Origin of the sequence: Allorhizobium sp. NPDC080224, from assembly GCF_050281005.1 — a bacterium.
In the GTDB taxonomy this organism is placed as follows: Bacteria; Pseudomonadota; Alphaproteobacteria; order Rhizobiales; family Rhizobiaceae; genus Allorhizobium.
This window is the reverse complement of record NZ_JBNNWJ010000001.1, coordinates 1,842,391-1,898,163: the sequence shown is the minus strand read 5'-3', so window position 1 is coordinate 1,898,163 and position 55,773 is coordinate 1,842,391. Positions and strand designations below refer to the sequence as shown.

Sequence of the window (55,773 nt, the reverse complement as noted above, 5' to 3'; positions counted from 1 at the left end):
AGATGCCTGCTCCTCGAAGAAGCTGCGCAGCCGGCCGAGATTGGCACGATCGACCGTCAGGCCCGCTGCCATGGCATGACCGCCACCTTTGACCAGAAGGCCCTCGTCAACGGCTGCGCGCACCATGCGGCCCATGTCGAAGCCATTGATGGAGCGGCCAGAGCCGGTACCCTTGCCGAGCGGATCGAAGGCGATCGCAAAGGCAGGGCGCTTGAACTTCTCCTTCAGCCGGGCCGCCAGCAGTCCGACGATGCCCGGATGCCAGTGCTCCTTGGCGGTCACGATAACAGAAGCTTTCTCGCCCGTGCCGTATTCCGCCATGGCCTCGGCTTCGGCCTCGGCCAGCATCACCGCCTCCATCGCCTGGCGCTCGCGGTTCAACTCGTCGAGCTTGGCGGCGATCTGATCCGCCTCACTTGCATCGTCCAGCGTCAGCAGACGACTGCCAAGTGCTGCATCGCCGATTCGGCCACCGGCATTGATTCGGGGGCCAAGCAGGAAGCCGAAGTGATAGGGCGTCACGGGACCACCGATGCCGGCTACCCGCAGCAGGGCGGCAAGGCCAGCATTGTTCTGGTGGCGAGCTGCGATCAGCCCCTTCGTCACATAGGCGCGGTTCAGGCCCTTGAGCGGCACGACATCGCAAACGGTCGCCAGCGCCACGAGATCCAGCCAGGCGAGCAGGTCGAGCGAGCGTGCATGCGGATGCCCTGCCTCTCTCAGAACCCGCAGCGTCGCAACGAGAACCATGAAGACAACGCCTGCCGCGCAGAGATGCCCCTGCCCCGACAGATCGTCTTCCCGGTTCGGATTGACCAGGGCGTGGCAGACCGGCATCTCGTGGCCCATCTGGTGGTGATCGATGACGACGACATCGACGCCGCGCCGCTCCGCCGCCCCCAAAGCGTCGACGCTGGTCGAGCCACAGTCCACGGTGATGAGAAGATTGGCGCCCCGTTCGATCAGCTGATCGATGGCAGCAGCATTCGGGCCGTACCCCTCGAAGATGCGGTCGGGAATATAGATCTCGGCCTCGATGCCGAAATGATGCAGGAAGCGAGCCATCAATGCCGAGGACGCGGCGCCGTCCACATCGTAGTCACCGAAGATCGCAACACGCTCCTGGCGGTCGATCGCCTCGACGATCCGGTGAGCGGCGGCATCGCAATCGGTGAGTTTCGACGGATCCGGCATCAGGTTGCGGATCGTCGGATCAAGGAAGGCCGGGGCCTCGTCCACGCCCACGCCGCGCCCTGCGAGAACGCGGGCTACGAGCTCGGGAATGCCGTGGAGTTGGCTGATGGCCAGCGCCTTGTTCTGGCCTGCCTGGTCCGTGCGCGACATCCAGCGCTGGCCACTTGCTGACTGTTCAACGCCGAGAAAGGCGCGGATGACGGGATCTACCGGTTCGGTCGACATTCTTGCTCTTTACGGGGCGCGGCCAAGGTGTGGCTGCGCTACAGGGCCTTAGGCGGCGGAACCGCCCCTTCCCGTTCTATACCGATCGCAAAAAATCACCAGAGGCAGGAGGCCTCATTCAATCCGGTCTCAGCCGGATCAAGACATCAACCAGGCAACCAGCGCGAAGGGAAGCGCCATCACTGCCGCAAAGGCAAGGAGCGGACCCCAGCCGGAATTCGTCTGCCCGGCCCCCAAACCTTCGTGCTCAACCTGGCTCTGATATATGGCAGTTTCATCGTTGCGGTCTGGTGGCAGCGGGCCATTGCCCACGCCGTCCCAGCGCGCACTCCCCTCGCCTAGTGCCATCGACGAACTCCTCCCCAAGACCCCGATCGTGGGCGGAGACTACGCCCGCATTAGACTTTTGGCGAGAGAGGAAGTCTCGGCAGCGCCGAAATCATCAGATTAATGGGGTTTCAGACCGTGCTGAACCGTCCGGAGGCCGTGGCTGGCCCTCGGCCGGCAGCAATTGAGCTCAGGTTTTCGGGCGCTCGATTCGAATCACCTGCGGCTCGCCGATCAGGTAACCCTCGCCCTTGATCGCGCCCACGGCCTTGCGGACCGCGCTTTCCATCGTCGCGTGGGTGACGAGGATGATCGTCTGGGGCCGATCCGGCGTCACCGGCTGCTTGGAATGCTGGACGATCGATTCGAGCGAAATGGCGTTCTCGGCCATCTTCGTCGCGATGCTGGCGAAGACGCCGGTGCGGTCCTGAACGGTGAGGCGGATGAAGTAGCCGCCCTCATGGCTCTGCATCTCGGCCTGGCGATAGGGTTCGAGCAGGTGGGCCGGACGACCGAGCACCGGCACTTCCTGGGCACCGGGGCGGCTCTTGGCGATATCGGTGATGTCACCGAGCACGGCAGAGGCCGTGGCATTGCCGCCAGCGCCGGGGCCGACCATCAGCAGTTCGCCGAGAATGTCGGATTCGAGCGCCACCGCATTGGTGACGCCGTCGACCTGGGCAATCACACTATCGAGCGGCACCATGGTCGGGTGGACGCGCTGCTCGATGCCGCTTTCGGTTTTCTGGGCGACGCCGAGGAGCTTGATGCGATAGCCGAGGTCGGCCGCCGCATGGATATCCTCGATCGAGATGTTCGTGATGCCTTCGAGATAGATCTTGTCAGCCGAGATTTCGCAGCCGAAGGCAAGCGTCGTCAGGATCGACAGCTTGTGGGCCGTGTCGTTGCCTTCGATGTCGAAGCTCGGATCGGCTTCGGCATAACCGAGGCGCTGGGCCTCTTTCAGGCAATCGGCGAAGGACAGGCCCTCGCGTTCCATCCGGGTCAGGATGTAATTGCAGGTGCCATTCATGATCCCATAGATGCGGGAGAAATTGTTGCCGGTGAGCGATTCGCGCAGTGTCTTGATGACCGGGATCCCGCCGGCGACCGCCGCTTCGTAGTTCAGGAGGCGGCCCTTCTCCTCGGCGAGTTTGGCGAGTTCAACACCATGGCGCGACAGGAGCGCCTTGTTGGCCGTCACCACATGCAAACCGCGTACAAGCGCTGCACGGACCGAATCCTCGGCTGCCCCTTCGGAGCCACCAACGAGTTCAACGAAGACCTCGATATCGGCTTCCTTCGCCATCTCAACCGGATCGGCATACCAGGCAATTCCGTCCATCTGAATGCCGCGATCCTTCGAAGAGTCACGGGCAGAGACGGCCGTCACGGCAATCGGGCGACCGCAGGCAACGGCAAGCGCATTGGCGCGGGTCTGGAGGATACGGACAAGCGAGGCACCCACGGTGCCGAGACCCGCCACGCCGATTTTAAGGGCATTCGCCATGAGGCATTCCTGACGTCATCGAAAATAAAATGAGGCGGTCCTGACGGGACCGCCTGGGTATCAACGTGGGCTCAACGGTGGGCGTTGAGCGAAATCACGTTGTGAAGCGTGTCATCGGCTGACGACAGGAACTTCTTGATGTTGCGAGCGGCCTGACGGATGCGGTGTTCGTTCTCGACGAGCGCAAGGCGGACATATTCATCGCCCATTTCACCGAAACCGATGCCCGGTGCCACGGCGACGTCTGCCTTCTCCACCAGCAGCTTGGAGAACTCCAGCGAGCCGAGATGACGGAACTTCTCCGGGATCTTCGCCCAGGCGAACATCGTGGCGGCCGGCGGCGGCACTTCGAAGCCGGCCTTGCCGAAGCTCTCGACCATGACGTCGCGGCGACGCTTGTAGACACTGCGGACTTCCGCGATGTCGGAGCCGTCACCGTTCAGCGCGTGGGTCGCGGCAACCTGGATCGGCGTAAACGCGCCGTAATCGAGATAGGACTTCACGCGGGTCAGCGCCGAGATCAGGCGTTCGTTGCCGACGGCAAAGCCCATGCGCCAGCCGGGCATGGAGAAGGTCTTCGACATCGAGGTGAACTCGACGGTGCAGTCCATCGCGCCCGGCACTTCGAGAACGGATGGCGGCGGATTGCCGTCGAAATAGATTTCCGAATAGGCAAGATCGGACAGCACGATGATATCGTGCTTCTTCGCGAATGCGATGACGTCCTTGTAGAAGTCGAGGCTCGCCACGCGTGCCGTCGGGTTGGATGGATAGTTGATGATCAGCGCCAGCGGCTTCGGGATCGAGTGCTTCACGGCGCGCTCGAGCGGCGGGAAGAAGGTCTCGTCGGGCTCGATCGAGATCGAACGGATCACGCCGCCGGTCATCAGGAAGCCGAAGGCGTGGATCGGATAGGTCGGGTTCGGGCAAAGGATGACGTCGCCAGGCGCGGTGATCGCCTGCGCCATATTGGCGAAGCCTTCTTTCGAGCCGAGCGTCGCCACGACCTGCGTATCGGGATTGAGCTTCACATTGAAGCGACGGGCGTAATAGGCCGCCTGGGCGCGGCGCAGGCCCGGAATGCCCTTGGAGGAGGAGTAACGATGGGTGCGCGGGTCCTGGACGACTTCGCACAGCTTGTCGACAATCGCCTGCGGGGTCGGAAGATCGGGATTGCCCATGCCGAGATCGATGATGTCGGCCCCACCGGCTCGCGCGCTCGCCTTCAAACGGTTGACCTGTTCGAAAACGTAGGGCGGCAGGCGCCGGACTTTGTGAAACTCTTCCATCTTCAACCCCTGAAACCGCGCGGATCAGAAACCGCGGCAGGCGCGCTCGTTGTCCCAGTGACCACACGCTCCGCAACGAACCGCAAAACCGAATGCGCGTGATGATATCCCAATCAAAGCGCTCGCAGGAAATTTTGTCGCAAATCCGACGCAGGGCCTGAATCGCCGACGAAATTTTATGTCAAAAACGCCTCGGTTGCTTTGCGAAAAAAACGCCGCCAGCGCAAGCCTTAATTGGCGATCAGAGCCTGCGTTTCGGGGCCGTGCTGTGCTGCGAGCTTGCGCAGTTCAGCCAGTCTCGCCTGGTAGGCGGCTTCGCTGATGCTGCCGGATTGGCGGGCCGCACCCAGCGAGGTCAACTGTGCCTGCAGCGCGGTCGCCTCGTCATTGCTCAACTGGACATTCGCAGCGTTCAGCGAGCCGGCAAAATTCGGGTAACCGTCTGGATAGGTCGCCCGGGCCTGGGGCGCTTCCGGATTGTCAGGATCCTCGACGGTAACTTCGAGTGCCGTTGGTGCGGCTGCGACTTGCGTCGTGGCCGTTGCAGAAGACTGGCACGCGGTGCCTGCCATCAGTGCGACCAAGGCGACCACGAGCGCCTGCAGAGAATGACCCGAGAGATTGAACTTCTTGTGCACCATGGCCCCGACCGCCCGCGCTTACGCGGAAAACTGACATTCCTCAAGGGCGCAACCGTCGATCCTCATCGAAAGACTATGCGCCAATCGCTGGAACTTGTAGTCGTTTTCATGCAGGATAGGCAAACACAAAAGACGCCAGAACAATCCTGGGGAGGACGGCATGGACAGGACGCGCGAAGAGGCCGAAGCGAACGCCGCGTTCGATCCGAAGCTGATCGAACCCTATATCATCAAGGATCCGCAGGCTCTGACCGTCAACGCGGCCAAGGCGCTGGAAAATCTCGGCAAGGCCGCCTCCCTCTGGCTCAAGCCCCGGGAAACCGGGGAGATCGCCGATCCCATGGCCGAGCCGGTTGCCGAAATGGTCAAGACCATGGGCAAGGTGGCGGAATACTGGATGTCCGACCCGAAGCGGACGCTCGAAGCGCAGACCCATCTGCTCAATGCCGTCTTCGGCGTCTGGAGCCGGTCGCTGGCGCGATTCGCGACACCGGACCAGGCGTTCGCCGATCCCCTGCCCAAGGACAAGCGTTTCTCCGACGAAGACTGGGAGCGCAATCCCTTCTTTGATTTCCTGCGCCAGACCTATCTCGTGCTGTCGCAGTGGGCGGAGAAGATGGTCAATGATGCCGGCGGGCTCGATGAGCACACGCGGCACAAGGCGAATTTCTACATGCGGCAGATCACGGCCGCACTCTCCCCCGCCAATTTCGTCGCCACCAATCCGCAGCTCTACCGCGAGACCGTGCAGAGCAGCGGTGCGAATCTGGTCAAGGGCATGCAAATGCTCGCCGAAGACATCGCGGCCGGAGGCGGTGACCTGCGCATCCGCCAGACCGACACAAGCAAGTTCGCCGTCGGCGAGAACATGGCGATCACGCCGGGCAAGGTGATCGCCCAGAGCGATGTCTGCGAGGTCATCCAGTACGAGGCGACGACCGAGACGGTCTTGAAGCGCCCTCTGCTCATCTGCCCGCCGTGGATCAACAAGTTCTACATCCTCGATCTCAACCCGCAGAAAAGCTTCATCAAGTGGTGCGTCGACCAGGGCCACACGGTCTTCGTGATCTCCTGGGTCAATCCGGACGAGCGGCACGCGGCTAAGGACTGGGAAGCCTATATCCGCGAGGGCGTCGATTTTGCGCTGGACACGGTGGAGAAGGCGACAGGAGAAAAGGAAGTCAACGCCATCGGCTACTGCGTCGGTGGCACGCTGCTTGCGGCGGCTCTGGCTCTTCACGCCCAGGAGAAGAACAAGCGGATCGCCAGTGCCACGCTGTTCACCACCCAGGTCGACTTTACCTATGCAGGAGACCTCAAGGTCTTCGTCGACGAAGGGCAACTTGCCAACCTTGAACAGCGCATGCTGGAGACGGGTTATCTCGACGGCTCGAAGATGGCCGCGGCTTTCAACATGCTGCGCGCGTCCGAGCTGATCTGGCCCTATTTCGTCAACAACTACCTGAAGGGCCAGGATCCGATGCCCTTCGACCTCCTCTACTGGAACTCCGATTCGACCCGGATGGCGGCGGCGAACCACTCCTTCTATCTGCGCAATTGCTACCTCAACAACACGCTGAGCCAGGGCAAGATGGAGCTTGCCGGCAAGCGGCTGTCGCTGAAGGACGTGAAAATCCCGATCTACAATCTGGCAACCAAGGAAGACCATATCGCGCCTGCGAAGTCAGTCTTCGTGGGAAGCAGCCTGTTCGGTGGTCCGGTCGACTATGTCGTCTCCGGCTCCGGACACATCGCCGGCGTCGTCAATCCGCCCGATAAGCAGAAGTACCAGTATTGGACCAATGGCAAGGTTGCGGGAACCTACGAAGACTGGATGGCGAATGCCAAGGAGACATCCGGTTCCTGGTGGCCTCACTGGCAGGTCTGGATCGAAAAGCTAGCCGACGAACGCGTCCCGGCGCGCAAGCCGGGTGGCGATGCGCTGAATGCGATCGGCGATGCGCCCGGACGTTACGTCTTGGCGCGAGTGTGAAGCCGATGGAGCCCTGAAGGCTCCACCCGCTCCAGCGCTTCACAGTGTCGGTACCGTGCCGCCATCGATCACATAGTCCGCACCGTGAATCGATGCCGCGCGTTCGGACGAGAGAAACGCCACGAGTTCGGCAACCTCCTCTGGCCAGGCTGGCCTGCCTAAGGGAATGCCGCCGAGCGCATCCATGATGCCCTGGCGCGCCTGATCCTCACCGATCCCGCCGCTTTCGGCCAGGCGTTGCACCATGCGATCGGCCGCAGACGTGCGGATCCAGCCCGGCGAGACAGTGTTAACGCGCACACCGGATGGCCCAACCTCCTTCGACAGCGACTTGCTGTAGCTTGCGAGTGCCGCCTTCGCCGCCGCGTATGGGGTTGTTGAATCATGCAGCGGCAATCGATGCTGAATCGAGGCCACATGAATGACGACACCCTGTCTGCGCTCAAGCATTTGAGGCACCAGCAGGCGATCGAGGCGAACGGCCGCCAGAAGATTGAGCGACAACTCGTGCTGCCAGAACTCTTCCGTCGCCGCTCTGAAGCCGCCGCCGGGGGTGGATGAGCCGCCGAGGCAGTGGACGAGAATGTCTATTCCGCCGAGTTCAGACAGCGCATGCTTCGCCAACCGGGCGACACCGTCCTCCGTCGACAGATCCGCCTTGACGAACGTCACACCCGTCACCGGTGCTTCCGGCAGGTTTCGGGCGGCTGTTGCGACCCACGCCCCTCCCCGAACGAAGCGCTTCACGATTGCTTCGCCTGCCCCCATCGTGCCGCCGGTGACGACGACACGTTTATTGGCGAATTCCGACGGATCGACCCTGAATTGCATGCTCATGGCGCAATCTCCAGGCTCGAAATCAGGCCGTCCGTCATTTGAAAACGGCATCGCAGGCTGATCGGACTGCCAGGGAAATTGCCCGAGACTTCCGCCGTCGCAAGAAGGTCGTCGCCTTCGCTTTCAATGCTCAGAAGCCTGGAGCGGTCGTCATAGGCGTTGATCGTGTCCTGCATCCAGGCGCCGATTTCGGCCCGACCGCGATGTATGCGGCTTTCGTCGTGGACCACGGCAGTCTCGGAAAATCCGGAAAGTGCTCGTGCGAGGTCGCGCGCATTTCGGCCTTCAAAATAGGCCTCGAGAGGCCCGGTCACGGTGTTCGACATGGGATCAGATCTTTCGTTCTCAGTTGCGAAAGAGCGGCGCGCTTGCTCGAAAACGAAGATGGCGATACGCTTCAAAAATGACAAGAACCGACAAAAAAGTAAGGTACCCACTAAAAAGTAAGGATGCCTTCCTGACGCCCGCCGACGGGGCTCAAGGCGTGGAAAACGTGCTGCGAATCCTCGAAGGTCGCTGGAAGCTGGTGATCCTGTTTCATCTGTTCGGGGGTGCCGTTCTGCGCTTTTCTGAGCTCGAACGCGCCATCCCGGGGATCTCGCAGAAAATGTTGATCCAGCAGTTGCGCCAGATGGAAAGCGACGGGATAGTCCGGCGCATCGTTCATCATCAGGTGCCGCCCAAGGTCGAGTATTGCCTGACGGAGTGGGGACAGGCGCTCTGCCCCGCCCTGGATGCGCTGCTGACATGGGCCATCAACAAGCCCGACGCCGATCAGGCTCCCTGAGCCTCTGCGAAAACAGTCATGATCTTCTCCCCGCCCCTCATCCCTGCCCGGCTCGTGCGCCGCTACAAGCGCTTCCTGTTCGATGCGCTTCTGGAAGATGGCACTGAAATCACAGGGTTCTGCCCGAACACGGGCTCGATGCGTGGGCTCACCGAACCCGGATCACGGATCTGGCTTTCGCAGCACGAAGCCGCGACGCGCAAATATGCTCACTCCCTCGAACTTGTCGAGGCAGACGGGATTGTGGTCGGGGTCAACACCGCCATGCCGAACCGCATCGCGGAGGAAGCGATCCTGGCCGGACTTGTACCGGAACTTTCAGGCTTTTCCTCCCTGAAGCGCGAGCAGCGTTACGGCCGCAACTCGCGCATCGATATCCTGCTCGAAGATGAGACGAAGGGCAGCGTGCATGTCGAGGTGAAGAACGTGCATTTCATCCGAGCGGCGGGTCTCGCGGAGTTTCCCGACAGTGTCACGACACGCGGTGCCAAGCATCTCGACGAAATGGGCGACCTGGTCGAGACCGGCCGGCGAGCGGCGATGCTTTTCGTCATCCAGCGCGCGGATTGCGACCGCCTGAGGATCTGCGCCGATCTCGACCACGGTTATGGCCGCGCCTTTACCCGCGCCATCTCCCGCGGTGTCGAAGCCTATGCGGTACGCTGCCGCCTCGATCCCTTCAAAATCGTGCCCGAAAGCCTCATCCCGATAGACGAAGACGGTCTGCGTGCTTTATGAACGGGCAAAGCTCCTAGATTAGAATTTCCTAGAGGTACCCCATGGTCACCTATATCGACGCGGCGACGGCGCCGCTCAAGAATACCGGCGCGATCCGTCTTTACGGCGCCGAGGACTTTGAAGGCATGCGCCGCGCCTGCCAGTTGACCGCACGCTGCCTCGACGCGCTCGTGCCGATGGTGAAGCCCGGCGTGACGACGGCTGCCATCGACAAGTTTGTCTTCGAGTTCGGCGCTGATCACGGCGCCCTGCCCGCAACACTCAACTATCGTGGCTACAAGTATTCGGTTTGCACCTCGATCAACCATGTCGTTTGTCACGGCATGCCGGACGACAAGCCGCTGCGCGACGGCGATATCGTCAATATCGACGTGACCTACCTGCTCGACGGCTGGCACGGCGATTCGAGCCGAATGTATCCAGTCGGCCAGATCAAACGGGCCGCCGAGCGGCTGATGGAAGTCACCTATGAGTGCCTGATGCGCGGCATCGCCGCCGTGCGCCCCGGCGCTCGCACGGGTGCCATCGGCGAAGCGATCCAGACCTATGCCGAGGCTGAACGCTGTTCGGTGGTACGCGACTTCTGCGGTCACGGCGTCGGACGCCTCTTCCACGACAGCCCGAACATCTTGCATTACGGCAAGGCGAACGAGGGTCCGGAACTGCGCGAAGGCATGATCTTCACCATCGAGCCGATGATCAATCTCGGCAAGCCGCATGTGAAGGTGCTCTCCGATGGCTGGACCGCCGTCACCCGAGACCGGTCGCTGACGGCGCAATACGAGCATACGGTCGGCGTGACCGCCAATGGCTGCGAGATCTTCACGCTGTCGCCTGCCGGCCTCGACCGTCCAGGCCTCGGCTGACGGACGCGCGTCGATACGACCCGCCGCAACTTGAACTTGCGCACGGCGGCAGTCGTGTCACTATATCCTCGCGGCGTATCGGCCGCTCGACCATGAGGGTCAGGATTGGGTGGCATGACGAGCAAGCTTCCGTTCTCAGGTGAATCCCTGCGCCCTGAAGGCGCAGCCGCGCAACAGGTCAACGACCTCTTCGGCTCCGGTCGACAGCTGCCGCATGATGCAGTCGACGAGCGCAGCTTCTTCGCAGAGCAGCCAGCAAGAGAAAACACGCTTGCAAAGGCCGCGTCGACGCGCGCCGCACTGCAGCCGGAGGCCCATTATCTGGGGCACAGGGAGCGACTACGCAGCCGATATCGCGAAGGAGGCGAGACGGCACTCGCCGATTACGAGATCCTCGAACTTTTGCTCTTCCGGCTGATCCCACGCCGTGACACAAAGCCGATCGCGAAAGCACTGCTTGCCCGTTTTCAGACGCTCGCCGGCGTGCTCGGCGCGCCCCCGGCGCTCCTGCAGGAGGTGAAGGGCGTCGGCGAGACAGTGGCCCTCGACCTGAAGCTGATTGCGAATGTCGCCCAGCGCATGCTGAAGAGTGAACTTCGCGAGAAGCAGGTGCTTTCGTCCTGGTCGTCCGTCATCGACTATTGCCATGCGGCAATGGCCTATGAGACCACGGAGCAATTCCGCATCCTTTTTCTTGACAAGCGCAACGTCCTGATCGCAGACGAGATCCAGGGCCGCGGCACCGTCGATCACACGCCGGTCTATCCGCGCGAGGTGGTCAAACGGGCGCTCGAACTGTCGGCGACCGCCATCATCCTGGTTCACAACCATCCGAGTGGCGACCCGACACCGTCACGTGCCGACATCGACATGACCCGCACCATCGTCGAAACAGCCAAGCCGCTCGGCATCACCGTTCACGATCACATCATCATCGGCAAGGATGGCCATGCGAGCCTCAAGGGTCTGCGGCTGCTTTGAGCAGCCCGGTTCCCCACATCTTGGGTGGCGGGAACTGTCACGTTTGGGATGGTGATAACGAAACGGTGACGTTGCCCTGTCATACTGCTTCCGGATAATGTGCGCTGCAGCATGGCGGCAGGCAAACAGAGGCACCTCATGAACCAGTATGACTTCGTCGTGATTGGCAGCGGACCAGCCGGACGCCGAGCGGCGATCCAGGCCGCGAAGCTGGAAAAGAAGGTTCTCGTCATCGAGAAGGGCACGCGGGTCGGCGGCGTCTCGGTTCATACCGGCACGATTCCCTCGAAGACTTTGCGTGAGACGGCTCTCAATCTCACCGGTTGGCGCGAGCGCGGCTTCTACGGCCGTAGCTACCGCGTGAAGCAGGAAATCAACGCGGACGACCTGCGTCGCCGTCTGCTCATCACGCTCGACCACGAGGTCGAGGTGCTCGAGCATCAGTTCTCCCGCAACCGCGTGCAGCAGATGCGCGGCACGGCGCGATTCATCGACGCGCATACGATCGAGGTGACGAAGGAAGATGGCGAAGTGCTGCAGGTGCAGGCCGCCTCGGTCCTGCTCGCCGTCGGCACCCGGCCGTTCAAGCCCTCGCATATCCCCTTCGACGGCGTAAGCATTATCGACAGCGACGAAATTCTCGAGATCAAGGAGTTGCCACGCTCGATGATCGTCATCGGCGCAGGCGTTATCGGCATCGAATATGCCACCATCTTCTCGGCGCTCGATACCGCAGTCACCGTGGTCGAGCCACGCGACACGATGCTCGACTTCATCGACAAGGAAATTGTCGAGGACTTCACCTACCAGCTGCGCGACCGGAACATGAAGCTGATCTTTGGCCAGACAGTCGAGGGCGTAGAGAAGGTCGACGGCAAGTGCCGCGTCACTCTCAAAAACGGTCGTGTTCTGACCGCCGAAATGGTCCTTTTCGCTGCCGGTCGCGTTGGCGCAGTCGATTCGCTGAACCTGGAAGCCGCTGGGCTCGAAGCCGACAATCGCGGTCGATTGAAGGTTAACCCTGAGACATTCCAGACCTCGGTTCCGAACATCTATGCCGCCGGCGATGTCGTCGGCTTCCCGTCGCTTGCGTCTACCTCGATGGAACAGGGCCGAATCGCCGCCCGCCATGCCGTCGGCGCCCCGTCTCATGATCCGCCGCAATTCTTCCCCTATGGCATTTATGCGGTGCCGGAAATCTCGACCTGTGGCCTCACAGAAGAAGAAGTCATTCAGCGCGGCATTCCCTATGAGACCGGGATCGCGCATTTCCGCGAGACCTCACGCGGCCATATCATGGGTCTCGACAGCGGCATGCTGAAGATGATCTTCTCGCTGAAGACCCGCCGTCTTCTCGGCGTGCACATCGTCGGAGAAGGTGCGACCGAACTCGTGCATATCGGCCAGGCGGTGCTGAACCTCAAAGGCACGGTCGAATATTTCGTCGAGAACACCTTCAACTATCCGACGCTCGCCGAAGCCTACAAGATCGCCGGGCTCGACGCTTGGAACCGGATGGGCGAGCTGAAAATCGAGAAGATCGAGCGGCGGGCGGCGGAATAGGACCTAGCCAGCGATAAGCAGCCATGTGCGGAAGGCAGACTTGCAGCTGGCATCAGAACGGCTGACGCCGGGGCGCGACTCATGTCAGGATGGTTCTCTTTAAACCTTCCGGCTCCTCGCCGATTTTTCGCTGCGGCTGCAGCAGAGATTTTCTGATGTTTTCATCCTTCGGCCAGATTGCCGGCCGTCCGCAATTGCTTGTCTTGTCCTTGATGATCTTCGCCCAGGGCTCGGCCTTCGGGGCAACAATCCCGTATCTTTCGGTGACCGCGATCGGCACGCTGGGAATGAGCGATCAGGCCTTCTCGCTGCTTGTATTGGTTTCGTCGGTTACCGCCGTCGTGATCAGCGTGTCGCTCGGCATACTCTCGGACCTCTTAGGTGACCGTCGCTATATGCTGATGGCAATGTCGGCGCTCGGCGTCATCGGTTACGGCGCCATCTACATCTTTCCCTCGGTGCCGGTCTTTCTTGGCGCAACCTCGCTGGTGGTGCCCTTCTTCTACGCCACCAGTTCCCTGCTCTTTGCCAGCGCGCGGCTGGAAACCGGCGATATCGAACCGGCGGATGCAGCCTCGATCAACGGCACCTTGCGCGCCATCGTCTCTGCGGCCTGGGTAGTGACGCCAGCGGGACTTGGGCTGGCGCTTGGGGCGTCCGGCAACATGCTCGGTGCCTGGGGGCTCGCCTCGTTGTTTTGCCTGTTCATTCTTATCTGCGCGACGTTCATCCTCAAGGCTCCGCCGAGCCGGCCGGCCCGTGACACGTCGGCGCCTGGCTTTCTTGCCGCGCTCAAGGAACTCGGCGCTCGCGACGTGCTGATCCGCATGGTTTCGATCGCGGCGATTACCTCGACCTTGCGGCTTAGCGGCACAGTCTGGCCTCTGATCCTCACGCTGCAGCTTGGCGGCAAGACTGCCGATGTCGGACTGATCGCCGGCATGACGGCACTTATCGAAATCCCCTTCATGCTGATCTGGGCGCATCTGCTCAAGCGCCACGGCATCGTCGGCATGATCGTGACGGCGGCGCTTGGCTACGGCGGCTATATGGCAGCCCTCAGCTTCGCTTCGGCACCGTGGCACATATATGCGCTGGCGCTGCCTGGTGCAGCCTTTGCTGCAGCACTTCTGGCGCTGCCGCTCAGCTATTTCCAGGATCTTTTCCCCGGACGCCCAGGCCTCGGTACGGCTTTCCTGCCGATCAATTCCTTCCTCGGCAATGGAATCAATGCGGCAGCCTTCGCGGTCGGCTCGCATTACCTTGGCTATTCCGGATCGGCGTGGCTCGGACTGGTGCTGGCCGTATTCGGCGTGATCGGTCTCTTGTCAGTGGAACGACGCGTGGCGCGTGCCAGTTCTGAAAGCTGATCCGCCTAGAAGCTCAAAATTCCGCCGTCTTCGGGCACCAGCAATCGGCTCTGATCTATTGAGGCGGTAGCAGCCATTTGCCTTAAATCGGCGCGCGAGACCGTCGCATGATCGACCGCATCGAGATGGGTGACAACAACCTTTGCATGACCTGACAGCCTGACCGTCTCGAGGACCATTGGACCATCCATGACCAATGGCCCCTTGCCCTTCCAGAGCGCGCTACAGCCGTGGACCACGACGACATCGGGTCGTTCATCCGCCAGGATGGCCTTCACCTCCGGGCACAGGATCGTGTCGCCCGCCCAATAGAGCCTCGGCTCACCGGGCGCCTCGATGAGGAAGCCCGAGACCTCACCCATGTCGTCCAGCACCTCCGGCGGGCCATGTTTGCCATCCGTCGTCCGGATCCGAACCGAACCAAGCGTCAGCCCCTGCCCGATCGCTCGGACGTCTTCGAAGCCCATCTTCGCAATCGCCGCCTGGTCGCGACCGTGACAGAGAATCGGCATGGATTTCGGCAAGGCCCGCTGTGCCGCATCGTCAAAATGGTCGGAATGCAGATGCGAAACCAGGACCGCATCGATGCCATGCAGCAGTTCGTCGACCGACAGAGGCAAATCGACGAGCGGCGAGGTAGCGCGGCCGGAATAGCTACGCCCTTCGCCCTTGGCCGCAAGCCAGGGATCGATGAGCAGCCGGACATCGGCCATTTCGACGACGAGCGTCGCACTCCTGATAAGCCTGATCTGCATGCTCTTTCTCCATCCCTCGAACACGAAAAAGCCGCCCCGAAGGACGGCTTTCTCTGAAATTCAACCGGAAGCCCGAGATTACTCGGCGTCGCCTTCGGCGGCCTTCTTCTTCGGAGCAGCCTTCTTCTTCGGTGCGGCTTCTTCGCCTTCTGCAGCGTCTTCAGCCTTGGCAGCAGCCTTCTTCTTCGGAGCGGCCTTCTTCGCCGGCTTGTCGCCTTCTTCGGCGTCGTCAGCGAGCAGTTCGTCCTTGCTCACGGTCTTGTCGGTGACGGAGACTTCGGCGAGCAGCTTGTCGATGACCTTCTCTTCGAAGATCGGCGCGCGCAGCGAAGCGGAAGCACCCGGCGTGTTGCGGAAGAAGTCGAGGATCTGCTTTTCCTGGCCCGGGAACTGCTGCAGCTGTGCGAAGAGCGAACGCTGCATTTCTTCTTCGGTCACTTCGATGCCGGCCTTTTCGCCGATTTCGGAGAGAACGAGGCCGAGGCGGACGCGACGCTCGGCAAGCGCGCGGTATTCTTCGCGGGCTGCTTCTTCCGTCGTGTCTTCATCAGCGAAGGTCTTGCCGGACTGGGCGAGATCGGTGTTGATCTGGCGCCAGATGTTTTCGAACTCGGCATCGACGAGCTTCGAGGGCGACTCGAACTTGTAGAGAGCGTCGAGCTGGTCGAGGATCTGACGCTTGACCTTCTGGCGGGTGACGTTGCCGTACTGGCTTTCGATCTGGCCGCGAACGATTTCCTTCAGCTTCTCAACCGATTCGACGCCAAGCTTGGTGGCCAGTTCGTCATTGATTTCGGTCTTGGCCGGGCTTGCGACTTCCTTGACGGTGATGTCGAAGGTGGCTTCCTTGCCGGCGAGGTTGGCTGCCGGGTATTCAGCCGGGAAGGTCACGGTGATGACCTTTTCGTCGCCAGCCTTCAGGCCGACCAGCTGCTCTTCGAAGCCGGGGATGAAGCGGTTCGAACCGATGACCAGTTCTGCGTCTTCGTCCTTGCCACCGTCGAAGGGAACGCCGTCGACCTTGCCGAGGTAATCCATGGTGACGCGGTCGCCGTCAGCAGCCTTGCCCTTCTTGGCTTCAAAGGTGCGGGCGCTCTCGGCGATCTTTTCGATCTGCTCGTTGATCTCGTCTTCGGAGACTTCCACGACTTCGCGGGTCACCTTGATGCCGTCGACCGACTTCAGTTCGATCGCCGGGATGATTTCGTAGGAGAGCGTGAACTCGAGGTCAGCCTGGGCCGACAGGATCTTTTCCGCTTCCTTCTCGTCCTCGGTCATGACGATTTCCGGCTGGGTCGCCGACTTTTCGCCGCGCTCCGAGAGGATCGCCGACGGCTTGTCGCGGATGATCTCGTTGACGAGTTCAGCCATGATCGACTTGCCGTACATCTTCTTGACATGGGAGGTCGGCACCTTGCCCGGGCGGAAGCCGTTGATGCGGACCTTGTCCTTCACCTCGGCCAGACGCTCGTTCATGCGCTGTTCCATGTCCTTGGCCGGAATGACGACCTTGATTTCGCGCTTCAGCCCTTCAGCGAGCGTTTCGATAACCTGCATGTTCTTACCTTCATGTCGTGGCGGCCGTGCTCGGACAGCCGGTGTTTTCCCTGAGCACGACGCCGGAATTGATTTTCCCGGACGTGGCTGCGTCGCAATTCGTCAACAATCTGCCAAGCAAAACGGCGCCGGACTGACAGGAGCCACACCTCGGTGTTCTCTCGTCGATCCCGCGCGGCTTAGCTGGTGCGGGTAGAGAGACTTGAACTCCCACGCCTTGCGGCACCAGAACCTAAATCTGGCGTGTCTACCAATTTCACCATACCCGCGTCCAAAAGCGCATGTCGCATTCGCGCATGGCCCCTCCGGAGCGCGCGTCTCTATAACACCCGTTTTCCCCCACGCAAAGGAAAAATGACAGTGTTGCAGGGCGCTCGCGGCCTGCTTCACAGGCATTTCAGCAGGCGAATGGCCCCGTTCAGTAGAGCGGCTCTTCGTAGAGGGGTTCGCCGTCGAGCATAAGGGCACGAATCTGTGCCTGGCCCTGGTCTGAAACACGAACCGCGACAGAAACACGTCCCTGGTTCCGGCCGTCCTCGATCGGCTTGCCCTCGCCTTCCGGCACGTAATAGCGCTCGATCCCATAAGAGACCGTCAGGTTTCCGGTATTCTGCCACACCCATTCATAGATCGTGACGGGCTGGGACCGCAGAACCACACTGCCATCCTCCGGAGAAAGCGGATCAAATGAAGCTTCAGCGACACTCCAGAAGCCGTCCGTTCCGGGCTTCAAGCGGACATGGAGTCGGGCCACCTCCCCGGTTTCAGGCCTCGGACCAGTGATCAAGTCGATGGACACCAAAGAAATATCATAGGTCAGCACCACGTAGTCGCCGCGCAGCAGATCACGCGGATCGACAGGTGCCGTTCTCAAGAGAACTTCCGTTCCCGACCTCAAGATGCCGGCCCGGCCCTCGATCATGTAGCCGAGTATCGCCGTCTGGAGGAGAGCGATGAACAGCGCAACAGCGGCAAAGGGTTTGGCAGCGATCATGACTTCACCTCTGCGGCAGGACGAGAAAAGCGCTTCTCGAGGCGAACGACCACGAAGGCGAGCACAGCCACCACGAGACCGGAGAGCAGGAAGAAGGCGGATGTGCCGAGGATGCTATCGATCGTCTCATAGGACAGGTAGAGGATCTCCGCTGCGAATGCCCCATAGGCGAGGAAACGCACCGCGCCATTGTCGCGACCATCCAGGGCGATGGCGGCAATCGAGAGCCCGAGAATGACAATGCCGAGCACCGCGATCGACACCGCATCCACGGCGCTTCCCTGCACATAGGCGTAGCCGCTCAGCGCCATCGCTAGCGTGTAGAAGCTTGCGGACGCACCGAGCCTGCGATGCAGGTCAGCCAGAGGCGAACGCGGCAACGTTAGCGCCAGGAAGGCGAGTGTCGCGACAAGAGCCACGACGAGGGCGTAGAGCTCGCCCCGATCCAGGATGGCCATCCACCAGATCCAGGCGAGGAGAAGCATGTAGCCGAGATGTTTGGCGCGGTCCGCGCCCGTCCAGCGCGACAGGCCAAAGACCAAGGCTGCCCCGAATGGCGGCCACCAGGCCCAGAGGCCGTGGCTGCCGACATCCCAACCGAAACTGTCGAAACCGCCGCCGAAAGTGACGAGCGCGAGCATACCGGTCACGACAGCCAGAGCGCCTGACCGCAAGAGGGCCGCAGAAACGGCGGCCACCGAAAACCACAGGAACATCGCCGAGAAGGTATCGCCCGAAAGGTGATACAGCTGGCCGATCAGCGCAATCGCCCCACCGAAAGCTGCAGAGCCCAAAACGAGAGAGGCGGCGGCAATGCGGTCGGCGCCGCGGCTTTTCGCAAGCAGCGCCACCAGATGAAAGATCCAGATCAGACCGATGATGCCGACGACCTTGGTCAGCCGGGGAATCAGTTCCCAGTTGGCCGCGATCAACATCAGCAGAGATGCCGCGATCAGGACAGCTGCGAACATCGACAGGATCGACCCGATGCTGAAGCCCGAGCCGCGGCGATCCACGTCATCGATCAGCCTCGTGGCCGTGGCGCCGTCGATCAGCCCCCGCTTGACCCAGTCGTCGAGGTCGCGCTTCAACCTGCCTCTGTACATCTGCCTGCCCCCTTGAATTCGAAGGCAATCTGAAACGACACAGGCAGAAAAACAAGCAGCAAGGCACAGAGAGCATTAAAGCCAGCCGCCCATGCAAGAACCGCATGCCTTCCATGCTCTTTTTGCACTGCACAAAGTCGTACGTGTCGCCTATATTCATTCTCAACAGAGCGACGGAACTTCTGGCGCTTCTTCTTCGACCCGCTCACTCCTCCTCCCAGAGCGGGATCGATTGGCCAACGACACTCCTCCTCCCAGTCGTTGGTCTGCAAAAATGACGCTCACCGGACCTCCTCCCCCGGTGAGCGTTATTTTTTTGTCTTCTCCCCACTTCTGACTGCCTTGTACTGCGGCCTGCCGTATGACCTGCCCAAATACAATGCACGATGGGATCTGAGGCAAACGCACAAAAAATCATCGGTTAACAATGGGTTAAATCGGTTGATATGCGTAAGACGCATGGGTGCTCTGCCGCATTATGTCTTCAATGATTTCGCATCGCAGCATATATTCACATCAACAAATTCGAAGGGGCCCACAGACGGGTCCAAACCACCAAAGAGGTAGACCCCATGAACATCGCTCGCTCGCTCAACAATTGGCGCAAGTATCGTCAGACCATCACCGAACTCGGCCGCATGTCGGACCGCGAACTGCGTGACCTCGGCATTGGCCGCGAAGACATCCGTCGCGTTGCCCGTCACGCCGTCAACGGCTGATTGGTCCCGACCTCGGTCGGATACAGAATAGAAAAACCCCGGATCTCCTCCCAGATCCGGGGTTTTTCTTTGTCTGGATATCGGTCAGTCCTCGCGGACAGACACGATAACATCGTGAATGAGCTTCAGAACCGCCGGTGCGTCGATCTCGGTGCAGATCTTCTGGCTCGGCAGGTCGCCATCCCAGTCGGAGGGACCGAATCCACGGCCATCCGGCTTCTGAATCGTCTGACCATCGGCAATGCCGCCGCAGACGACGCGGATGACGCCGCTGCGGGTCTTGAAGAGTTCGGGCGCCACGACATAAACGCAAGCGCAGCTGTCGTGCACGACCATGCCGTCGTCGACGAGGCCCTCGTAGAAATCGATGTAGAACTGCGACAGGTCGAAGAGCAGACGTGCGCGGCTGGAGCCGGCGGCGTCTCGGATGTCAGCCAGCTGCGAACGCGTCATCACCGTCTGCATGGTGACGTCGAGGCCGACCACGACAACCGGCCACTTTGCCGTCATCACAACATCAGCAGCCTCCGGATCGCCATGGATATTGGCTTCGGCGGCCGGCGTCACGTTGCCGTTGACGTCGAAGGCGCCGCCCATGATGACGATCTCCTTCACAAGATCGACGATCTCGGGGTCTTCCTTCAGCGCATTGGCGAGGTTCGTCATGCGGCCGACGGCAACGATGGTCACCTCGCCCGGATTGGCGCGGACCGTTTCGACGATGAAGCGATGGGCGGGGCGCGGATCGGGATGGACATCCGTCACCTCGGGCACGCCGATATTGCCGAGGCCATCATCGCCATGGATGAATTTCGGCGGCGCATGGCTCACGCGATGTGGAATGAAGGTCTCACCGGCGCCGCGCGACACAGGTGAATCGATCTTCCACTCACGCTTCAGATAAAGCGCGTTGCGGGTGGTCACATCGATCTCGGCATTGCCGAAGACCGTGGTGATGCCGAGGAGATCGATGTCGGGATGATGGTGCAGGAAGAGGAGCGCCATGGCGTCGTCGACGCCAGGATCCGTATCGAAGATGACTTTATGCATGAATGTGACGTCCTGTCTGAGAGGCGTGTTTGATACCGCAATCCCAGGGAACAAGAAAGCTTTGAAGGCGGCTCTTCAGCGAAATTGCCCATCAGACTTGCGCGCGGAGCTTTCGGACGTCACGGCCTGACGATCCAACGGCAGGTGAACCAATAGCCAGCTGTGAGGATGACCAACAAACCGGCAATGCGCAGCAGGAGGCGATCGATGTTGGTGGCATAGGCAAGCTGGCCAAAGCCGTAAGTGACAAGCCCGAGGGCCATGTAGCCAACACCGATCCGCCACCATGCCGGCCGCACGCCGCTCATTGCTCCCAGAATCAAGCGGCAGAGCGGAAGCGCCGGTAGCGCCCACAACATGATGTTGAAGGTCCACTGCCAAGCCGTGCCGCTGTCGATCACGTTGTAGCCGAGATAGCTCCTGAACTCCCTGAGCGGCCCTTGCGACATGTTGACCAAGAGATAGACGAATGCCGTGGCCACTGTGACAAAACAGCCGGCGAGGAATGCGGCGAGAAAGACGGCATATCGGCCGATGGGCGAACTTACGTGACGCCCACGCACTGCTTCAGCCACGAGCCTTCTTCTTCCCGACATTGCGCAGCACATGACTGAAATCAGAATTGTAGAGATCGCTGTCGCGGAACTCGACATGACCGAAGACCTTTCCGACCAGCACCAGTGCGGTCCGCGTGATCTTCGCCTTGCGCACCTCTTCCGCCATGTCCTTCAGGGTCGTGCGGATGAAGAGTTCGTCCGGCCAGGTGGAGCGATAGGCGATGACGACAGGGCAATCTTCGCCGTAGTAGGGAGTCAGGGTATCGCGAATATGGGTGAGATTGCGGATCGACAGGTGGATCGCAAGCGTCGCCCGCGACTTGCCCAAAATCTCCAGCGTCTCGAATTCCGGCATCGAGGATGCCTTCATCTCGGTGCGGGTGACGATGACCGTCTGGGCGATCTCCGGCAGCGTCAGTTCGGTCTTCAGCCGTGCTGCGGTCGCGGCAAAGGCCGGCACACCCGGCACGACGTCATAGGGAATGCCGAGCGTATCGAGCCTGCGCATCTGTTCAGCGATCGCGCCGTAGATCGAGGGATCGCCGGAATGTACGCGCGCGACATCCTCTCCGCGTTCATGAGCGGCGACCATATCGGCGACGATCTCGTCGAGATGCATTGGCGCAGTATCCTTGACGAGAGCACCCTCTGGTGCTGCCTCGACGATCTCCTCCGGCACCAGCGAGCCGGCATAAAGGCAGACCGGGCAGCGCTCGATGAGGCGCAGGCCACGCACGGTGATTAGATCGGGGGCTCCGGGCCCGGCGCCGATGAAATAGACGGTCATGCTTCACTTCCCTTCATGCCAGTGTCTGCCTTCCCGGAATATCCGCGTGGCGTGTAGACCCAGGTCTTGCCGTCGCCCGTCGTCACCGTCCGGCTTTCCGAGGAGCCGACCACCACGACGGTCAGCATGTCGACGTCGTCGACGTTCAATTCTCCAAGCGGCACAGTGCGGACGTTCTCGCCCTCGCGGCCGAGATTGGTGGCGAGGATGACGGGGGTCGTGGCCGGGCGATACTTCAACAATTCATCGCGGGCATAGGCGAGCTGCGTGCGGCGCTTCATCGAGACGGGATTGTAGAAGGCGATGACAAAATCGCCCTCGCCTGCCGCCTTTACCCGGCGCTGGATATGCTCCCAGGGGGTCAGAAGGTCCGAGAGCGAGATGGTGCAGAAGTCATGGCCGAGCGGCGCGCCGATGCGGGCAGCGGCGGCCTGGAGTGCGGAAATGCCGGGCGAAACCTGCACTTCGATCCGGCTTGCGGCATCGGTGATTCCCCCCTTGTCGAAGAGCTCGAACACCAGCGTTGCCATGGCATAGATGCCGGCGTCACCCGAGCAGACCAGCGCCACGGTCTTACCCTGCCCGGCCAGTTCCATGGCATGCACGACGCGCGCCTCTTCCTTGCCGAGATCGAAATCGTGGCGGGTCTTGCCGTCCGCCAGAGGCCCGAGCAGGTCGAGATAGAGCGAGTAACCGACGAGATCCGTTGAGGCCGCAACCATGCGCGAGACCTCGGGCGAGCGCCAGCCCTCCGAACCCGGACCGATGCCGACGACGAAAAGCGTGCCGCGGGCACGGCCTACCGTCTTCGGGTCGATGATATCAGCGGCCCTCGCAATCGCGGCTGTGGCGCCCTTGGACTTGATCTTCTCGACAACGAGGTTGCCGGACGCGCCGACAGCCGCAAGCGCTGCCCCTTCCGCTACGCCATGGCAGCCGACTTCGGCAAAGACGACCTCGGACGGGTTCTTCAGGCGAGGCGCCTCGGCTTCGAGCGTGGCTGCGCTGAAGAACCGGGCCGGCACTCCGAAATGGGCGGCCACGGTGTGGATTGCCGTTTCGTCGGCCTTCAGGTCGATCGAGCAGACGGCAGCGATGCTTGCAGGGGCGAAACCACCGTTGGCGAGCGCTTCCTCGGCGAGTGCGATCGCTTCTTCCGGCTTTGCATGCCGCTCACAGCCCATACCGAGCACCAGCGTCTTCGGGTGATAGACGAGTTCCAGCTCGCCTGCGGTCTTATGTTGGTCGGTCACGGAGAGCGTCACGCGGGCCTCTTGTTCAAATGGAAGTCTTGATTGGGTGAGCCAGGCGGCGGATGCCCCCCCGAGCCGCACGCCCGCCCCTGCCACAAGCTCCGCCATGACGGCCTTGGCATTCTGCTGATTGGCAAGCACATAGCTTTGAGGAGGCTGATCGAGCGCTAACCCGAACCTGAGATCGCCAGCCGTGGTGATGGCGGCGTGAGCGCCGAGGGGGTCGGCAGTTTTCCGCGCGAGATCGTTGGCGCCGTGGTGACCACCGAGCAAAGGCACGACGGAGGAGCCATCTTCCGCCACCGCGAGCACCGGCGGTTCCGAGTTTTTGTCTGACAGCACAGGGGCGAGCAGCCGGATCAAAGCGCCAGAGGCCATGACGGCAACGATCGGCCGGCCGGCGGCAAACAGCGCCTGGATATGATTCTTCGCAGAGGTAAACCGCACATCCGCCTCCGCGACGCGGGCGGCGGCGGCATGCAATTCCCCCCCGATCTGCTCCGCGATGCGGCGGCCAAGGGACGCGGCTGATGCACTCAGGATGACGACGGCGGGTGTGGCGGGTGATGCGGAGATGTCAGTCATCAGATCCCGCTTCCCAGCGTCTTGGCGAGTGCCGGATGCCAGCGCTCCTCACCCTTGTAGATGAGGATCATCGAGAAATAGGGGGCGGTCTCTTCTGCCACGTCGGCAAGCGGCGTCAGCTTCTGTTCGGCAAGGCTGACGCGTTCCGCATATCCCGCCTGGGCGGTCAGCCCGAGGCTTTCGATCAGCGTGCGGATACGCGCGAAATGCCGGCCGAGCTTGATGATGGCGACAGCACCCGACGCCTCGATACGGGCGGCGAGCTCTTGATCCGAGAGCGGTCCCGGCAGGACGGTCAGCACATCGTTGCGGGCAGCGAGCGGTCGGCCCAGGCCGGCGGCCGCTGCCGTCATCGAGGAGACACCGGGCACGACCTCGGTCGGGTAACGATCCGCGAGCCGCTCGAACAGATACATGAAGGAGCCGTAGAAGAAGGGATCGCCCTCGCAAAGGACAGCGACATCCGATCCGGCGTCCAGATGATGCGACAGCGTCTCGGCAGCCTTGGTGTAGATGTCCTGAGCTGGGAAGCGCTCGACCCGCATCGGCACGATGATCGGCACTTCCAGCTGGGCAGCCGTCAGGTAGGGAGCCGCGATCTGGCGGGCAAAGCTTGGGCCGGTCTCGGGCGCGGGATAGGCGACGACCGGGCACTGCGTCAGGATGCGATGCGCCTTCAAGGTCAGCAGTTCCGGATCGCCGGGCCCGAGCCCGAGGCCATAGAGTTTCCCGGTCATTCAGCCTCTCCCTTTACAACCGTCCACATCGTCACCGGCATCAGCGACTTCCAGCCGCAGTAGCGGCCAACCGGGGCAGCGCGTGCCACCTGGATGCGGGCGAGTTCGCCACCATGGCGGCTGCGGAGATCGACGAGACGCGCCTCGCCTTCTATCGTCACGGCATTTGCGACCAGCCGTCCGCCGGGGGCAAGCGCTTCCCAGCAGGCCTCGAACAGCCCCTCGCCGCTGATGCCGCCGCCGATGAAGATCACGTCCGGGGTCTTCAAGCCCGACAGCACCGCTGGCGCCTCGCCTTCGACCACATCGAGGTCAGGCACGCCGAGGATTTCGGCATTCTCGCGGATCATCGCCAGCCTCTCGGGTTTCGCCTCGATCGCGATTGCCCTGGTGCCCATGCCAGAGCGCATCCATTCAATCGCAATCGAACCGCAGCCGGCGCCGACATCCCAGAGACGGGCATTCGGAAAAGGCGCGAGCTGTGCAAGCGTCGCCGCGCGGATCTCGCGTTTGGTCAGCTGTCCATCATGACGGAAGGCGTCATCGGGCAGGCCCGGCACAGGAGCCAGAAGCGGCCCATCCCAGGCACAATCGATAGCCAGCGTGTTGAAATCCGAGATGACGGGGCATGTCTCGGCCATTTCCAGCGCCGTCATCCGCAAGATACGCTCTTTCGTCCCGCCCATATGTTCGAGCACCTGCAGCACGGAAGCGCCAAAGCCGCGCTCCGCCAGAAGCACGGCAGCGGCCTGCGCGGTGGAAGCATCGGAGGTCAGCGCCAAGATGCGTGCGCGCGGCATGACGTGGCGATTGAGGAAGGCGAGCGGGCGGCCATGCAGCGAGATCTGCGTCACCGATTGCAGCGGCCAGCCGAGCCGGGCAGCGGCGAGAGAAAAGGCGGACGGGCTCGGCAGGACGAACATTTCGTCTGCCGCCACATATCGCCGGAGTGTCGCGCCAATGCCGAAATGCATGGGGTCGCCGGTGGCCAGTATCGTAACGGGCGTACCACGCAGTTTAAGGATTTCCGTAAGCGTCTCGCGGAAACCGGCGCCCCAGGTCAGGATTCGCTTCAGATCCGGCAGGTTCGATCCATCGATGACGGCATCGAGCCGTTCGCCAATAACAAGCGTTTCCGCCTGCCAGACGACCGCCTGCGCCTCGGGGGTGAGGCTTTCAAGCCCGTTGTCTCCGATGCCGATGATGGTGAGCCAAGGGGTGTGCTGCGCGTCAGACATTGGTGCCGAGCCCTCCCGCCAAGGCGTTGACTGCTGCCGAGGCCATGGCCGAACCGCCACGGCGACCACGCACGGCAATGTAAGGGATGCCTCTGGAATCGGCGATCAGTTCGTCCTTGCTTTCAGCGGCACCAACGAAGCCGACGGGCAAACCGAGGATGATTGCCGGCTTGGGCGCGCCCGCATCGATGCGCTCCAGAAGACGGAAGAGCGCCGTCGGCGCGTTGCCGATCGCGACCACTGCCCCTCCGAGATGTTCGTCCCAGAGATCAACCTGGGCAGCGGAGCGGGTATTGCCAATCTCCTCGGCCTTGGGCCGCACGCGCTCGTCATTCAACAGGCATAGGATCTCGTTTTCGGCCGGAAGCAGCCGGCGGATCACGCCGTGGCGGACCATCTCGACATCGACAAGAACTGGAGCCCCCTTTTCAAGCGCTGCGGCACCGGCCTCGAAGGCACCGGCCGACCATCTGATATCATCGGCGAGATCGACCATGCCGCAGGCGTGGATGAGGCGGATCACCAGTGGCTGGAGGACCGTGGGGAAACGATCGAGTGCGGCTTCCGCGCGGATGGTGGCGAAGGACTGGCGGTAGATTTCGGCGGGGTCGCGGATGTAGTCGAGGGGCGACGTCATCGGGGATACCCCCCTCTGTCGCTGCGCGACATCTCCCCCACAAGGGGGGAGAGTGGGTGGTGCCGTGTGGCGGCCTCGGCCACAGCTACATGGTCGCCCAAGGCAGCCCCGGCGGTTGCGGATAGACTATCGATATCAGCGGCGATATCGGCGGCCACCGCAGTCCGCTCCCCCCCCTTGTGGGAGAGATGGCCGGCAGGCCAGAGGGGGGTATCCCCACCCGCGATCTCCAGCTCCCGATGCCCGATCCCGAGCACCCAGCCCTCCTCGGCAATAGACGTTGACACCTCTTCTTCGGTCAGCATCGGCGGACGATCCAGCAGCCTAGCAAGCCGCCCGTCCGCATCGAAGCGTAGAAAGGCCTCGGCGACGGTGCGGACCTGCGCCTGATCCTTCACCTCGTCCTGAGAGGCCAGCGTGAAGAGCGAGGGGTAGATTTCCGCGAAGACGGCGGGCTTTTCGAAAGCCGTGGCAAAGCCGGTTTCGAACGGCCAGACGGCGACGTGTTCAGCGTAGCTGCTTTCGTCGAGGAAGCGCGACAGCCGTGCGATCCCGAGCAGTGTCTGGCTACCGACGGAGCCATTATAGGTCAGTTGCCAGACGGACTTAGCCCCCTTGGCGAACTGCTCAGATCTGCGAAAGGCAAGCGGTGCCTTTGTCGGCGCCGGCGGCTTCTTGTCGGAGAGATCGGCATAGGCATGCTGGTGCGGGCGTCCCCAAAACCGAGGCTCACCGGCAAAATGCGTTGCGTTCCAGCGCGAGGCGAGATCGAAGCGGTTGTTGCGGTTGTCAGGCGCATCCTCGATTTCATCGGCGATCTTGCGCCAGAGGGCACGCCAGTGTGGCACCCCCGTCAACCGCTCGGCAGTACCCGCCGGATAACCGAAGGCGAAGTCGAAGCCGCAGAGAAGCCGTTGGCCTTCAGCGACTGCTGCTGCGACCACCGCATCAAGCCGCTGCATGAAGGCGTGACGCGTGGAGAAGTTCTCGTTCCATTCGATCGCATGCCCATCGCCATCGCGCCGGGCGAGGCACGCCCAGAGCGAGTTCTTGCCGGTGACCGGTTGCCCGGCACCGGACCAGTCGACGATCAGGATGCGATCGAAGAGCGGCATTACTTTTTCTTCTGCATCGACTTTGGCCCCAGCGGATGGTCCGCATGCGGATAAGGCGCGTGGTGGTGATGGTGGTCGTGGCCCTGCGCATGGCCATGGTCATGCGCGTGATCATGACCATGATGATGGTGGCCGTGACCATGGTCATCCTGGTGGTGATGGTGCCCATGGTCGTGCGCATGGGCGTGATCATGATCATGGTCGTGGTGGCCACAGCCACAGTTCGGTCCATGTTCGTGATGCGCCGCCTTGCCCGAGGACGGGGCGTCCATCACGGCCTGCAGCTCGGGGTCCGGCGTCTTGTCCTTGAGAGCTGCGTATTTGCCGCCGAGGGTGAAGGACGCTGCATAGTCGAAGGCCTCAGCCACCGGCACGGGTTTCAGCGGTGCCGGCTCGGCGTGGCTGTGCAGCGGCGTCCAGGGAAGGCCATGCTCGCGACAGAAATCCTGATCGCGGCAGGAGGCATCACAATCTCCCTTGCAAGGACAGTTTTCGAGCCCGCCGCCGATACCCTCGACATGGTGATGGTGGCTCTCCTGGCGCTGACCGACATCGGCTTCGAAGCCGAGCACCTGTTCGCGGTACTTGCACATCTGGCAATTCATGACAGCCGCGCCTTCGAGGATTTCCCGAACGCGATCCTGGAAGGCATCCAGAACCAGCGGGTGATCATTGAGGTAACTCGCCTTGACGAACTGGATCTCGGGATGTCGCGCTGCCACCTCGTCGGTGTAGCTGTAGATGCGCTTCACCAGCACGCCGGTGAAAAGGAAATACGGGAACACGACGATGCGCTTGTAGCCAAGCTTGGCGGCATGGGTCAGGCCCGGCTCGACCAGTGGGAAGGTGACGCCGGAGTAACAGGTCTCCCCCCAGCCGAAGCCCATGCCTTCCCAGAGCATGCGCATGACCTTGGTGGCATTGGAATTGGCATCAGGATCAGACGAGCCGCGACCGACGACCATCAGCAGCGTCTCGTGCTTGTCGACAAAACCTAATGTCTCGTTCGCCTCGTCGACGGCCGTCCGGATGCGGTCTCCGGCAGCACGGATCATCTTCAAGTCGATGCCGAGTTCGCGGCCGTAATTGACCACCATGCCGGGGTTTTGCGCCTGGTATGTGTTGAGCACCGAGGGAATGTCGTTCTTGGCGTGGCCGGCGGCAAACAGCATGCCGGGAACGGCCAGCACGCGGGTCACACCCTGTTCACGCAGGCTGTCGAGACCGGCCGAAATCACCGGGTTGCAGAACTCAAGATAGCCGTACTCGACCGGCATGTCGGGATTGCGGGCGCGCAGCGCCTCCGCGATCACGGCGAATTCCTTCGCCGCATTCTGGTTACGGCTGCCGTGGCCACAGACCATGATTCCGAGTTTTTCCGCCATAGACAAAGGCCTCCCTGCTTCGTTTTTTCTGCCTGTACGAAGCGCCGAACCATCCACCTCTTCAGGCGTGGTCCATGGCCTTTGGGACAGCTCCGGAATTGGCCCCCTGATTGGGTCGGCCGCACCGGACTATTTCCAGCCTGTCGAACAGGCGCCGTCGCACATTACCACGAGCTTTATCGAAGCCTTATCAAACGGTCAAACCGGATTGCGGCGCTTTGTGTGACGGAAACGGCAGTTCACAGAATGTCCCTTGTGCGACCTGCACGACACGGCCTTGCAAGGTTGCGCAGCCGAGGCGTTTGGTCCACAACGGCGCCACCTTCCCTCACCCTTCACGAGTCTCCCCGTGGCCGATCTCGCTTTCCAAGCTTTGCTGCTGCTGTTCATTGCCGCCTTCATCGCCGGCTTCATCGATTCGATCGCGGGTGGCGGCGGGCTGATTACCATTCCCGCGATGCTGATTGCCGGCATTCCGCCGCTGGAAACGCTGGGCACCAATAAGCTGCAGTCGATGTTCGGCGCAGGGTCGGCAACGCTTGCCTATGCCCGCAAAGGCCATGTGGATCTGAGGAAGCAACTGCCGATGGCTGTCATGGCGGTGATCGGTGGTGCCATCGGTGCCCTGATTGCAACGGTGGTGCCAGGCGACGTGCTGCGTGTGCTCATGCCCTTCCTGCTGGTTGCCATCGCGCTCTATTTTGCGCTGAAGCCGAACATTTCCGACGAAGACCGCCATCAGCGCATGACGCCCTTCGTCTTCGGCGTGACGCTTGTGCCGCTGATCGGCCTCTATGACGGCGTCTTCGGCCCCGGCACCGGCTCGTTCTTCATGCTCGCCTTCGTTTCGCTTGCCGGTTTCGGCATGCTGAAGGCAACGGCGCATACGAAGCTTCTGAACCTCGGCTCGAATCTCGGCGCCTTCCTGATTTTTGTCGCCAGCGGCGTGGTGCTCTGGAAAGTCGGCCTCCTGATGGGCGTCGGCCAGTTCCTCGGCGCCCAGACCGGCTCACGCTTCGCCATGCGCAAGGGCGCCAAGATCATCAAACCGCTGCTGGTCGTCACCTGCGTGGCACTCGCCATCCGGCTGTTGGCCGACCCGACCAACCCGATCCGGGTTTGGCTCGGGGTCTGAGGTTCAGTACTCCACGCCGATCTGAGCCTTGATGCCCGAGCGGAAGGGGTGCTTCACCAGTTCCATCTCCGTCACGAGATCGGCAAGTTCAATCAGCTCGTCCTTGGCGTTGCGACCGGTCAAGACGACATGGGTCATCGGCGGTTTCTCTGTCGCGAGGAATTCCAGCACATCAGCCAAATCGATGTAGTCGTAGCGGATGGCGATGTTCACCTCATCGAGCAGCACCATGGAATTGGCGGGATCGCGGATCAATTCCTTGGCCTTCTCCCAGGCGGCCTTGGCCATCGCAATGTCACGTGCCTTGTCCTGGGTCTCCCAGGTGAAGCCTTCGCCCATGGTGTGGAACTCGCAGAGATCCGAGAAATGCTTCAGGATCAGGTCGCGCTCGCCCGTCGACATCGCCCCCTTGATGAATTGGACCACGGCGCATTTCTTGCCGTGTGCGATGTGGCGGAAGATCATGCCGAAGGCGGCGGATGACTTGCCCTTGCCCTTGCCGGTATGAACGATGATCAGGCCCTTTTCGCCGGTCTTGGTCGCCATGATCTTGTCACGGGCGGCCTTCTTCTTGGCCATCTTTTCCGCATGGCGGGCGAGATCGGTCTCGCCGGTGGCAATCGTTTCCTCAGTCATGTCGTACTCCCGGAACTATTGAATTCTTTTGCGAACCAGATGGGTTGCGGTTTACCACAACGGTGACCGCGCCCCTCCTTCAAGAGACGCCACCTTGCCCCTTTGGCAAGTCGTCCACTATGTTGAGCCAGTCGACGCGCTCGTCCCAGTGCCAGTGCTCGCGGATCGCTACGGAAAGCCCATCATCAAGGCTCGCGACATAGAAATCGATATCATCAGGCCGTCGCTCAGTCTCGAACGACATGGGCGACCCGCAATTGCTGCAGAAGCCGCGCCGCACACCCGGGGATGAGGCGTAAAAGTGCAGACTGTCTCCTTCGAGGCGCGCGCTGTCGCGCGGAACGGTGAAGAAGGTCGTTACAGGCGAAGAGGCAGCCCTGCGGCAGCTCTCGCAATGGCAATGACCAGAGCTGCGGACGGGTCCAGAGGTACAGAAGCGCACACCTCGGCACAGGCAATGCCCCCGCAAGGCCATCGTGTCACTCTGTTGAACGTCAGACATGCAACTCTCCCTCGGCAAGTTCGCTCAAGGTGAACTTGGCTGAGTTGCTCTTCGGCGTCCACAAGCCGCGCTCGATTGCCTCGATTAGCCGATCGGCGAGCTCCCTTTGCGCCGGAGCATTTTTCTCGGCCATGAAGTCGCGCACGCGGTCATCGAGGATGAAGGCCTGGTAGACGGCTTCGAAATGATGGTCGCGGACGGCGCCCGTCGTTGCGGCAAAGGCGAACATGTAATCGACCGTCGCGGTGATCTCGAAGGCCCCCTTGTAGCCGTGGCGCATGACACCCTCGATCCACTTGGGATTGATGACACGGGCGCGCACGACACGGCCGATCTCTTCCTCAAGGCTGCGGATGACAGGCTTTTCCGGCCGCGAATGGTCGTTGTGGTAGACCTTGGGCCTGACACCCGCGACATGTTCGATCGCCGCCGTCATGCCGCCTTCGAACTGGTAGTAATCGTCGCTGTCGAGCAGGTCGTGTTCGCGGTTGTCCTGGTTCTGCACCACGGCCTGTACCGAGCGCAGCCGCTCCTCGAACAGCCCGCGTTCCGCCTTGCCCTCCTCGCCTGCTCCATAGGCATAGCCACCCCAAACGAGATAGCTCTCGGCGAGATCTGCGCGGTCGGTCCAACCCTTTTCGTCGATGAGTGCCTGCAGGCCCGCGCCATAAGCGCCGGGCTTGGAGCCGAAGACGCGGTAACCGGCGCGACGGGTGGCCTGTTTTTCATCGAGCCCTTGGGCGACCAGTTTGCCGGTATCGGCTTGCACACGGGCCGCAATCGGATTGTCACCTTCGTCCTCGTCGAGAGCCGCGACGGTACGCACCGCCTTGTCGAAAAGTGCGATTTGCTCTGGGAAGGCGTCACGAAAGAAGCCGGAGATGCGCAGAGTCACGTCGACTCGCGGGCGTCCGAGGATTGCCATCGGGATCACCTCAAAGCCGGTGACGCGGCGCGAGGCCATGTCCCAGAGCGGCTTGACGCCGATCAGCGCCAGGGCCTGGGCGATATCATCGCCGCCGGTGCGCATGTTCGACGTGCCCCAGGCAGTGATGCCGAATGAAACAGGCCATTCGCCATGGTCCTGCACATAACGCTGGATCAAGAGCTCGGCGGATTTCTCACCAAGTTCGTAAGCCGCCGGTGTCGGTACGGCGCGGCTGTCGACGGAGTAGAAATTGCGGCCCGTCGGCAGCACGTCCGGCCGCCCGCGCGTCGGGGCGCCAGAGGGGCCGGGGGGCACGAAACGGCCGGCTAATCCCTTGAGCAGGCCATTGATCTCGGCGGGGCCGGAATTGACGACGGCAGGCTTGAGGCGAGTTTCGATCTCAGCGAGCACGGCGCGGGTGCGCGGCCAGTCATCCGGGCAGGCGATATCACTAGAAACGAGCTTGGCGGCGAGGAGTTCGATACGCTCAACCGTGTCGCCGTGGGTGCGCCAGGGAGCGTCGGTGAGATCGGCGAAGATTTTGGGCCTCGGACCGGTCCAGAGATCCGACATTACGCAGTCGAGGGGATCAAAGATGCGCCCCTCATCCGCCCTTCGGGCACCTTCTTCCCGCAAGCGGGGAGAAGGGGGCACGCCGTCGGCGGTGTCGCCCTTCTCCCCGTTCAACGGGGAGAAGGTGGCCGGCAGGCCGGATGAGGGGCTGTGCCCCAAAACGTCCCTAGCGATTGCTCGCTGCAGGCTTGCATCACCGCCCTCGCCCTGGCCGCGTGGCACCCGGGCCAGCGCGACAACGAGATCGGTCAGCAACCGCCCCTCGGGCGCAAGCCCGAAGATGTGCAGCCCGTCACGGATCTGCATCTCCTTGAGGTCGCAGAGATAGGCGTCGAGCTTTTCCAGCGCCTGATCCTCCGTCTCACCCTTGGCGATGCCGGCATCCTGGTCGAGGCCGATATCGGCGATCAGCTCGAGGATCTGCTTCTTGAGCAAATTCAAACGACGCGGATCGCCGCCCGAGGCCTCGTAATATTCATCAACCAGTGCCTCCAGGTCCTTCAGCGGTCCGTAGCTTTCGGCCCGCGTCAGAGGTGGCGTCAGGTGGTCGATGATGACAGCGGCGGTGCGGCGCTTGGCTTGCGTGCCCTCGCCGGGATCGTTGACGATGAAGGGATAGAGATGCGGGAGCGGCCCGAGGACGACTTCGGGGAAACAGGTTTCCGACAGCGCAAGCGCCTTACCGGGCAGCCATTCGAGATTGCCGTGTTTGCCCATATGGATGACGGCTTGAGCGCCGAATTCCCGCCGCAGGAAGGCGTAGAAGGCGAGGTAGCCATGCGGCGGCACGAGATCCGGGGAGTGATAGGTTTCCTTGGGATCGATGTTGTAGCCACGGGCCGGCTGGATGCCGATTATCAGCTTGCCGAAGCGCATCAGCGGCAGTGCGAAGGCACCGTCGAGATGGAAGGGATCGGCTTCTGGTGCACCCCAGCGGAAAGTGACGCGATCTTGAACTTCTTTGGGAAGACCTTTGAAGAACTTTATGTAATCACTGACGGAAAGGCATTCGCGAATGACCCGACCGTCATTCGCCGCATTGGTCGGACCTGCCATCAGGGCCTGCATCAGCGCATCGCCATTGGCGGGCAGATCGGCGACGTCGTAACCGGCGTCACGCATGGCACGCATCACCTCAATCGTGCCGGCGGGGGTGTCCAGTCCGACGCCATTGCCGAGGCGGCCATCGCGGTTCGGGTAGTTCGCCATGATCAGCGCCACGCGGCGATCGGCGGGTTCGGTTACGTGGAGCTTCGCCCAGTTTGCGGCGAGTTGCGCCACGAATTTCATACGGCCTGGGTCGGGCTCGTGGCTGACGAGATTGGCTTCCACGCGCTCGTCGAAGCGCGCCTTCGACTTGAAGGAGACGGCACGGGTCAGCACTCGCCCATCGACCTCCGGCAAAGCGACGCTCATTGCCAGATCGCGGGCGCTCAAGCCCTGGCTCGCATTCTCCCAGGTGGTACGCGGCGAAGATGAGAAGATCGCCTGCAGCACGACGGCGCCCGTCTCGTCGAGTACGGTCGACGGCTTTTCCGCGCCCGGGGTCGAGACGGCAAAACCGGTGGTGTTGATGACAACCGATGGCGAGAAGCGGGCAAAGATGGCGCGCAGGGTATCGACGGAGACCTGGTCCTTGAGGCTCGACACGAAGACCGGCAGGGGAATCAGGCCCTGGTCTTTCAGCGCGTCGACCATGGCTTCGACGGGCGCCGTTTCGCCGCTCTGGACGAGGGCGCGGTAGAAGCAGAGTGGGGTTACATTCCCTCTCCCCGCCTGCGGGGAGAGGGTCAGGGTGAGCGGCTGGGCTTGCGCTGAGATTTGCCCCTCATCCGCCCTTTGGGCACCTTCTCCCCGTGAACGGGGAGAAGGCAGAACCAACGCCTGCGTCTCGCCGCTCTCCCCCTTTGTGGGGGAGATGGCCGGCAGGCCAGAGGGGGGCGCCGCAAACGCCAGCCTCTCCCACTCCTCAACCCCGATCACGCCCCTGTCCGGCCACCAGATGCCGGCCTTCAGCAGCGGGCGCGCCGGTTCAGGCCTGTCGGTGCCATCGAGAATGGCCTCGGCATAGGATACAAACGCCGAGGCATTGCCCGCCCCGCCTTCGGTGAGATAGGTCCACAGTGCTTGGCGATCGTCATCCCGACAGGCCTGGAAAGGCGAAAGCCCTTCATCCGGCTTGTCGTCTCCCGGCAGCACGACGATAACAGCGCCGTTGCGGCGGGCTGAGGCGTGCAAGGCCTCCAGCGCATAGTGAAAGTAGCTCGCCCCGCCCAGCGCCCTGACCACGATCAGCCGCGCATGGCGTGCCGTGCGTTCGATATAGGTATCGACCGACATGGGGTGCTTGAGCGTCATCAGGCTGGCAAGCCGCCAGCGAAGCACCTCTCCGCCCCTCGCCGCCACCGCTGCAGCAATGGCCGCAAGCTCCGTATCGGCCGCCGAGAGGAACAGCACGTCCCCTGGCGTCTGGCCGAGATCGATCGCCTCGTCGCCGTCGCTGATCGATCCCTTCTGGGCAAGCAGGAGATGCATGGATCAGCCAGCCGCCGCCTGAACGTCCTCGACCACAGAACCGAAGTCCCATTCATGCAGGCCGATGACGACGATGCGCGTTTCGCGCTTTTCAGCCGATGTCCAGGGGCGGTCGAAATAGGTTTCGATGCGGGTGCCGACGGCCTGGATGACGAGGCGCATCGGCTTGCCCGGCACGTCGATGAAACCTTTGAGGCGCAGGATGTCGTGTTTCTCGATCACAGGCTTCAGGCGATCGATGAAATCGGACGCGTCTTTGATCGCACCAAGCTTCAGGACGAAGCTTTCAAATTCGTCGTGATCGTGATGATGATCGTGGTCTTCGCCCGAGGCATGCAGCGCCTCGTGCTCCAGCTCGTGATGCGACTTCCGGTTCTCGATGTCGTCTTCGGTGCTGGCGCCAATGCCGAGCAGCACGAGCGAGGGCACTTCGCCGTTCTTCGCCTCGATCATCGAGGGCTTGCGGCTGGTGCGGCCAGTCACCTCGGCGCGTACGGCGGCGATGCCGGCGGCATTCAGCAGATCTGTCTTGTTGAGGACGATCAGGTCGGCGCAGGTCAGCTGGTCCTCGAACAGTTCCTCGATCGGGCTTTCGTGGTCGAGATTGTCGTCCTCGGCGCGCTGGGCGGCGACTGCGTCATGGTCGTCGGCAAAACGGCCTGCCGCCACGGCAGCGCTGTCGACCACGGTGACGACGCCATCAACGGTGACGCGGGTCCGGATATCCGGCCAGTTGAAGGCAGCGACCAGCGGCTGCGGCAGCGCGAGGCCAGAGGTTTCGATGACGATATGGTCGGGCTTCACGTCGCGGTCGAGGAGCTTCTGCATGGTCGGCACGAAGTCGTCGGCAACCGTGCAGCAGATGCAGCCATTGGTGAGTTCGATGATGTCGTCTTCGGTGCAATTGTCAGCGCCGCAACCCTTCAGCACGTCGCCATCCACGCCGAGATCGCCGAATTCGTTGATGATCAGCGCAATCTTCTTGCCGCCGGCATTCATCAGCATGTTGCGGATGATGGTGGTCTTGCCGGCCCCGAGGAAGCCGGTGATGACGGTGGCGGGGATCTTTTGCTGCAACATGGTTCAACCCTTCATTTTCAACGGCAAGCCCGCCGCGATAAAATAGACTTCAGCCGCCTCTGCGGCGATGGCTTGATGGAGACGGCCGGTATGGTCGCGGAAGGCGCGGGCCATCTTGTTTTCGGGCACGATGCCGAGGCCGACTTCATTGGAGACGAAGATGATGGTGGCCTTGAGTTCCCCAAGACTGGCGGCGAGTGCCGCGCTGTCTGCGTCGACGTCACGGCCTTCCTCCATCATCAGATTGGTGACCCAGAGCGTCAGGCAGTCGACGAGGATCACCCGCTCGGGCTTGTCGAGCGTCTTCAGTACCCCGACGAGATCCAGCGGCTCCTCATGCGTCGTCCAGCCGTCATTGGCTCGGTCGGCCTTGTGGCTCTCGATGCGGGCGCGCATCTCGTCGTCCCAGGCACGGCCAGTGGCGAGGTAAAACCTGTCGAAGCGCGTATCGCGCGCTAATCCCTCGGCAAAGCGTGACTTGCCCGAGCGTGCGCCACCGAGAACCAGGATGGATCGGGATTGGGATGCGGTCATGGAGTGCCATGGCCCCCAACCGCGCGCAGATGCCCTGCTGCGCATGCATCAAACATGCACGAAATATCAGGAGATGCCCTGCCCGCAGATACGGACGGACATCCACGGGACCGCAAGGACCCGTCGAAACAATGTGTCGCCACGACAACCTCCGTGCTGGCAACGGGGAGACCTCCCCAGTGTGGGCACCATGCCCGTGGATGGCAGGTCTCCTGGCTCGCAGGTCGTGGTCTTTAAAGGACCGTCGGGTTCTCCTCGCCTTCCCAGGGTTAGCTAGCAACACGAAAGAGCGGACGATTCGTAGAATAAGAGGCGTCCTGCCCCGGCTGATCGTGTTGCCACCCCAGTGGCTTTTCCGTCCTGCCGTTTTTCAGCGGCCGGCCGCACCCTGCGACCTGTTGCCACTTGAAACGGCAGAGCGGATGGAGAACCCTCGCTGCAATACAGTCGCGGGGTCGGCTGCGTTCGGCGTGCCCGGTTGGGGTCCACGCCTTCGCATTCCCTTTTGCTCTCCGGACAACATCTCTGCCGTTCGGAAACCATCCAGCACGAGGATTAGGCCGAGGTCGAAGCCGAGTCAATCACAGCTGCGGCGGAGAGCTGCGTCATTGCGCACGAGGGTCGATCAAGGGCTTGCGGAGCAGTCCGGCGTGACGGCTGGGTCGCAATCCGGCCGCAGGCGAATGGTACCCACGGCTCCCTGTTCGACCGGCGTACCCTTGCCGATGTCGGCGGCGCGACGCGCAGGTTGTGCGGGGGCTGCGGGCTGCGGCGGCTGCACCTCGGCCACGGGTGGTGCCGCCATTTCACGCGGTGGCGGAGGAACAGCCGTCTCCGGCACAGCCACAACGGAAGGTGTCGGTGACGGGATCTGGGGCGCAACCGAGGCAGCGCGTGGCGATGCCGCCCGAGCGTTCGGCACAATTATCGGCGGCGGTTCCGAAGCGAGCCGCGTGGAAATGGTTCGCTGCGGCAGGGGCTTGCGGACACGCGGCGTGGTCAGGGAGAAGGCAAAGCGGATCCGGGCTGCGATCTCTTCCGCCAGCGCCTGACGCGCCCAACGCGGGTCGTCCGTTGGGCTGTTGACGGTGAATACGCCCTGGGCGACCGGTTGCCCGGTTTCGACCGATGTCGCTGTTACCGTGAACTTCGCCTGGGCGAGACGCCGACGGGCGCCCTCGCCAAATCCCAGGCGATCGATCTTGACCAGCAGGACGACGCGCTCGGCACCCGCAGGAGGACGCGTTGCTGCAATCGCAGCGGAGACACGGCGATCGACGCTTTCGATGAGGTCGAGCGGGATGCGCGCATCGGCTATGACCGTCACGTTGCGGACGTAGTAGACCAATGGACGGTCAATGCTGCGCCCGAAGAAGACAGAGCAGGATGCGAGCAGCAGGGCGAAGCCCATGGCGACGGCAATGCGAAGGCTGCAAGCGAACATGACGACCCCGGACAGGTGATTCTGAACCTGCCCGAGAATTCGCCATTTATGGTTAGTGTAGAGTTAACTTGCCGCCTGAAGGGTCGCGAAGAGTGACGCTGCCGATGCGAACTCGCCGTAACGGGCCTCACGACGCGCTTCGGCTTCGGCATCAGAACCCCAATGCTCGATGGTCCAGTCCTCGTCGAGATGGGCAAGCGACCAGACTTCGTCCAGATCGAAGGCGCCCTCGGCAAAGGCAAGGGTCAGCACAGCCGAGCCCGTCAGCGTGGTTACCACGTTGAGGCAGGAGATCTGGAAAGGATCGCGGTAACGCTCGAGAGCGCGCGCGTAAGCAGCAATGGCTTCCTTCGGTTGCTCCTGATGCATCACGCCCTCGACGAGGATGAAGCGGGCGCCGTGCGCGGTCGAGATCCAGCCAAGCAGTGGGTCCCAGCGAGCCGACTGGCGGTCGATCAGTTCTCTCGGGCCGTCGGCGCGGTAGCAGAGAAGATCAGTGCCTGCGAAACGGACGATCTCGTCGAACACTTCGTCCAGACTGTTCGAAACGGCGTCGATGGCGGTATTCGCGAGTTTGGTGATCGGCATGGTCGCGGGATCGATGAACTCGCCCTGCCCCGCCCATTCGGCGACCACAAGTTCTGCTGCCTCACGGGTGGGCAGCGTCAGGAGGTTCTTCGCCGGCGTCTTCACCGACTTTCCGTCCAGCGTAATGGAGAAGCCGTCGTCGCGGGTCTCGATCCCGACGCTCTCATAAAAGCGCTTCGGCAGCGGCCGCTTCATCTGGATCTGCGCCCGGCGCACCGGATCCTCATGGCTGGGCTCCGGAATGAAGGTCCCGAAAATGTCCTGGCTGAGTTCGTCGCGCATCAAGAGCTCCTAGTGGATATAGGCCAGAAGGTCGGCCGGACGCTCGACCACGGCATCGGCACCCGCTTTCCAGAGATCGTCGGCCTTGGCATACCCCCAGGCGACACCGATCGCGGTGGCACCGGCGGCCTTCGCCATCTGCATGTCGTAGATCGCGTCGCCGATGACGATGGTCTCACGCGGCGCTATGCCTGCCTCGTCACAGCATTCCGTTACCATGGCCGGATGCGGCTTGGACGGGCAGTCGTCTGCTGTCCGGCAGAAGAGGAAATGGGGCTTGAGGCCATGACCTTCAAGGATGGTTTCGAGCCCGCGGCGCGACTTGCCGGTGACGGCGCCGAGCCAGATATCCTCGCGGGCGATCAGCGCGTCCAGGACTTGGCGGATGCCATCGAACATGGTTTCGCCGAAACCGGAGTCACGGCGGACATCGGCAAAGATCGCCTTGTAGTGGGCCGCCATGGCGACCGCTTCGTCATCGGCATGCGGCTTGCCGTCCATGCGGGCGATCGCGATGTCGAGCGTCAGGCCGATAATCGACTTGGTCGTCTCCAAAGCGGGCTCCGGCTTGCCGAAGGCGGTGAAGGTGTGGCGCATGACTTCATGGATCAGGCAGGCGCTGTCGACCAGCGTGCCGTCGCAATCGAAGAGAACAAGCTTCATTCGCCGTCCCTGTCACCATCGCGCTGGTCGAGACCGAGCAGGTTCCAGGTCTGGACCATGTGCGGCGGCAGCGGTGCCGTAACCTTCAGGCGACCGCCATTCGGATGCGGCAGGTCGATGTAGCGGGCATGCAGATGCAGCCGCTTCTGGACGCCGCCGGGGAAATCCCAGTTGTGGTCGTCAATGAAGTATTTGGGATCGCCGATGATCGGATGCCCGATATGCAGCGCATGGACGCGCAGCTGGTGCGTGCGGCCCGTATAGGGCTCCATTTCCAGCCAGGCGAGGTTCTGGGCTGCCGTATCGATGACACGGTAGTAGGTGATGGCGTGGTCCGCCCCTTCCTCGCCGTGCCTGCAGACTCGCATGCGGTCGCCTTCGTCGGTCTGGTCTTTGGTGAGCCAGGTCGAGATCTTGTCCTCGTGCTTGCGCGGGACGCCCTTCACCAGCGACCAGTAGATCTTCTTGGTGTCGCGCTCGCGAAACGCTGCCGTCAGCTTCTGGGCGGCGCCGCGCGTACGGGCAACGACGAGCACGCCGGAGGTGTCGCGGTCGAGGCGATGCACCAGGCGCGGCTTTTCGCCCTTCCGGCTCGTCCAGGCTTCCAGCATCTTGTCGATGTGGCGATTGAGACCAGAACCGCCCTGCACGGCAAGGCCGGCGGGCTTGTTGAGTACGAAGACCTTCTCGTCTTCATGCAGCAGCATGCGCGACAGGAGTTCGTGGTCGTCGCCGTGCTTCAGATCGTGGCTGGCGATCGGGCCGGTCTTCTTGGCGTCGACATCCATGGGGGGAACGCGCACAACCTGACCGGGCTGAACGCGGGCGTCTGTCTTCACGCGACCGCCGTCGACACGGACCTGGCCCGAGCGCAGAAGCTTCTGCAACGCGCCGAAGCCCAGACCCGGGTAATGGATCTTGAACCAGCGGTCGAGCCGCATGCCAGCCTCGTCGGCTTCCACGGTGATATGTTCGATGCCTGCCATCAGGATACTTTCTCGCTCGGGTTCTCCACCCACTTATCCCGTGCCTTTAGTAGATTTCGGGCGGAAAGGGAAAGCGGAAATGCAGGCTCGGGCGTCAGAACAGGCTGCGGCCGAGGGCGAGACCACCGAAAGCGGCCGAGAGGGACAGGACAAGGCTCGCTCCGACATAGGCCAGGGCCAGATGACTTTCGCCACGTTCGAAGAGCGCCATTGTATCGAGTGAAAAGGAGGAGAATGTGGTGAACCCTCCAAGGAAGCCGACCACCAGCAGCAACTGCATCTCCATAGGGGCGGAGAACCTACGCGCCAGCAGTTCGGTCAACAGACCGATGATGAACGAGCCGACGATGTTGACGGTGATCGTGCCCCAGGGGAAGCCCATCCCCAGCCAGCGGGTCATGGCAATCCCGGTGAGATAGCGGGCTACCGATCCGGTTGCACCGCCGATCGCGACGAGCAGGATGTGGAACATGGATGCCTCCGGCTTTAACGGCTCTTGCGCGCGCCGTTCAAGCCGGTTCGGGCCGCCGCGTCAAGCCTTGGCCGACGCCAGAAACTCCGCCACGAAAGCCGACAGCGCCTTCCAGTCGGTGAATTCGTGGTCGCGACTGACATCCGTCGGAGCGTTTTCATGCTCTGCCATGCGCCGGATGATCCAGCGCTTGAAGAAGTCATATTCGGTATATCGGAGTGCTCCGGCAGCGTGATGGATCATGCCGGGCTTCCAGCCGCTGGTCTCAAGAAGTGTGTCGGGATAATGCGCGGCCTCCTCACGTTCTTCCTCGAATTCACTGCGGATCAGCAGCGAAAGAGAGATGAGGGCCGTTGGCACACTGTTCAGCCAGACCGCCTCCTGCTTGGCAAAGGCGGTGAAGGCTGCCGGATAGCGCGCCGCGTGAATCGGTGCGCAAAGGATAGCCGCTTCCGGATGGCCAACCGCGTATTCGCCGCCGGAGCTTATGTCGAACAGAAGCGCCCGGTCGCCTTCGGCCTCGACCGCCGACGCGACCGCTTCCGCGATCTTGCGTGTCTGCCCCTCAATCGACGCGTAGCCGACTAGAATAATCATGGTTCTGGTCCTTCCCTGATGACGCACTCAGAGTGCTGCAAGGACATGGATGATGCCTTGATCTGGCGCAAAGCGGGACATCCTCAGACGCCGACGCAACCATTACACTTTTATTCAAAACCACTCATTCGACTTAAAGATGCATAGATAACCGTGGTTTATGCTAATGTCGTTATGTAATATCTGGGAAACGCCCATGACACAGGTTGTCACAGTCTCTGCGCATACCGCGGCCTACGCGATGGAACCGGTGAAGCCGCCGCAACGCGCCTCCCGTGCGTCCTACGTGGAAGAGCATACGAGAATGCTGGCACAGCAGGCAGCACAGAGCGAAGATCTGCGGCTCCGGGCGCTCGTCAACGTCGTGCAGCCTCCGGCGCTCGCCCTCTACTTCCTGACCTCATCGCAACAGCAATTCGAGCAGGCGACACTGAAGGAAACGATCGAGGCCTACAAAAGCTCGGTCGCCTGATCATCGACAACATCTGCAGGCAATGAAAAACCGCGACCGGTGACGGCCGCGGTTTCGTGTTTCTAAAGCTCGGAGGTCAGGTCACTTGCCCCGGGCCGGGCCGACCGGAAGCACAACGTCCACGGCACCGGCCTTCTCGAAGGTCAGCGTGACGTTGACGGTCGCACCTTCCTGGAACGGCTCGGAGACCTTGTAGAACATCAGATGCAGACCACCAGGCTTCAACTCAACCGTCTGGCCGGCCGGGATTGCGATACCGTCGTTGAGCTGACGCATTTTCATCACCTCGCCTTCCATCGCCATCTCGTGCAGCTGGACCTCGCCTGCCTGGGCTGAGGTGGCGGAAACGAGCTTGTCGTCAGCACTGCCCTTATTGACGATGGTGATGAAACCACCGCCGACGGGCTGGCCGGGCAGCATCGCCCGTGTGAAGCCGGCGGTCAGTTCCAGATCGCCTGCGGTCACCGTCTCAAACCCGCCGGGATCGGTTGCCGCCATGTGATCGCCGTGACCGGCATGGTCACCATGGGCGCCGTGCGCGCCGTGGCCATCCGCAGCAGCCTGCTCTGCGGGTGCTCCGTGTCCGCCATGGACGTCATGTGCACTGTGTGCACCATGACCATGTCCGTCGCCTTCAGCGGCCACGAGCTTCAGAACAGGCGCCGGACCGTCGAGGTCATGCGGATCCTGGCCGGGTGCTGCGATCTGATCCCAGGCAACCTTGGCGTCAGCGCCGCAGAGCTGAACCGTCGGGAAGGCCAAGCCCGTTGCCGGATCGCCGGCGGCGACCTTACCGTAGACGACAAAAGTGTCGTAGAAATTGTCCGGCAGGTCACCGTTCTTGAAGCGGATTTCGACCGGGCCTGTTGTCACTGCCTTGCCGTGGTTGTCGTAGCTGTTCTGGTAATCGCCGTTGATGACCTCAACATCCCAGCCGGCTTTCGGCATTGGTTTCGCGGAGATGAAGCCTTCCGGCAACTTGACTTGGACCTCGTTGGTTGCCTTGCCGTCGCAGCCATGCGGCACCTGCAGCGTGGCTGCGACATAGGAGCCGACCTTGGCGGGCTGGTTGGCGAATGTTGCATGGGCAAACACAGCGGTGGTCGATGCGAGCGTGGCGATTGTGGTCGCGAGAATGAGATTGGTCTTCATGGGTGTCTCTCCTTGCCGCGGTCCTTCTTGGCCGTCGGCAGTCGTCAGTTTTCGTCGATTGAATAGGGACGATCAGACGGAGAGCGGCGGCCCGCGTAGGCGCGGACGATCGAGGAGATGGCCGGAGCGCACGGTTGTTGCAATAGGTGCAATCTCGCCCAGACTTGTGAACCGGCTAAGCAGCCAGGACTGGTCGGAAGGCTCCGGTAGCAGAATCGCGCCGGCGAGACGGCAGGCCTCGCAATCCGCGGCAGGGCGCGCATGCTTCTGGCCAATATCGGCGATGCAGAGATCGGCAAAAGAGCCGTCGGGCAGCACGTAGGCGACCGACTGAATGTCGTTGGCAAGCGCGGCGGGTGCCCGGTGGCCGAAACCGACAGACAGGAAGACGATCGCGCAGAAGATGCGCAATAGGATCGTCACTGGCCTGACCTTCGGTTTCATCGTTGCCCCCGTTTCGCCAAATCCTTTATCGCGATGCCGGGGACAAGCCAAGTGGCGTGATGCCGCGCCTGCGGAGCGAACGCCAAGATGTTTGCGCCTGCGCAAACACGGGTCCCGAGCGACAATTATTTGTTCGGGAGCGACGCAGCCTCTTGCCAAGCCGCCATACTGCCAGATAATGCCTTGATGACCTTGTTGGGAGATACCGGTTTGATCCGGAGCCGAAGGAGCAACCGCCCCGGAAACTCTCAGGCAAAAGGACCACAAGGCGTCGACTGCACTCTGGAGAGAGGCCCGTTTCCAAAGCGGGCCGCGCCGAAGGGATAACAATCTCAGGCACAAGGACAGAGGGGGCTCATGAAGCGGCATAACCGTGCCCAGACTTGAGCAAGCGCGCGAGCGCTCAAACCCGGAGGCGACGTCTTGGACAATCAGACCCAACTGAAACGCACCCCCCTTTACGATTTCCACGTGTCGCTCGGCGCCAAGATGGTTCCCTTTGCCGGCTACGACATGCCGGTGCAATACCCTGCGGGCGTGCTGAAAGAGCATCTTCACACCCGCGCGGCCGCCGGCCTATTCGATGTCTCGCACATGGGACAGGTCGAGCTCGTCGCAGCCTCTGGCATCTATGATGTCGCGGCCAAGGCGCTCGAAACCCTCGTTCCCGTCGACATCCTCGGCCTCAAGGACGGGCGCCAGCGCTACGGCTTCTTCACGGACGAGAATGGCGGGATCCTTGATGACCTGATGATTTCCCGTCTCGGCGAGCGCCTGCTGGTCGTGGTCAATGCCGGCTGCAAGGATGCCGACATTGCCCATATGCGGGCGAAGCTGCCTGCTGGCGTAGAAGTTCTCGTGCATGATGACCGCGCGCTGCTTGCCCTGCAGGGACCGAAGGCAGAAGGTGTGCTCGCGACGCTCAATGCCGATGTCACCGCCATGAAGTTCATGGATGTTCGCGCGCTCGACCTCGGCGACATCCCTGCCCTCGTCTCTCGCACCGGCTATTCCGGTGAGGACGGCTTCGAGATCTCGGTGCCAGCCGATCGCGCCACAGACCTTGCAAAGACGCTGCTCGACCAGCCGGACTGTCAACCAATCGGGCTTGGCGCCCGTGATTCGCTGCGCCTCGAAGCCGGCCTCTGCCTCTATGGCAACGACATCGACACAACGACGTCGCCGGTCGAAGCCTCGATCGAGTGGGGCATCCAGAAGGTCCGCCGCTCAGGCGGCGCTCGCGAGGGCGGCTTTCCCGGTGCGAGCCGCATCCTCGGCGAACTCGAAAACGGCGTCTCCCGCCGTCGTGTCGGGTTGAAGCCCGAGGGCAAGGCCCCGGTCCGTCCGCCCGCCAAACTCTTTACAGATGCCGAAGGCAAGACCGAGATCGGCCATGTCTCCTCAGGCGGCTTCGGCCCGAGCGTCGAGAGCCCTATTGCCATGGGTTACGTGCCGACCGCCATGGCCGCCCCTGGCACTCAGGTTTTTGCGGAGGTGCGTGGCAAGCTGATGCCGCTTACCGTCACCGCGCTCCCTTTCGTTACCCCTACCTATAAACGCTGACAAAAAAACTCCGGAGAGAACCATGTTGAAATTCACCGCTGAACACGAATGGCTGAAGATCGATGGTGATGTCGCAACTGTCGGCATCACCATCCATGCCGCCGGCCAGCTCGGCGATCTCGTCTTCGTCGAACTGCCGGAAGAAGGATCGAGCTTCAAGAAAGACGGAACCGCTGCGACCGTCGAGAGCGTCAAGGCCGCCTCCGACGTCTATTGTCCGCTCGATGGCGAAGTCGTCGAGATCAACCAGGCGATCGTCGACGATCCCTCGCTGGTCAATTCCGATCCGGAAGGTGCTGCCTGGTTCTTCAAGCTGAAGCTCGCCAACCCCGCTGATGCCGACGCACTGCTCGACGAGGCCGCCTACAAGGAGTTGATCGCCTGATGACGACAGAATTCCAGTTCACGGATTACGACCCTTACGACTTCGCCAACCGGCGCCATATCGGCCCCTCGCCCGCCGAAATGACCGAGATGCTGAAGGTGATCGGCTATCACACGCTCGACGAGTTGATCGACGCAACGGTTCCAGGCTCCATCCGCCAGAAGGTTCCGCTCACCTGGGGAGCTGCGATGACCGAGCGCGAGGCGCTCGACAAGCTGCGCGAGACGGCGAACAAGAACAAGGTCCTGACCTCGCTCCTCGGCCAGGGCTATTATGGCACGATCACGCCGCCGGTCATCCAGCGCAACATCCTGGAAAATCCGGCCTGGTACACGGCCTATACGCCCTACCAGCCGGAGATCTCCCAGGGCCGTCTCGAGGCGCTTCTGAACTACCAGACCATGGTGACCGACCTCACAGGTCTCGACGTTGCCAACGCCTCGCTGCTCGATGAAGCCACCGCTGCCGCCGAAGCCATGGCGCTCTGCCAGCGCAGCGCCAAGACCAAGGCCACCGGCTTCTTCGTCGACAAGGACTGCCATCCGCAGACCATCGCCGTGATCCAGACGCGTGCCGAGCCGCTCGGCTGGCATGTTATCGTCGGCGACCCCTTCACCGATCTCGACCCGACCGAAGTTTTCGGTGCGATCTTCCAGTATCCGGGCACGCATGGCCATGTGCATGATTTCTCCGGCCTGATCGCCCGACTGCATCAGACCGGTGCACTGGCTGCCGTTGCCGCCGACATTCTCGCGCTGCTGCTTCTGAAGTCGCCGGGTGAAATGGGTGCCGATATCGCCATCGGTTCGACCCAGCGCTTCGGCGTTCCCATGGGCTATGGTGGCCCGCATGCGGCCTATATGGCGGTCAAGGATGCGATCAAGCGCTCGATGCCCGGCCGTCTGGTCGGCGTCTCCGTCGATGCGCGCGGCAACCGCGCCTATCGCCTGTCGCTGCAGACACGCGAACAGCATATCCGCCGCGAAAAGGCGACATCGAACATCTGCACCGCGCAGGTTCTGCTCGCCGTCATGGCCTCGATGTATGCCGTCTTCCACGGGCCCCAGGGATTGAAGGCTATTGCCCAGCAGGTGCATCGCAAGACGGTTCTGCTCGCCAAGGGCCTGGAAAAGCTCGGCTATACGGTGGAGCCTGAAACCTTCTTCGATACGATCACCGTCGAGGTCGGCCACATGCAGGGCCTCGTGATGCGGGCTGCCGTTGCCGAGGGCGTCAACCTGCGCAAGGTCGGCGAAACCAAGGTCGGCATCGCGCTCGACGAGCGCACGCGTCCGGCGACGCTCGAGGCCGTCTGGCGCGCGTTTGGCGGCAAGTTTAAGGTCTCGGAATTCGAGGCCGACTACCGTCTGCCGACGGATCTGCTGCGCACCAGCGCGTATCTGACGCATCCGATCTTCCACATGAACCGCGCGGAAAGCGAGATGACCCGCTATATCCGCCGGCTCTCCGACCGCGACCTCGCGCTCGACCGGGCGATGATCCCGCTCGGCTCCTGCACGATGAAGCTGAACGCCACAGCCGAAATGCTGCCGATCACCTGGCCGGAATTCTCCGACATCCATCCCTTCGTGCCAGCTGATCAGGCGCTGGGGTACAAGGAGATGATCGACGACCTCTCGGAAAAGCTCTGCGCGGTCACCGGTTATGACGCGATCTCGATGCAGCCGAATTCGGGGGCTCAAGGGGAATATGCGGGGTTGCTCACGATCCGCGCCTATCACCTGTCGCGGGGCGATACGCACCGCACCGTCTGCCTGATCCCGACGTCTGCGCATGGCACCAACCCGGCCTCCGCCCAGATGGTCGGCATGACAGTCGTGCCGGTGAAGTCGAAGGAAAACGGCGACGTCGATCTCGACGATTTCCGCGCAAAGGCGGAACAGCATGCAGACAATCTCTCCTGCTGCATGATCACCTATCCCTCGACCCATGGCGTGTTCGAGGAAACGGTGCGCGAGATCTGCGAGATCACCCACCAGTTCGGTGGCCAGGTCTATCTCGACGGTGCCAACATGAACGCCATGGTCGGCGTTTCGCGTCCCGGCGACATCGGTTCTGACGTCTCCCACCTCAACCTGCACAAGACCTTCTGCATCCCGCATGGCGGCGGTGGTCCGGGCATGGGGCCGATCGGCGTCAAGGCGCATCTCGCTCCCTTCCTGCCCGGCCATGTCGTGACCGACGGTCGTCCAGGTGCAGTCTCGGCCGGCCCTTACGGTTCGCCGTCGATCCTGCCGATCAGCTGGTCCTACTGCCTGATGATGGGTGGCGAAGGTCTGACCCAGGCGACCAAGGTCGCGATTCTCAACGCCAACTATATCGCTGCACGGCTGAAGGGCGCTTATGACGTGCTCTATACGTCGGCCTCGGGTCGCGTCGCGCATGAATGCATCATCGACACCCGTCCGCTGCAGGCTTCTGCCGGCGTGACCGTCGACGATGTGGCAAAGCGTCTGATCGACTGCGGCTTCCATGCGCCGACCATGAGCTGGCCTGTTGCCGGAACGCTGATGATCGAGCCGACGGAATCGGAGACCAAGGCCGAGATCGACCGGTTCTGCGATGCCATGCTGGCAATCCGCGAGGAAGCCCGCGACATCGAGGAAGGCCGGATGGACAAGACCAATAATCCGCTGAAGAACGCACCACACACGGTAGAAGACCTGGTCGGCGAATGGACACGTCCCTATAGCCGCGAACAGGCCTGCTACCCTCCGGGCGCCTTCCGGGTGGACAAGTACTGGTCCTCGGTCAACCGCGTCGACAATGTCTATGGCGACCGCAACCTCGTCTGCACCTGCCCGCCGATGGAAGCCTACGCGGAAGCGGCAGAGTAAGAGCCTGAAATTAGCCATGAGAACGCCGCCCTTGAGGCGGCGTTCTTCATTTGTGGTGACACTCTGACAAACCCTGTGATGGAACGGATTTGGCCACAGCCCGTTCTTCCCGCTGTCCAACACAGGAGAACAGACATGCGCAATACTCTAATCCTCGCTGGTGCAGCGGCTCTCATGACGCTCTCGGCGTCGGCCAATGCGCAGGAAACTGTCATCATCCAGCAGGCTCCGGTCGCCACCCAGTCGACGATCGTGGTTCCGGCTCCGGTCGAAACCTATGTTCTCGAACGCGAAGTGCGCTCGGTGCCTTATGAAGGCGACGTGCTGATCGGTCGCGTCATCGAAGATCCGGTCGAGCTTTATCCCGTCGATGGTTACGAGGATTATTCCTACACGATCGTCAACGAGCGCCGTGTAATCGTCGACCCCCGGACCCGCGAGATCATCCAGATCATTGAGTGACCTGTTCGACGGTCAGACCATCGGAACCCGGCTCAGGCCGGGTTCTTTTTCGTTCCGGCACCGCGTGACTGTCCCATATTCAAACAAGTCTTCACAGCACCTTGTCCAGCCGGAAACCCTGACCGTTCGGAAAGTCCTAATACCTGTCCGCTATCCTGCCCCAACGACCACCGCGACGGCAGGACAGACGATGAGTATCTCAGCGATCATGGGTATCTCGCTTTCGGGCATGCAAGCGCAGCAGACGCGCCTTGCTGCGACCGCCGACAACGTCGCGAATGCCCTGACACCCGGCTATGATCGCCTCGAAACCAGCTTTACCAGTCGCGCCCAGGGCGGTGTCTCCGCCACGGTCGCCCCGTCGGGCGGACCGGCCCTCGATGACATGTCAAACGTCGACCTTGCCTCGGAAATGCTCTCGCTCGTCGAAGCTGAGATCGGCTTCAAGGCGAATGCTGCGGTCTGGGAAACCGGCGCGGACATCTGGGACGTTCTGCTCAGCATCAAGCGCGACTGATTCTTCGCCACGCCATGCACGCGGCTCACCGTCTAAAAAACGGTGACGTGAAGACGCATCTCGTCACAACCGATCTCCGCAACGGTCGGATAGCACTGACTTTTTTAGGCCAACGGCTGCTCGGTCCGGCAAAAGCAGCCTAGGGAGCGAATTCTCCGATTGCAAAGATCCGGACATCCAGACACAGTCGGGAGTTGCATAAGGTTGCATCGAGGATGGCATGTATAACGACGCACTCAACTACCTGAAGACACAGATCCTTTCCGCACAGGTCGGGGACGCCGCCGGCATCCGTGGCCTGATCAAGCAGCGTCTCGACCAAGCGCTCACATCTATCCACACCAATGATTATGTCGAGGACTGTCTGTTTCAGATTACCGAGGCGCTCGAACAACTCGACACCGGGTCAACGGACCCGGTGAAGCTTCGCGACTACTTATTGGGCGCGATCGAGGCGTTGCGAGACGAACTCCATCTTTGCGACATCGAGCCGGATGTCCGTCAGTCCGCTGTCGGTTTCTGAGGCACTGCGCTTTCGTCCACCACCGGCGCGGCGGCGATCGAGACCGTCGGCGGCAGCAAGCGACACCATCTCCAGGAGATGATCGAGGAAGAGCGCGTCATCGCTCAACGGGGCTTTCTGCGAAACGCCCTTGATGATCTCCCGAAGACTACGAACTTGCTCTTCCACGATCGAGCGAACGTAGATTTCAGAGGATGGAAGTTGGCCATCCGGCATGTCATTCTCCTGCAATTCTTGCATATTCTATATGTCCGTGAAGTTCTTCGGCAAAGGCCAGACGTTGAAGGGCCGCCGCGGCGAAGGGATTGCCCGGTGCGCGCTCGAGATCGAGGACGCTGCCGGTAATCCCGTAGAGTTCGTGATGCCTGAGAAGCCCTGCCATGGAGGGCTTCGCCGTGATCGGAACGATCAGCGATCCGTCGAGCATGCTTGGCGCTGCCAGCGGCATGATATCCCATCCTGTCGTCAGAAGAAGGTTGACGAGCTTGGGATGCGTCTCGACAACCAGCGTGCCGATGCCCGCAACGAGGCAATATTCCATGACCCCAGTCATCAGGATGTTGGAAATCGGGACGCCGGCGATCGACCTGTCGGACACTTCGGCAATGCACCGGGTCCATTCATAGACGCGAGGCCCACGCGGCCAGTCGGCACCGTCCATCAGATGCGGATAAACATCCGACAGGAGATGCGGCTTCAGGGTCGGCAGGAGGCGGCTGTATCCCACCACGTCACCGCCGACGACGAGCGGAAGATGGATGGCCTCGTCACCGTCGAACTGGTCGATCTCCCGCGCGTCGGCACGACGGCAGGCTTCCCATCCCAATCGCTCGACGAACTGTCGATGGCGAAAGGCCCAGACCTGCTCCATGATGTCGGCATAGTCGTGCGTGTTCGCGCCCAGTATCGTCGCAAGCATCCAGACCCCCAGAAAATCCAGGGTCAAGATTGCGGGATGCCGCCTGAATTCAATATAGGCCGTTCTGCCTATTTATCGGATTATTCCGAGCCGAATCGATTCGGCGATCAGTTGCGCACGGTTCACGGAATTCAACTTGCGGCTTGCCGCCGCGATTTCATGCTGAACTGTTTTCTCCGAGATTCCAAGAATTTGGCCAATCTCCCAATTGGTCTTGCCGGCCGAGCACCAGAGAATAACCTCGCGCTCGCGCGGCGTGACCTTGGCCGCAACTGCGGCGCTACGCTCGCTGTTGTCGACGAGGAAAGCACGCAACCGGTTGTGCGCGTAGATTGAAACGATGTGCAGGGCACCCCGCTGCTCGTTGGACAGCTCGACCTTTTGAGCACCGAAGGTGACGATGGCCTGAAAGCCGCCGACGGAATGGAGCGGCACGCTGTAACCATCCAGCATGCCATACTCGGTGGCCTCATTCATGACGCGCTTGGCGGAACGGCTGAGCGGCTTGTCGGCCAGCGCTTCCGACCAGACGAAGGCCTCGTTCGACATCTTTGTCCGGTAGATCACCGGATCGACATGCACATAGTTTTCTTCCACGTAACGCTCGAACCAGCCTTCCGGCCAGGCATTCAGCATGAAATATGGATCGATGCGCTCGCCGGGCAGCGGGATGCCGGACACTGCATAGCAGTCCATGCCAAATGAACTCGCCACCTTGCCGAGGCAGGCGAGGACTTCCTCATTGTCGCGGGCTCGCGACGATTCGGTGATAAAATCGAACATCGCATTGGCTGTTGCCTGCCTGTCTGACATCCGCACCCTCAAGATAGCCAGTCGTCACATTTGTGACTTCTAGCACAGCCCGCGACCGGCCGATCCGATTAACATTGGATTTCCAAGAGAATCGATGGAGCATTCACAGTGCTCACCGGCAGGGTGACGGCATCAGCCGACATGCGTTGAAGGGTTCAGATAGCGGTCAACAAGGCATGCAGCAGCGCAATCATGCCAAAGGCGATCAGAATGAACGCAGAGCCCCGGCTGACCAGGGTTGCGAATCCCTCGGGGAGCCGCGTGCGCACCACGGTCACGGCGCCGCTCAAGAAGAACCACCAGGCAAGCGAGCCGAAGAAGACACCCGCCACCAGCAGCACGCCTTCCCAACCGCCCTCGCCCGCCGCCAGCCCTAGTCCGGCAAAAATCGCTGCGAAGGTGAGGATCGTCGCGGGATTGGCGATGGTGAGCAGGAAGGTCGCAGCGATCGTCGACAGCAGGCCTCGGGCCCGGACCCTGGCTGCGGTGACCTCCGACCGCGGCTTAAGACCCGCAAACCGAGATAGATCAAGAACAAGCCGCCTGCGACCTGCAGGGGAAACTGGATCCAGCCGAGATAGGATCCAAGCGCGGTGAAGCCCGCCGCAGCGAGGGCGGCATAAACGCCGTCGGCGATTGCGGTGCCCAGCCCTCCGGCAACGCCGGCCCAGAAGCCACGCTCCAGCGTACGATTGATGCAGAGCGCCCCTATGGGTCCGAGTGGTGCCGCGATCGCGACGCCCAGCACGAGCCCTTTCCCGAAAAGGAGCACGTCCATGTCACTCCGTGCCGATCACGTAGCTGCGTTCGCTCGCCGTCGATAGCGCGATCATCGTCTCGCTGCGGGCAATCAGGCGCTCGCCCTTCAGATCGGCAAGAAACGTCTCGATGCCCGTGAGGTCGGCTGTGCGGATCTTCAGCATGTAGGACCAGCTGCCGGTCACATGGTGACATTCGAGCACGGCCGGGTGGGATTCGGCGTAATCGCGGAAGGCAGCCTGTTCGGTGTCCTGCGGAAGTGTCACCAGCATGAAGGCGGTGATCGGCAGGCCAAGCGCTGCGGGATCCACCTCCAGCGTGAAACGCTTGATGGCTCCCGACGCGACCAGGCGACGGATGCGTTCGTTGACGGCGGAGGGAGAAAGCCCTACCACGTCCCCGATGCTGGCGAGCGAACGACGGGCATCTTCAGCCAAAAGATCGATAATTTTGCGGTCACTGGTATCCATGACCGCAGTTTATTTGCGTAAATCGATATTCCGCAAGATAATTCTTCGAAATAAGGCGAAAAAGAGAATTCTCGCACGACGAGAGCCGCTCCGGCTCATCTCGAGTCTAGCTCAGGCCGGTGCGGCCTGGCGCTGCTTTGCGAGCTCGGTGAGATCGGCCGCTTTCAACTCCACCGATTCGCCGCAGCCGCAGGCAGAGGTCTGATTCGGGTTGTGGAAGGTGAAACCTGACCGCAGTGTGGTCGTCTCGAAACCCATTTCCGTGCCGAGCAGATAAAGAACTGCGGCCGGATCGATCCACACGGAAGCGCCATCCTTTTCAATACGGTCATCCTTCGGATTGGGTTCGGTGACCAGATCGATGGTGTATTCCATCCCGGCGCAGCCACCTTTCTTGATGCCCACGCGGATGCCCTTGGCATCGGGACCGGAATTCTCGACGATTGCCCTGACGCGTGCGGCAGCCGCGTCGCTCATGGTCATTACCTGAAAGCCCATCGGCACAGTCTCCATCAACAACCGGGTTCAAGGTCCGGCGTTTCCTTTGGCAATGTAAGGGAGGCGCCTCGTCGGTTCAATAGCTTAGGCTGCCAAGTGCACCGCAGGCAGTGCATGGCGAACATGCCCGTCGCCTGATGATGATCAATCCTTGAGCACGACAGGAACAGCAGAAAAACTTGATCTTTATCAGAAGCTTGAAACGCGCCTTTGCATGACCCTCCCCTCGGCCGCGATCAAAAATATTGCAGCGCACAGCGGAAACGGATGCAAACTCGGGCAAAGGCTCGCGAAATCGATAAAAATTTTGACCATTCGGTAAATTATTTTTCCAACCGGGGCCTAAGCGACTGTTCGTATTATTTTTTTCAGACTGGCACAGCGATTGCTTCGTTCTCTGCGAAACAAAAAAGGCGCCCAGCGCGCCTCCAGAAGCGGAGAACAGATATGGAAATCGGCGTCTTTATCCCGATCGGCAACAATGGCTGGCTGCTGTCGGAGAATGCCCCGCAATACAAGCCAACGTTCGAACTCAACAAGGCGATCACGCTGAAGGCCGAAGAATACGGCTTCGATTTCGCGCTTTCGATGATCAAGCTGCGCGGTTTCGGCGGCAAGACGGAATTCTGGGACTATAACCTGGAAAGCTTCACGCTGATGGCAGGCCTCGCCGCCGTCACCTCGAAGATCAAGCTGTTCGGCACGGCCGCCACCCTGATCATGCCGCCAGCCATCATTGCGCGCATGGCAACCACGATCGACTCGATCTCCAATGGCCGCTTCGGCGTCAATCTGATCACCGGCTGGCAGCGCCCGGAATACAGCCAGATGGGCCTGTGGCCCGGCGACGACTATTTCTCCGACCGCTACGAATATCTGACCGAATACACGACCGTCTTGAAGGACCTGCTCACGACTGGCCAGTCGGACCTCAAGGGCAAGCATTTCCAGATGGATGATTGCCGGATGAAACCGATCCCGGAAGGCGATGTGAAGCTGATCTGCGCCGGCTCTTCCAATGCGGGCATGGATTTCTCGGCGAAGTTTGCCGACTACAGCTTCTGCTTCGGCGTCGGCGTCAACACGCCGAAGGCCTTTGCGCCGACCAATGAACGCCTGCTCGCAGCCACCGAAAAGACCGGTCGTGACGTTCGCTCCTTCGTGCTGACCATGGTGATCGCCGAGGAAACGACCGAAGAAGCCTTTGCCAAGTGGGAGCACTACAAGGCGGGCGCCGACGAGGAAGCCATCAAATGGCTTGGCCTGCAGAGTGCCGTCGACACCAAGTCGGGCTCCGACACCAATGTCCGCCACATGGCAAACCCGGTTTCGGCCGTCAACATCAACATGGGCACGCTGATCGGCTCCTATGCGGAAGTCGCGGCCATGCTTGACGAGATGAGCGAAGTGCCGGGCACCGGCGGCGTGATGCTGACCTTTGACGACTTCCTCGAAGGTATCGAAAAGTTCGGCAAGTTCGTCCAGCCGCTGATGAAGAGCCGCGCCCATGTCACCCAGATGCTGGAGGCCGCCGAATGAGCGCGGCCGTTGTTGCAGGTTACCAGCCGCGCCCGGAACTGACGAAGAGCGTCACGCTTCCGGCTCGCCCCGAGCCGATCACGCTGAAGCCGTCGGAAACAGCTGTCGTGGTGGTCGATATGCAGAATGCCTATTCGACCGAAGGCGGCTATGTCGATCTCGCCGGTTTCGACATTTCGGGCGCCAAGGGCACGATCTCCAACATCAAGAAGACGCTGGATGCGGCGCGTGAAGCCGGCGTTCTGGTCGTCTATTTCCAGAACGGCTGGGACCCTGATTATGTCGAGGCTGGCGGCCCCGGTTCACCCAACTGGCACAAGTCGAATGCGCTGAAAACCATGCGCGCACGGCCGGAACTGCAGGGCCAGCTGCTCGCCAAGGGAACCTGGGACTATGCGATCGTCGACGAATTGCAGCCAAAGCCCGGCGACATCCTGGTGCCGAAGAGCCGCTATTCTGGCTTCTTCAACACCAACATGGACTCGGTGCTCAGAGCCCGCGGCATCCGCAATCTCGTCTTTGTCGGCATCGCCACCAATGTCTGCGTTGAAAGCTCGCTGCGCGATGCCTTCCACCTCGAATACTTCGGCGTGATGCTCGAGGACGCGACGCATCACCTTGGCCCCGAGTTCATCCAGCAGGCGACCG

At 61.8% G+C, this 55,773-nt stretch carries 55 protein-coding genes, 1 tRNA gene, 1 pseudogene and 2 riboswitches (2 of these 59 cut by a window edge); of the genes and pseudogenes, 18 read left to right on the top strand and 39 right to left on the bottom strand.

Going from position 1 to position 55,773, the window contains the following annotated elements; all coding sequences use genetic code 11:
• From recJ to ACQKP1_RS09500, 5 genes are all read right to left on the bottom strand, one after another.
• On the bottom strand, positions 1–1,419 hold the 5' portion of the coding sequence (gene recJ, locus ACQKP1_RS09520; RefSeq protein ID WP_427275053.1) for a single-stranded-DNA-specific exonuclease RecJ. 387 nt of this gene lie to the left of the window's left edge; 1,419 of the gene's 1,806 nt are visible here — the first part of the coding sequence; it begins with the start codon at positions 1,417–1,419; its stop codon lies beyond the left edge, outside the window.
• A gap of 138 nt (positions 1,420–1,557) precedes the next feature.
• Positions 1,558–1,767, bottom strand: a complete 210-nt coding sequence (locus ACQKP1_RS09515) for a hypothetical protein (protein ID WP_427275052.1) — start codon at positions 1,765–1,767, stop codon at positions 1,558–1,560.
• Between the two features lie 169 nt (positions 1,768–1,936).
• On the bottom strand, positions 1,937–3,256 hold the full coding sequence (locus ACQKP1_RS09510; protein ID WP_427275051.1) for a homoserine dehydrogenase: 1,320 nt from the start codon (positions 3,254–3,256) through the stop codon (positions 1,937–1,939).
• Between the two features lie 71 nt (positions 3,257–3,327).
• Positions 3,328–4,545: an LL-diaminopimelate aminotransferase gene (locus ACQKP1_RS09505; protein ID WP_006728496.1), complete on the bottom strand. Its 1,218-nt coding sequence runs from the start codon at positions 4,543–4,545 to the stop codon at positions 3,328–3,330.
• 230 nt (positions 4,546–4,775) lie between these two features.
• Positions 4,776–5,186, bottom strand: a complete 411-nt coding sequence (locus tag ACQKP1_RS09500; RefSeq protein WP_427275050.1) for an SHOCT domain-containing protein — start codon at positions 5,184–5,186, stop codon at positions 4,776–4,778.
• A gap of 160 nt (positions 5,187–5,346) precedes the next feature.
• On the opposite strand from ACQKP1_RS09500, the gene ACQKP1_RS09495 reads away from it, so the two are divergent.
• Complete coding sequence (locus tag ACQKP1_RS09495; RefSeq protein WP_427275049.1) at positions 5,347–7,179, top strand: PHA/PHB synthase family protein; 1,833 nt, start codon at positions 5,347–5,349, stop codon at positions 7,177–7,179.
• 39 nt (positions 7,180–7,218) lie between these two features.
• On the opposite strand, the gene ACQKP1_RS09490 is transcribed toward ACQKP1_RS09495, so the two are convergent.
• Together ACQKP1_RS09490 and ACQKP1_RS09485 are read right to left on the bottom strand one after the other, a co-directional pair.
• Positions 7,219–8,010, bottom strand: coding sequence for an SDR family oxidoreductase (locus tag ACQKP1_RS09490; RefSeq protein ID WP_427276430.1), 792 nt, complete (start codon positions 8,008–8,010; stop codon positions 7,219–7,221).
• Between the two features lie 2 nt (positions 8,011–8,012).
• Entirely contained in the window at positions 8,013–8,342 is a 330-nt protein-coding gene (locus ACQKP1_RS09485; RefSeq protein ID WP_427275048.1) for a nuclear transport factor 2 family protein, read from the bottom strand.
• 77 nt (positions 8,343–8,419) lie between these two features.
• Between ACQKP1_RS09485 and ACQKP1_RS09480 the strand changes: the two genes are divergently transcribed.
• From ACQKP1_RS09480 to ACQKP1_RS09455, 6 genes are all read left to right on the top strand, one after another.
• Positions 8,420–8,803 carry a winged helix-turn-helix transcriptional regulator gene (locus tag ACQKP1_RS09480; RefSeq protein WP_203015826.1) on the top strand — a complete coding sequence of 128 codons (384 nt, stop codon included), beginning with the start codon at positions 8,420–8,422 and terminating at the stop codon, positions 8,801–8,803.
• A gap of 18 nt (positions 8,804–8,821) precedes the next feature.
• Positions 8,822–9,541, top strand: coding sequence for a DNA/RNA nuclease SfsA (gene sfsA / locus ACQKP1_RS09475; protein ID WP_427275047.1), 720 nt, complete (start codon positions 8,822–8,824; stop codon positions 9,539–9,541).
• Positions 9,542–9,582: 41 nt separating this feature from the next.
• Positions 9,583–10,407, top strand: a complete 825-nt coding sequence (gene map / locus ACQKP1_RS09470) for a type I methionyl aminopeptidase (protein WP_203015823.1) — start codon at positions 9,583–9,585, stop codon at positions 10,405–10,407.
• 114 nt (positions 10,408–10,521) lie between these two features.
• Positions 10,522–11,388, top strand: a complete 867-nt coding sequence (gene radC, locus ACQKP1_RS09465; protein WP_427275046.1) for a RadC family protein — start codon at positions 10,522–10,524, stop codon at positions 11,386–11,388.
• A gap of 138 nt (positions 11,389–11,526) precedes the next feature.
• On the top strand, positions 11,527–12,951 hold the full coding sequence (gene sthA, locus ACQKP1_RS09460) for a Si-specific NAD(P)(+) transhydrogenase (protein WP_427275045.1): 1,425 nt from the start codon (positions 11,527–11,529) through the stop codon (positions 12,949–12,951).
• 155 nt (positions 12,952–13,106) lie between these two features.
• Positions 13,107–14,321 carry an MFS transporter gene (locus ACQKP1_RS09455; protein WP_427275044.1) on the top strand — a complete coding sequence of 405 codons (1,215 nt, stop codon included), beginning with the start codon at positions 13,107–13,109 and terminating at the stop codon, positions 14,319–14,321.
• Positions 14,322–14,326: 5 nt separating this feature from the next.
• On the opposite strand, the gene ACQKP1_RS09450 is transcribed toward ACQKP1_RS09455, so the two are convergent.
• The 5 genes from ACQKP1_RS09450 to ACQKP1_RS09430 all read right to left on the bottom strand — a co-directional run bounded on the left by ACQKP1_RS09450 (position 14,327) and on the right by ACQKP1_RS09430 (position 18,733).
• The gene (locus ACQKP1_RS09450; RefSeq protein WP_427275043.1) at positions 14,327–15,076 is read right to left on the bottom strand and encodes an MBL fold metallo-hydrolase; all 750 of its coding nucleotides are present in this window, start codon (positions 15,074–15,076) and stop codon (positions 14,327–14,329) included.
• A gap of 78 nt (positions 15,077–15,154) precedes the next feature.
• A complete protein-coding gene (gene tig / locus ACQKP1_RS09445; protein ID WP_203015810.1) occupies positions 15,155–16,633 on the bottom strand; it encodes a trigger factor in 1,479 nt (492 codons plus the stop codon).
• A 184-nt stretch (positions 16,634–16,817) separates the two neighbouring features.
• Positions 16,818–16,902 (bottom strand) — tRNA-Leu (locus ACQKP1_RS09440).
• Between the two features lie 149 nt (positions 16,903–17,051).
• A complete protein-coding gene (locus ACQKP1_RS09435) occupies positions 17,052–17,627 on the bottom strand; it encodes a GDYXXLXY domain-containing protein (RefSeq protein WP_427275042.1) in 576 nt (191 codons plus the stop codon).
• Positions 17,624–18,733, bottom strand: a complete 1,110-nt coding sequence (locus tag ACQKP1_RS09430; RefSeq protein ID WP_427275041.1) for a DUF2157 domain-containing protein — start codon at positions 18,731–18,733, stop codon at positions 17,624–17,626. Before ACQKP1_RS09430 ends, ACQKP1_RS09435 begins: the two co-directional genes overlap by 4 nt.
• Positions 18,734–19,305: 572 nt before the next feature.
• Between ACQKP1_RS09430 and ACQKP1_RS09425 the strand changes: the two genes are divergently transcribed.
• Positions 19,306–19,452 carry a DUF1127 domain-containing protein gene (locus ACQKP1_RS09425; protein ID WP_006728511.1) on the top strand — a complete coding sequence of 49 codons (147 nt, stop codon included), beginning with the start codon at positions 19,306–19,308 and terminating at the stop codon, positions 19,450–19,452.
• Positions 19,453–19,536: 84 nt separating this feature from the next.
• Here the strand turns inward: ACQKP1_RS09425 and ACQKP1_RS09420 are convergent, their stop codons facing one another.
• The 9 genes from ACQKP1_RS09420 to ACQKP1_RS09380 form a co-directional block, all read right to left on the bottom strand.
• On the bottom strand, positions 19,537–20,502 hold the full coding sequence (locus ACQKP1_RS09420) for a nucleoside hydrolase (RefSeq protein ID WP_427275040.1): 966 nt from the start codon (positions 20,500–20,502) through the stop codon (positions 19,537–19,539).
• Positions 20,503–20,621: 119 nt separating this feature from the next.
• Positions 20,622–21,077 carry a hypothetical protein gene (locus ACQKP1_RS09415; protein ID WP_427275039.1) on the bottom strand — a complete coding sequence of 152 codons (456 nt, stop codon included), beginning with the start codon at positions 21,075–21,077 and terminating at the stop codon, positions 20,622–20,624.
• Positions 21,070–21,846, bottom strand: coding sequence for a precorrin-4 C(11)-methyltransferase (gene cobM, locus ACQKP1_RS09410; protein WP_427275038.1), 777 nt, complete (start codon positions 21,844–21,846; stop codon positions 21,070–21,072). Before cobM ends, ACQKP1_RS09415 begins: the two co-directional genes overlap by 8 nt.
• Complete coding sequence (gene cobJ, locus ACQKP1_RS09405; protein WP_203015797.1) at positions 21,843–23,684, bottom strand: precorrin-3B C(17)-methyltransferase; 1,842 nt, start codon at positions 23,682–23,684, stop codon at positions 21,843–21,845. Before cobJ ends, cobM begins: the two co-directional genes overlap by 4 nt.
• Positions 23,684–24,421 (bottom strand): precorrin-2 C(20)-methyltransferase, encoded by a 738-nt coding sequence (cobI, locus tag ACQKP1_RS09400; RefSeq protein ID WP_427275037.1) that lies wholly within the window; start codon positions 24,419–24,421, stop codon positions 23,684–23,686. Before cobI ends, cobJ begins: the two co-directional genes overlap by 1 nt.
• Complete coding sequence (cbiE, locus tag ACQKP1_RS09395) at positions 24,418–25,659, bottom strand: precorrin-6y C5,15-methyltransferase (decarboxylating) subunit CbiE (protein ID WP_203015777.1); 1,242 nt, start codon at positions 25,657–25,659, stop codon at positions 24,418–24,420. Before cbiE ends, cobI begins: the two co-directional genes overlap by 4 nt.
• Positions 25,652–26,296, bottom strand: coding sequence for a precorrin-8X methylmutase (locus tag ACQKP1_RS09390; RefSeq protein ID WP_203015775.1), 645 nt, complete (start codon positions 26,294–26,296; stop codon positions 25,652–25,654). Before ACQKP1_RS09390 ends, cbiE begins: the two co-directional genes overlap by 8 nt.
• Positions 26,293–27,411 carry a hypothetical protein gene (locus ACQKP1_RS09385; protein ID WP_427275036.1) on the bottom strand — a complete coding sequence of 373 codons (1,119 nt, stop codon included), beginning with the start codon at positions 27,409–27,411 and terminating at the stop codon, positions 26,293–26,295. Before ACQKP1_RS09385 ends, ACQKP1_RS09390 begins: the two co-directional genes overlap by 4 nt.
• Complete coding sequence (locus ACQKP1_RS09380) at positions 27,411–28,796, bottom strand: sirohydrochlorin chelatase (RefSeq protein WP_427275035.1); 1,386 nt, start codon at positions 28,794–28,796, stop codon at positions 27,411–27,413. The genes ACQKP1_RS09385 and ACQKP1_RS09380 overlap by 1 nt, the downstream gene beginning before the upstream one ends.
• A 349-nt stretch (positions 28,797–29,145) precedes the next feature.
• Here ACQKP1_RS09380 and ACQKP1_RS09375 point away from each other — a divergent pair, with 349 nt between their 5' ends.
• Positions 29,146–29,931 carry a TSUP family transporter gene (locus ACQKP1_RS09375; RefSeq protein WP_427275034.1) on the top strand — a complete coding sequence of 262 codons (786 nt, stop codon included), beginning with the start codon at positions 29,146–29,148 and terminating at the stop codon, positions 29,929–29,931.
• 3 nt (positions 29,932–29,934) lie between these two features.
• On the opposite strand, the gene cobO is transcribed toward ACQKP1_RS09375, so the two are convergent.
• From cobO to ACQKP1_RS09320, 11 genes are all read right to left on the bottom strand, one after another.
• Positions 29,935–30,567, bottom strand: coding sequence for a cob(I)yrinic acid a,c-diamide adenosyltransferase (cobO, locus tag ACQKP1_RS09370; protein ID WP_427275033.1), 633 nt, complete (start codon positions 30,565–30,567; stop codon positions 29,935–29,937).
• 79 nt (positions 30,568–30,646) lie between these two features.
• On the bottom strand, positions 30,647–31,042 hold the full coding sequence (locus ACQKP1_RS09365) for a GFA family protein (RefSeq protein WP_427276429.1): 396 nt from the start codon (positions 31,040–31,042) through the stop codon (positions 30,647–30,649).
• A 19-nt stretch (positions 31,043–31,061) separates the two neighbouring features.
• On the bottom strand, positions 31,062–35,105 hold the full coding sequence (gene cobN, locus ACQKP1_RS09360; protein ID WP_427275032.1) for a cobaltochelatase subunit CobN: 4,044 nt from the start codon (positions 35,103–35,105) through the stop codon (positions 31,062–31,064).
• Between the two features lie 3 nt (positions 35,106–35,108).
• Positions 35,109–36,185: a cobalamin biosynthesis protein CobW gene (cobW, locus tag ACQKP1_RS09355; protein ID WP_427275031.1), complete on the bottom strand. Its 1,077-nt coding sequence runs from the start codon at positions 36,183–36,185 to the stop codon at positions 35,109–35,111.
• 3 nt (positions 36,186–36,188) lie between these two features.
• Positions 36,189–36,719 carry a bifunctional adenosylcobinamide kinase/adenosylcobinamide-phosphate guanylyltransferase gene (gene cobU, locus ACQKP1_RS09350; RefSeq protein WP_427275030.1) on the bottom strand — a complete coding sequence of 177 codons (531 nt, stop codon included), beginning with the start codon at positions 36,717–36,719 and terminating at the stop codon, positions 36,189–36,191.
• Positions 36,720–36,904: 185 nt separating this feature from the next.
• Positions 36,905–37,278, bottom strand: a riboswitch (cobalamin riboswitch).
• A gap of 66 nt (positions 37,279–37,344) precedes the next feature.
• Positions 37,345–38,163 carry a hypothetical protein gene (locus ACQKP1_RS09345; protein WP_427275029.1) on the bottom strand — a complete coding sequence of 273 codons (819 nt, stop codon included), beginning with the start codon at positions 38,161–38,163 and terminating at the stop codon, positions 37,345–37,347.
• 63 nt (positions 38,164–38,226) lie between these two features.
• Complete coding sequence (locus ACQKP1_RS09340; protein ID WP_427275028.1) at positions 38,227–39,033, bottom strand: ATP12 family chaperone protein; 807 nt, start codon at positions 39,031–39,033, stop codon at positions 38,227–38,229.
• Between the two features lie 9 nt (positions 39,034–39,042).
• Positions 39,043–39,696 carry an HAD-IA family hydrolase gene (locus tag ACQKP1_RS09335; protein ID WP_427275027.1) on the bottom strand — a complete coding sequence of 218 codons (654 nt, stop codon included), beginning with the start codon at positions 39,694–39,696 and terminating at the stop codon, positions 39,043–39,045.
• Positions 39,693–40,682, bottom strand: coding sequence for an RluA family pseudouridine synthase (locus tag ACQKP1_RS09330; protein WP_203015713.1), 990 nt, complete (start codon positions 40,680–40,682; stop codon positions 39,693–39,695). Before ACQKP1_RS09330 ends, ACQKP1_RS09335 begins: the two co-directional genes overlap by 4 nt.
• 94 nt (positions 40,683–40,776) lie before the next feature.
• Positions 40,777–41,154, bottom strand: coding sequence for a fluoride efflux transporter CrcB (gene crcB / locus ACQKP1_RS09325; RefSeq protein ID WP_203015711.1), 378 nt, complete (start codon positions 41,152–41,154; stop codon positions 40,777–40,779).
• Between the two features lie 60 nt (positions 41,155–41,214).
• A complete protein-coding gene (locus tag ACQKP1_RS09320; RefSeq protein WP_203015709.1) occupies positions 41,215–41,751 on the bottom strand; it encodes a flavodoxin domain-containing protein in 537 nt (178 codons plus the stop codon).
• A gap of 196 nt (positions 41,752–41,947) precedes the next feature.
• Here ACQKP1_RS09320 and ACQKP1_RS09315 point away from each other — a divergent pair, with 196 nt between their 5' ends.
• Complete coding sequence (locus tag ACQKP1_RS09315) at positions 41,948–42,223, top strand: hypothetical protein (protein ID WP_006728531.1); 276 nt, start codon at positions 41,948–41,950, stop codon at positions 42,221–42,223.
• 81 nt (positions 42,224–42,304) lie between these two features.
• Here the strand turns inward: ACQKP1_RS09315 and ACQKP1_RS09310 are convergent, their stop codons facing one another.
• Complete coding sequence (locus tag ACQKP1_RS09310) at positions 42,305–43,375, bottom strand: DUF1775 domain-containing protein (protein ID WP_427275026.1); 1,071 nt, start codon at positions 43,373–43,375, stop codon at positions 42,305–42,307.
• Between the two features lie 72 nt (positions 43,376–43,447).
• Positions 43,448–43,819, bottom strand: a complete 372-nt coding sequence (locus ACQKP1_RS09305) for a hypothetical protein (protein WP_427275025.1) — start codon at positions 43,817–43,819, stop codon at positions 43,448–43,450.
• A gap of 186 nt (positions 43,820–44,005) precedes the next feature.
• Positions 44,006–44,093, top strand: a riboswitch (glycine riboswitch).
• Positions 44,094–44,242: 149 nt separating this feature from the next.
• Between ACQKP1_RS09305 and gcvT the strand changes: the two genes are divergently transcribed.
• From gcvT to ACQKP1_RS09275, 6 genes are all read left to right on the top strand, one after another.
• Positions 44,243–45,382 carry a glycine cleavage system aminomethyltransferase GcvT gene (gene gcvT / locus ACQKP1_RS09300; RefSeq protein ID WP_427275024.1) on the top strand — a complete coding sequence of 380 codons (1,140 nt, stop codon included), beginning with the start codon at positions 44,243–44,245 and terminating at the stop codon, positions 45,380–45,382.
• A 22-nt stretch (positions 45,383–45,404) separates the two neighbouring features.
• Positions 45,405–45,767: a glycine cleavage system protein GcvH gene (gcvH, locus tag ACQKP1_RS09295; protein ID WP_427275023.1), complete on the top strand. Its 363-nt coding sequence runs from the start codon at positions 45,405–45,407 to the stop codon at positions 45,765–45,767.
• Positions 45,767–48,625, top strand: a complete 2,859-nt coding sequence (gcvP, locus tag ACQKP1_RS09290) for an aminomethyl-transferring glycine dehydrogenase (RefSeq protein WP_427275022.1) — start codon at positions 45,767–45,769, stop codon at positions 48,623–48,625. Before gcvH ends, gcvP begins: the two co-directional genes overlap by 1 nt.
• Before the next feature lie 135 nt (positions 48,626–48,760).
• Positions 48,761–49,087 carry a DUF1236 domain-containing protein gene (locus ACQKP1_RS09285; protein ID WP_427275021.1) on the top strand — a complete coding sequence of 109 codons (327 nt, stop codon included), beginning with the start codon at positions 48,761–48,763 and terminating at the stop codon, positions 49,085–49,087.
• A gap of 190 nt (positions 49,088–49,277) precedes the next feature.
• Positions 49,278–49,604, top strand: a complete 327-nt coding sequence (locus tag ACQKP1_RS09280; RefSeq protein ID WP_203015697.1) for a flagellar basal body protein — start codon at positions 49,278–49,280, stop codon at positions 49,602–49,604.
• Positions 49,605–49,824: 220 nt separating this feature from the next.
• The gene (locus ACQKP1_RS09275) at positions 49,825–50,127 is read left to right on the top strand and encodes a hypothetical protein (protein ID WP_203015695.1); all 303 of its coding nucleotides are present in this window, start codon (positions 49,825–49,827) and stop codon (positions 50,125–50,127) included.
• A gap of 217 nt (positions 50,128–50,344) precedes the next feature.
• On the opposite strand, the gene ACQKP1_RS09270 is transcribed toward ACQKP1_RS09275, so the two are convergent.
• From ACQKP1_RS09270 to sufA, 5 genes and pseudogenes are all read right to left on the bottom strand, one after another.
• Positions 50,345–51,046: an acyl-homoserine-lactone synthase gene (locus ACQKP1_RS09270; protein ID WP_427275020.1), complete on the bottom strand. Its 702-nt coding sequence runs from the start codon at positions 51,044–51,046 to the stop codon at positions 50,345–50,347.
• Between the two features lie 72 nt (positions 51,047–51,118).
• On the bottom strand, positions 51,119–51,859 hold the full coding sequence (locus ACQKP1_RS09265; RefSeq protein WP_427275019.1) for a helix-turn-helix transcriptional regulator: 741 nt from the start codon (positions 51,857–51,859) through the stop codon (positions 51,119–51,121).
• Between the two features lie 155 nt (positions 51,860–52,014).
• Positions 52,015–52,637 (bottom strand): annotated as a pseudogene (locus ACQKP1_RS09260) (LysE family translocator).
• A gap of 1 nt (position 52,638) precedes the next feature.
• Positions 52,639–53,088, bottom strand: a complete 450-nt coding sequence (locus tag ACQKP1_RS09255; RefSeq protein WP_427275018.1) for an Lrp/AsnC family transcriptional regulator — start codon at positions 53,086–53,088, stop codon at positions 52,639–52,641.
• Between the two features lie 111 nt (positions 53,089–53,199).
• Positions 53,200–53,586, bottom strand: coding sequence for a Fe-S cluster assembly scaffold SufA (gene sufA, locus ACQKP1_RS09250; RefSeq protein ID WP_427275017.1), 387 nt, complete (start codon positions 53,584–53,586; stop codon positions 53,200–53,202).
• Positions 53,587–54,033: 447 nt separating this feature from the next.
• Between sufA and rutA the strand changes: the two genes are divergently transcribed.
• Positions 54,034–55,125, top strand: a complete 1,092-nt coding sequence (rutA, locus tag ACQKP1_RS09245) for a pyrimidine utilization protein A (protein WP_427275016.1) — start codon at positions 54,034–54,036, stop codon at positions 55,123–55,125.
• Positions 55,122–55,773, top strand: partial view of a pyrimidine utilization protein B gene (gene rutB, locus ACQKP1_RS09240; RefSeq protein WP_427275015.1) — the 5' portion only. The gene runs 95 nt beyond the window's last position; the window shows 652 of its 747 coding nt (coding positions 1–652); it begins with the start codon at positions 55,122–55,124; its stop codon lies off the right edge, out of view. The genes rutA and rutB overlap by 4 nt, the downstream gene beginning before the upstream one ends.

Excerpts from the sequence above, each read along its gene's own strand:
- ACQKP1_RS09345 (WP_427275029.1), bottom strand. The coding sequence starts at position 38,163 with ATGTTCGCTTGCAGCCTTCGCATTGCCGTCGCCATGGGCTTCGCCCTG.
- ACQKP1_RS09435 (WP_427275042.1), bottom strand. The coding sequence starts at position 17,627 with ATGATCGCTGCCAAACCCTTTGCCGCTGTTGCGCTGTTCATCGCTCTC.
- ACQKP1_RS09280 (WP_203015697.1), top strand. The coding sequence starts at position 49,278 with ATGAGTATCTCAGCGATCATGGGTATCTCGCTTTCGGGCATGCAAGCG.
- ACQKP1_RS09285 (WP_427275021.1), top strand. The coding sequence starts at position 48,761 with ATGCGCAATACTCTAATCCTCGCTGGTGCAGCGGCTCTCATGACGCTC.
- radC (WP_427275046.1), top strand. The coding sequence starts at position 10,522 with ATGACGAGCAAGCTTCCGTTCTCAGGTGAATCCCTGCGCCCTGAAGGC.
- ACQKP1_RS09495 (WP_427275049.1), top strand. The coding sequence starts at position 5,347 with ATGGACAGGACGCGCGAAGAGGCCGAAGCGAACGCCGCGTTCGATCCG.
- ACQKP1_RS09500 (WP_427275050.1), bottom strand. The coding sequence starts at position 5,186 with ATGGTGCACAAGAAGTTCAATCTCTCGGGTCATTCTCTGCAGGCGCTC.
- cobW (WP_427275031.1), bottom strand. The coding sequence starts at position 36,185 with ATGTTGCAGCAAAAGATCCCCGCCACCGTCATCACCGGCTTCCTCGGG.
- ACQKP1_RS09450 (WP_427275043.1), bottom strand. The coding sequence starts at position 15,076 with ATGCAGATCAGGCTTATCAGGAGTGCGACGCTCGTCGTCGAAATGGCC.
- gcvP (WP_427275022.1), top strand. The coding sequence starts at position 45,767 with ATGACGACAGAATTCCAGTTCACGGATTACGACCCTTACGACTTCGCC.
- ACQKP1_RS09365 (WP_427276429.1), bottom strand. The coding sequence starts at position 31,042 with ATGGCCTTGCGGGGGCATTGCCTGTGCCGAGGTGTGCGCTTCTGTACC.
- ACQKP1_RS09275 (WP_203015695.1), top strand. The coding sequence starts at position 49,825 with ATGTATAACGACGCACTCAACTACCTGAAGACACAGATCCTTTCCGCA.
- rutA (WP_427275016.1), top strand. The coding sequence starts at position 54,034 with ATGGAAATCGGCGTCTTTATCCCGATCGGCAACAATGGCTGGCTGCTG.
- cobN (WP_427275032.1), bottom strand. The coding sequence starts at position 35,105 with ATGCATCTCCTGCTTGCCCAGAAGGGATCGATCAGCGACGGCGACGAG.
- ACQKP1_RS09515 (WP_427275052.1), bottom strand. The coding sequence starts at position 1,767 with ATGGCACTAGGCGAGGGGAGTGCGCGCTGGGACGGCGTGGGCAATGGC.
- cbiE (WP_203015777.1), bottom strand. The coding sequence starts at position 25,659 with ATGTCTGACGCGCAGCACACCCCTTGGCTCACCATCATCGGCATCGGA.
- cobM (WP_427275038.1), bottom strand. The coding sequence starts at position 21,846 with ATGACCGTCTATTTCATCGGCGCCGGGCCCGGAGCCCCCGATCTAATC.
- ACQKP1_RS09330 (WP_203015713.1), bottom strand. The coding sequence starts at position 40,682 with ATGGCAGGCATCGAACATATCACCGTGGAAGCCGACGAGGCTGGCATG.
- ACQKP1_RS09480 (WP_203015826.1), top strand. The coding sequence starts at position 8,420 with ATGACAAGAACCGACAAAAAAGTAAGGTACCCACTAAAAAGTAAGGAT.
- cobU (WP_427275030.1), bottom strand. The coding sequence starts at position 36,719 with ATGACCGCATCCCAATCCCGATCCATCCTGGTTCTCGGTGGCGCACGC.
- ACQKP1_RS09255 (WP_427275018.1), bottom strand. The coding sequence starts at position 53,088 with ATGGATACCAGTGACCGCAAAATTATCGATCTTTTGGCTGAAGATGCC.
- ACQKP1_RS09385 (WP_427275036.1), bottom strand. The coding sequence starts at position 27,411 with ATGCCGCTCTTCGATCGCATCCTGATCGTCGACTGGTCCGGTGCCGGG.
- ACQKP1_RS09320 (WP_203015709.1), bottom strand. The coding sequence starts at position 41,751 with ATGATTATTCTAGTCGGCTACGCGTCGATTGAGGGGCAGACACGCAAG.
- ACQKP1_RS09420 (WP_427275040.1), bottom strand. The coding sequence starts at position 20,502 with ATGCATAAAGTCATCTTCGATACGGATCCTGGCGTCGACGACGCCATG.
- ACQKP1_RS09315 (WP_006728531.1), top strand. The coding sequence starts at position 41,948 with ATGACACAGGTTGTCACAGTCTCTGCGCATACCGCGGCCTACGCGATG.
- ACQKP1_RS09265 (WP_427275019.1), bottom strand. The coding sequence starts at position 51,859 with ATGTCAGACAGGCAGGCAACAGCCAATGCGATGTTCGATTTTATCACC.
- ACQKP1_RS09455 (WP_427275044.1), top strand. The coding sequence starts at position 13,107 with ATGTTTTCATCCTTCGGCCAGATTGCCGGCCGTCCGCAATTGCTTGTC.
- cobJ (WP_203015797.1), bottom strand. The coding sequence starts at position 23,684 with ATGACTGACATCTCCGCATCACCCGCCACACCCGCCGTCGTCATCCTG.
- cobO (WP_427275033.1), bottom strand. The coding sequence starts at position 30,567 with ATGACTGAGGAAACGATTGCCACCGGCGAGACCGATCTCGCCCGCCAT.
- ACQKP1_RS09335 (WP_427275027.1), bottom strand. The coding sequence starts at position 39,696 with ATGAAGCTTGTTCTCTTCGATTGCGACGGCACGCTGGTCGACAGCGCC.
- ACQKP1_RS09425 (WP_006728511.1), top strand. The coding sequence starts at position 19,306 with ATGAACATCGCTCGCTCGCTCAACAATTGGCGCAAGTATCGTCAGACC.
- ACQKP1_RS09430 (WP_427275041.1), bottom strand. The coding sequence starts at position 18,733 with ATGTACAGAGGCAGGTTGAAGCGCGACCTCGACGACTGGGTCAAGCGG.
- ACQKP1_RS09390 (WP_203015775.1), bottom strand. The coding sequence starts at position 26,296 with ATGACGTCGCCCCTCGACTACATCCGCGACCCCGCCGAAATCTACCGC.
- ACQKP1_RS09510 (WP_427275051.1), bottom strand. The coding sequence starts at position 3,256 with ATGGCGAATGCCCTTAAAATCGGCGTGGCGGGTCTCGGCACCGTGGGT.
- sufA (WP_427275017.1), bottom strand. The coding sequence starts at position 53,586 with ATGGGCTTTCAGGTAATGACCATGAGCGACGCGGCTGCCGCACGCGTC.
- sthA (WP_427275045.1), top strand. The coding sequence starts at position 11,527 with ATGAACCAGTATGACTTCGTCGTGATTGGCAGCGGACCAGCCGGACGC.
- gcvH (WP_427275023.1), top strand. The coding sequence starts at position 45,405 with ATGTTGAAATTCACCGCTGAACACGAATGGCTGAAGATCGATGGTGAT.
- crcB (WP_203015711.1), bottom strand. The coding sequence starts at position 41,154 with ATGTTCCACATCCTGCTCGTCGCGATCGGCGGTGCAACCGGATCGGTA.
- ACQKP1_RS09305 (WP_427275025.1), bottom strand. The coding sequence starts at position 43,819 with ATGAAACCGAAGGTCAGGCCAGTGACGATCCTATTGCGCATCTTCTGC.
- ACQKP1_RS09340 (WP_427275028.1), bottom strand. The coding sequence starts at position 39,033 with ATGCGCGACGAACTCAGCCAGGACATTTTCGGGACCTTCATTCCGGAG.
- ACQKP1_RS09380 (WP_427275035.1), bottom strand. The coding sequence starts at position 28,796 with ATGGCGGAAAAACTCGGAATCATGGTCTGTGGCCACGGCAGCCGTAAC.
- ACQKP1_RS09485 (WP_427275048.1), bottom strand. The coding sequence starts at position 8,342 with ATGTCGAACACCGTGACCGGGCCTCTCGAGGCCTATTTTGAAGGCCGA.
- ACQKP1_RS09310 (WP_427275026.1), bottom strand. The coding sequence starts at position 43,375 with ATGAAGACCAATCTCATTCTCGCGACCACAATCGCCACGCTCGCATCG.
- ACQKP1_RS09490 (WP_427276430.1), bottom strand. The coding sequence starts at position 8,010 with ATGCAATTCAGGGTCGATCCGTCGGAATTCGCCAATAAACGTGTCGTC.
- ACQKP1_RS09270 (WP_427275020.1), bottom strand. The coding sequence starts at position 51,046 with ATGCTTGCGACGATACTGGGCGCGAACACGCACGACTATGCCGACATC.
- tig (WP_203015810.1), bottom strand. The coding sequence starts at position 16,633 with ATGCAGGTTATCGAAACGCTCGCTGAAGGGCTGAAGCGCGAAATCAAG.
- map (WP_203015823.1), top strand. The coding sequence starts at position 9,583 with ATGGTCACCTATATCGACGCGGCGACGGCGCCGCTCAAGAATACCGGC.
- cobI (WP_427275037.1), bottom strand. The coding sequence starts at position 24,421 with ATGACCGGGAAACTCTATGGCCTCGGGCTCGGGCCCGGCGATCCGGAA.
- sfsA (WP_427275047.1), top strand. The coding sequence starts at position 8,822 with ATGATCTTCTCCCCGCCCCTCATCCCTGCCCGGCTCGTGCGCCGCTAC.
- ACQKP1_RS09505 (WP_006728496.1), bottom strand. The coding sequence starts at position 4,545 with ATGGAAGAGTTTCACAAAGTCCGGCGCCTGCCGCCCTACGTTTTCGAA.